Source organism: Staphylococcus sp. HMSC062H10 (genome assembly GCF_001836945.1).
Lineage (GTDB): Bacteria > Bacillota > Bacilli > Staphylococcales > Staphylococcaceae > Staphylococcus > Staphylococcus aureus.
The window spans coordinates 27134-69484 of sequence record NZ_KV830986.1 but is presented as its reverse complement, the minus strand read 5'-3'; the positions used below and the strand labels follow the sequence as shown (position 1 = coordinate 69484).

Below are 42351 nucleotides of genomic sequence, written 5' to 3'. Positions count from 1 at the left end.
ATGGGCCAAAACCTAATTTAATCCAATCTATATAGTCGAAAGATACGTATAATTTACCTTCGCTTGTAAAATCAAATTCACATGATGTCCATGGGTCAAGTCCTTCTTCTTTAAATGCATTTCTTAACTTCTTAAACAATCTATATAAATCCGTCCACAAATCATAAAATACTTTTTCAGAGATATTATACTCTCTAGGGATATATGTATAATAATTCAATTCATCGCTACCTGGTTTAGTATAATTAAAAATGACTTCCCCACCTTCATCATCTACGTAGGCAATTGCATATACTTTTTCCCACTCTACTGGTATCATGCTGCTAATCTTATTTGCAATCTCGTTATACATTTCACTTAATTTTTCTTCGAAAGCCATGTTATCACCCCTATATTTTCAAAATAGATATTGGTTTCATTTCCGTTAAATAAAAAGCACTAAACAACACCTCTACGTCGCTTAATGCTTCTTCAAATTAATATTACTCATTTCATACCTAAATTCACTAATGGAACTAAAATAACTGCAACTATTGTTACGATAACTGGAATTCCAAATAATTTCGAGTCTTTTTTAGTATTATATTATTTGTAAATAATAACCATAAAACTCCTACTCATTATTTTGTCTTTCAATTTATTTAACTATTTATAATTATAGTAAAAAAGATATTAATAGTATATACTTTTTTACCATTTCGTAAATAAAAATTTACCGACAACTATATGTAATACAATTATAATAATATTGATAAAATCATATTCAGAATAATAACCGACAACTGAAAACTATTAGACTTATTACAACAAAAGCAAGCGTTCCTTTTCTAATTCTAAAAATCAAATCCCATTAATATCAATCCACTCAAATTCTTTCACATCATTGAGTGTAAAATAATATGGTGATATACGTTGAAGTTGATTTTTTATATAAGTATACTCCAATAGTAATTTATAAAATTATTTAGTCATCATCTTCAGTGTTTAATTCAAAAATATAGAATCTACTGTATTGCATAATAAATTGAAAGGCTACAAATTGTGTACAAACAATAATAATGATACTTACCATTATGACAAACTTGGATTCTACAACATTGGGCACCAACATATATTCGATAATTCTTTCAATATATATAAATGCGCTCAACGCGGTTAATAATAAACCAAAATGGGTTTTAGTTTTACCACCCCAACGTTTTGTTACTTTAGGTAATTTTAATAACGTGAACATTCCGCCAATTACTAATAACAAATAGCTAATTATGATTGAAATCGTGCCCATCAACCAATAATTGAATAGGTCATAATGATTTTGTAAAGCAACAAAATAGTAAAGATTACATGTTGCAAATACTGCAGTGATAGTAGTTAGCACATTTATAACGACTAAAAATCGGGCATATATTTTTTTATATTTCTGTGCGCTTTCCTTTTCGAAATCTATAAATCTAATCCATTGAAGTAAACTAATTATGATAATTATTAATTCTATAATTGTCGTTATCTTTAAATAATTAGGAAACCTTTCATAATCTAAACCAAAAAAGAAAGTTAGACATGAAAAAAGTATCATAAATAAAGATGCTAAACTTAAGGCTTGTGCACCTGGCTTTCGAAGAATGTCTATATTTTCCTTAGTAGTCATATTTACCTATCTCCTATACATTGATTTTGTAATAGCATATTACGTATTTAAAGCTATATATACTTAGATTTTCATCTACAAAAAGCATAAAATTATCTTTATATTATTATTTGATGAGTATCAACTTTACGGTCTATATTGTTTTTTACTTAACCGCCAAAAAGACTAAACAAAGCTTTATTGTTTAGTCTCACATTAAGATTGTCTATTCTTCTTCTTGCTCTTTAACATATTTCTCTACTTCTCGAATTTCTTCCATTTCATAATCCATTTCTGGCATAATTCCAAATTTTTTATATTTATAGTAATTTTCTCTAGCTAATGGACCTAAGCCTAATTTAATCCAATCAATATAATCAAAAGATACGTTTAATTTACCGTCTCTTGTAAAGTCAAACTCACATGATGTCCATGGTTCTAGTCCTTCTTCTTTAAATAAATTCCTTAAATTCTTAAACAAGTAATACAAATTCATCCATAAATCATCAAATATTTCCTCTGAAACATTATAATCTCTAGATATATTCGTGTAATAATTCAATTCATCGCTACCTGGTTTAGTATAATTAAAAACGACCTCCCCTCCTCTATCATTTACATAGGCTATCGTATATACCTTTTCCCACTCTACTGGTATCATGCCATCAATCTCATTCGCAATCTTGTTGTATATTTCACTTAACTTACCTTCAAATCCCATACTAACACCTCTATATGTTTTCTATTGTTTTAACTTTTCGTTCATTATTAATCTCATATCCAACCTTAAATATAGTTGGCCGTTGACTATTACCATTATATTTCACTTCAATTTTAATATTTTTTACTTCCTTTCCAAAATTAATAGCATTTTTCCATTCTTTTTCAATATCATACCATTCACCATTTTCCTTAAATGGACGGTTGATAAATTTACTTTGTGCTACAAGGTTATCTATGTCTTTTGAACCACCAAACATTCTAGCAATTAAATGACCTCCATCATCGTCTGGTAATCTATCCTCTCCACCTACAGTTTTTTGCGCATAGTTATTACGATCTCCATCTTTTAGAGAGAGATTGTCTACATAAACTTCTTTTATGCGCCCTTTATGATCAGTCCGATATATGTGACCATTAGGCGTTGTATATTCAATATTCGCCTTTAGTTTCTTAGGTCTAAGTCTTGCATAGTGTTTTCCGAATTCAACCTTCGTGTAGTTTGGTGATTCAACATATTTTGATGAATTAATTTCATGGCTACTTACACTATGTTTACCTTCACTTCTCACCATACTATCTTTTGGACCATGTGTCACGTGATTTTGTGGTGTAACAGCACGCTTTATGTTTTGACCCATGTTTCTCAAAGTAGTTGTTTCAGCAAATTTTATACCACCCATTCCCGCTGGTGCAAGTTGTTGTTTAAATGGATGTGCTATTTCTTTATCAAGTCCATTATTCACTATTCGTTTGACATTTTGTGCTTGTTGTCCAATCCAATTTCTACTTTGTTGAACAGTATGAGTTGCTTGACCACGCATGTTACTCAGCATTTGTCCAACATGAGTATTTTGAGCAAAGTTACGAGATTGATTCAACACACTGTTTTTCATCATTCCCATTTTAGGTGAAATACGACTAACTGCTTGTTGCATTGTCTTTTGCAATCCTGTTTTAACTGCAAATTTTTCTCCGCCTTTGAAGCCTAATTTCATTAAACTTTTCCCAGCACCTTTGAGGAAGCCCATACCTGGCAACGGAATAAGCGAAAGTCCTTCCATGATGCGTTCTTCTTTAGATAGCTTTCTTCCAGTTATAATATTTTTTCCTGTGGCTGCATTGGCTGCTGAATAAGCGGTATATGCACCTGCTGCTACTGCACCTGCGACAGGGTTGACTATAGTTAAAGCTATAATTCCGACACCCGCTAAAATATCAACTGCCAATTCTTTTTTCTTTTGCTCCTCTAGCTCTTCCGCTTCAGCTACTGTCATGTAATCACAAGAAGCGCCCTGAGTCATCATTTTTTCAAAATCACTCTTAGATAATTTCTTATCTTCTTTTTTCATTTCTTTGTAATGCTGATCAATTACTTTTACAAATTCTTGATCCGATTTTAATATTTCATCGATGCTATAAACATCGCTGTCACTTTTCTTGGCATCTCCCTTTGCAATTTTCCCAGAAGCCCCATAGGTATCTCTACCATGACCACCGCCATTTTTTATTAATATATTTTCCAATTTGACATTCGTTATACCTTTGAATGCTTTATCTATATCTTCTATAAATGGCGTGTCAATAATTTCTTTCATTTTCGAATCTAATTGAGATGCATAATCATATAACTCATTTTGATAATACCCCATTAACTTAGATCCTTGTGGACCTACTACACAACTTGTTAATGATATTGCGCCATCTTCGTCTAAAGAACTGACATCGCTTACCGCATCATCCATTGTTGTATCTACATCTAAGAAGTCTTGACCCTCTATTGCATCTATTACACTTTGGATAGATGACTTTTCATTATCATAATCAGCTGTTAGATATTCAATATCTTTTGTCATGTCATGCACCTATCCTTCAATATTATAGTAAAGCTTGGCAAATTCCGTACCCCAATGTTCATCTGATTCAAAGAACTTTTGTGCTGAATTCATGACGCCACCACCGAGTGTACTCAATGGACCTTTGAGACCACTAATGACTGTTGCAGCACTACTATAGCCATTTTCCATAGAATGTGCAGCTTTTTCACTACTGTAGTAATTTAATTGCGCTATTTTCCCAAAGTTTTGAGCTATTTCATCATACTTTTGACTAATGCTTTCTAATTCTTTTACAACATGTGCAATCGTTTCAGCTTTAACACTAATTTTCCCACTCAACGTCATTACTCCTCTGCTTTATTAATATGATTTTCATCAGTATTGAATCCAAATAATTCTCGTATAAATGTATTAATGACGCCAATATGAACATTCAGTACTTTATCTTTTAATGGGTATCGAATGAGTAGCAAATCATTTTGTTCATAAATGTTATATAAACTTTGTTGAGGGTCACCTTGATGATTGTATATTTCAATTTCTAACACACGCCCAATCGTATCGATACTTTCATTATTTAAGTTCTCCAATGTTTCATCGTCAATTTGTTTAAAGTCCCAATCATTGGACTTTTCTTGTCTCATTAATAAAGGATATGATTGTACAATCGACCACCATGCAATGTCTTTATTTATAATTCGTATTTGAAATCCATTATTTTTAAACCGGCTTAACAAAATATATTCATCTTTTTCATAGCTAAATGGTGCAAAATACATATCATTAATTCGAATATTTACAATTGCGCTAATATACTCTCTGACTAATGTAGCCACTTTAAAACCTGCATCAGTTAACTTGTCATTCTCTGTTACTAATTCCTTTTCAATTAAAGCAGCTTTAGCTTCTTCAAAATTTGATGGATCAAACAATTCAAAATTTACGAGAGGTAATTTACTACCACCTAAAATTGTTAATTCTTCGTAAGAAAAATAATCTATTCGCTTAACATCTTTCATCATGGGTTCACCCTATCAAGCCCTTGCTTAATTGATAATGTATCGTATTTCGCTAGATTTTGACTTAAGTTATCAATTGCTTTTTGATGGTCAGCCATCGGTTGTACTAATTCTTCTTGAAACTTTGCCATAATAAGTAACACATCTTTCACCTTATTGGCGAACTGTCCTTCCCAATCACTACCTTCGATATACTCAGCGAGCTGTTGCGTTTGCTTTTGACATGCTTCAATATCTTTAGCTGTTTTTGCCGCTAATTGTTTTGCTTGATCAACCTTGCCACCATCTGCTTTAATACCTTTATATCCACCCATATCTTCACCTCAATATTAATTCATTGCTTTATTAAAATATTCACTTGCCTTTTCGCCAGCAATTTCCTTAGCTTTTTGGAGGGATTCTTTATTTTTATCGATATCTTCACCCAACATTTCAAGCTTTTGTTTCATCAAATTTCTTTTTTCAATATATAACGTATTGGGCGCCTTTCCCTTAACAGTTACACTGTCCTTATTAGCACTAGATTTTGCAGTTTGTACGTCCTTTGCTGTGCTTTCAATATCATCTAGTGCAAAACTCAAATTAAATTCTAATCGCTTATATTGTTCAGCTTTTCTTAAATATCCAGAACGAACTTCAATTTCATGCGCAATCTCTTCTGCATGCTTTTTAATATCTTTAAATTTCGACTTAACCATTGTTTCAATATCATTAAAATTCATAACATACCTCCCTCCTATTTAATTCATTGCTATTTAAACCATCTAATCTTTTGATAAGCTTGGTTTGCGACCATATATGCTTCATTTTCTTTAATAACTGGTTCTCGTTGAATAAATCTAAATTTAAAGAATTGTTGGTCTGAAATACGAATACCTATACTAAATTGGTTAATCATTTTACGTGCAACATCAATCTGTTTATCATAAGCATCTATTAATTCTTTATGAATGCCGACAAATAAAATGTTCAAGCCAAGTTCTGGTCCTTTTGTAATAAGTTTTTTAACATCATCTTCCGGAATATACGTGCAATCAATAAATGTTTTAAAATCATTGATAATGTAAAGTGAATCTTTTTCAAACGGACCGTCCATTTCTCTTTGTTTTAAGTCTTCAATCATTAGTTGATGAATCGCTTTAATGTCTTCTCTTTCTTCGGCAAAGTTAGCCACTTGATGCCTATAAGCTTTAAACTCTCCACTTGAGTCTGCGATACAAATCGCATATTTTTCATTTAATATGTCAATCTCTTTCATCATAATTTCGGCAATATGCGCAATTTCTCTCGGATTTTCTGATGAAATCATTGCTGGTTCAGTTAATTTAATTTTTTGTAGTGTAACACCTTCATAATCTAATCCAATTGGTAAAGCACCATTAGCAACTATATCCGGTAAGCTTAATGATTCTCTGTAATCTTCATATTTAATTTCATCTGGCATCATAGGAATATCACTTGGTGTTTCACCTTTATAAAATTCTGTCATCGCTGATACTTCATCATTAATTTGATCATTATATGATTTGGTCTCATCATGTTTAAATGGTTGGCCGATATGGAATGATACGTTGTCATCGCTACTTAACAATGCTCGACCCACTACATCTTTAACCGCAAATTTTTGCTGTCCTACTACGTTCGACACCTCTGATTTATCATATAAAAACATGGCGATACGTGTTTTCATATTAATGTACATTGGTGTTTTCATAGCATTAGCTCTTGAGGCAGTTAAGGTTACTTGCATGTCTAATGCTAGCCCTTCACGCGTCATTTTAATCATCATATTTTCAAAAACTTCTTGGAAAGGTGAATCTTTTACTGCGTCAAAGTTATCAATAAGAATAAAGACATGCGGAATTGTTTCACCAGATAATTTTCGATATTCAGAAATACTAGTAACACGATACTGACTTAAAATCTTCTTACGGCGATCGATTTCATCATTAAATATCCGTATCGCCTTCGCAATCTTGTCTTCTTGATCTACTGTAAAGTAATCAGCGACATGTGGTATGTCTGTGACTGGCATCAAACCATTGGTACCGAAATCGAACAAGTACATGTGTGCTTGATCAGGACGATGGTGTCTTGCAACATCGAAAATAATGTTGTGTAAGAACGTTGTTCTACCATATCCTGGACTTCCGATTAACGCGATGTGACCAGCTTTTTTCAATTGTAATACCATCGGCCCTTGATATTGTTCTTCTGGTACGTCTTTAAGTCCTAATGTTAATTCCACTTCTTTTGCATCATCTGACCATAATTTTCTAAAATCTGTTTCTACTAAATCTTCTTGATATACATTTTCTGGCAATGGTGGTAGCCATGGACGCTTAACTTCTTCAATTTCTAATCGTGTTGTAATAGATTCGATATGATCTATAACCGCTTCTAACTCAGTTTGATTTTCTTTTGTTTCTTCATCTTCAAGTCCACTCAAGTCTTTGTTGATTGCTTGAAGTTGACCATAATCATTAATCATGTAAATCGTCTTATCTTCAACTTCTAATTTATCGCCTTCGATGTCATATGTTGCTCCACTCCATGCAGATTGGAACAATTCATAAATTTCATTATTACCAACTTGTAAATACGCACGACCTGGTAATGTAATGTCTGCTGCATCTGGTGTTTTTAAAATTTCATTACTGTCTTGTCTATCTTGTACTTTTAATGCCAATTTAAATTTAGAGTTAGACCAAATTTGGTCATCAACAACACCCGATGGTTTTTGTGTCGCAAGTATTAAATGAATACCTAACGAACGTCCAATACGTGCCGTTGATACAAGCTCTTTCATAAAATCAGGTTGTTCTGATTTTAATTCGGCAAACTCATCGGAAATAATGAATAAATGTGGCATTGGTTCTGTCGCAACACCTTCTTTAAATAACTTATGGTATTGATTAATATGGTTAACATCATGCTCTCCGAATAAACGTTGACGTTTTCTCAATTCGGCTTTGATTGATGTTAAGGCACGCATCGCTTCATCGCCATCTAAGTTTGTAATCGTACCAACTAAATGGACTAAATCTTTAAATAAGTTCGCCATACCCCCACCTTTATAGTCAATCAATAGGAATGCAACTTCATGAGGGTGAAAATTAATAGCTAACGATAAAATGTATGATTGGATAATCTCAGATTTCCCCGAACCAGTGGTACCAGCAACTAAACCATGTGGTCCGTGTGCTTTTTCATGTAAGTTCAATGATAAAATATCATCTTTACCTCTTACACCTAAAGGTACTGCCATCGTTTTGTATGTTTCGTTTTGTCTCCATCGATTAACCACATCAAGCTGATCTACTTCTTTCACGTTATACATCTCTAAAAATGTAATACTATCAGGAATTGCATTTTTCAAATGTTCGACGTGTATCAAATTCGCCAAACGTCGCGCGATATATTCTTTATCGACGTTATCAATATTTTCAGGTGTAAATTTCAATTGAACCAATTCTTTTTCTTTCGTAATCAGTTCGCCTTCAGTACGAGACTTGATATCAATAATGGTATCTACATGCTCTGGCAAACTTTCAATCACATCTTCAACAAAGATTAATGAAATACCATATTCTGATAAATCTTGGTTTACATATTCTAAAATGACATGATCAATAATTAATGACATATCTGTAATGACAAACACTAATTGCGGTGTGAAAATAATTTGCTCATTACTTCTGCTGCGTTCACGCACAGCTTGGATTCGTTCTTTGATCATGCTATAAATTGACGTTAAAATTTGGTCACGCGTTCGTTGATTGTAAACAAACCCTCTAATGTTTTGACCTCTCAATGTCATATGTGGCAGCCAACGTGCCCATTTCAATGTTTCAACTTCATCTTCACGTGTCACAAATAGAAACTCTAAATCATGATAACTATGGAACGTTGACAATTGGATTAGCATTTTCTCCAATTCTTCTAAAATGAGATGTCGTGCACCAATATATGCAATTGGTCCATGATTTAAATCATTGATTAATGGTGCTTGTTCTACATCTGTGTAAAATTCATACAATTCTTTAGCATCGTCGAATAGTTCATCACGACGTTGGTTAAATTCTTCTTCTTGGTAATCTAATTTGAATGACTTTTCTACATTCGCAATACCTAACTTATAATGTAAGAAATCGTGATGATGCGATGTTTTTTCATATATTCTTGGTGCTTTCGTTTCAACGATATCTTTAATTTCAGCAACCGTTGGATAATGATAATTCAAACTAAAACGTTGTGCTTTAATCGCTTTATTAATCTCTTTAGATTTATTATCCAAATAAGCTTTGTAATCTTTCTCTCGTTTTTCAACATCTTTGTTATACTTTTTCTTTTCAGAGAAATACGTTGTAATACCAAATACTATCGTTACTGTACTCATACCAATCATCATTAAAATATAAATACCAATTGGTCTCACTAAAAAGATGACAACAGTTAAAGCAATCATTACTAATGGCGGTATAATGGAACGCCATATCACTGTATTGTTCTTCTGTATTGGTTGTGGTGGTCTTTCAATCTTAATATCATCGGTCGGTTCACGGTGAATAATCCTTGGCGAACGATGGTACGTATTGTAATCATCTGCCTGTGCATGTGGCATCTCTTGTGTTAAGCGAATTAATGACGATGCCACTGTATTCTGACTCAATACATTTAAACCATCAGCTTGTACTTCGAGCCATATCCCTTCAACATAAATATGATCACCAATGTAAGCTTTGTTCGTTAATTGCTCTTGTAGTTCATAGTTAATATATACATCTGTATTTTTATCGTGCACAATGCGTACGTATTGTGATTCTTGTATTGATTGAAAATCTTTAATAATGATGGCATTCATCAAGCTTTGAATAACCATATCATCATATGCATTTGGTCCAATTGTCATCGTATCTTGAATTGAAGGATACGCAAATGATGCATAATCAGCTTCTGTATAAAGCTGTAATGTAATGTCATCAAGGTCACCTTTTCTAACATGCACCTTATTAATAGAAGTATGATTCGCTTGCCAAGTACCTTGATTATTTTGTTCTAAATGAATGACTTCGCCTAACGATTTCAACGTAATATCTGCACGCTCGTCTTCGCTAATAGTATATGTCTTACCATCTCGCAAATTGAGCATCTTCAATTGTTTGTTATATTTTATAATCAATTTATGCATTGTCTTTGCCTCAGTCCTATACTATTTTTTTCTTTCAGCTTCTTGGCGTTTTTCTTTATCTTTTTGTGCTTGTTCTTTTTGTTTCTTTTCGTTCTCTTCTTGTTGCTTTAATTTCTCATCTTTCGCTTTTGCTTTCTCTTCTTCAGATTTCGCTTTTTCATCTTTAACTTGTTTTTCTTTGTCTAAAATATCTTGCAATTTATCGTTATACTTTTTCGTTTCTTCAGAACGTTTATCATTCGATAAATCTCCGTTATTTTTAATCTCATTTAATTTATTAATCAACGCTAACTTTGTAATATCGTTATCATCTAAATAAGTGGCAATATTAATCGCTTCATCAAGATGTCCTTGTCCTAATTCCATCCAATATAACAAGTAGTCTTTGTTTGAATTTGGTGTCACGTTATTAAGTAAATTTTCTTTCTTATCTTTTTCTAAACCTTGTTTATTTGTTTGGATATAACTTTTGGCATAAATGTAAAGTGCCTCTTTATCTAATTTTTTTCCATCTAAATCATCATACGTATTTAGTACTTGCGTATAATCATCCTTTACAAATGCTTGGTATCCTTTTTCAATGCGCTCATTATGCTTCATTACTGAAAAATATAAAAAGGCTAAGAATGCAATTAATAAAACACTTAACGTTGTCATACCGATAGCAACCCATTTAAAAACGGTATGTCCTACTTTACGTACATATGCATAATTTTGACTATAATCTTGTTCTTGTTTCTGATACTGTTCATCTAAAAATGCCGTTAGTAAATCTAAAGTTGCCGCTTCAATAACTTTAGTTTCAAATGGCGTTCCTTTATGTAGTTCTAAGTTTCCTTCAACTAAAGCATCAAATGATTGTTTCTCATTGAATGCACAGATAACCAGTGCTTTATATCTTGTTAAAAATTCAGCTTCTGACACAGGTAATGGATCAACAACATTTTGTAACCCTCTTGTTTTAGCAATTGGTAATCCATCTCTTGTGAAAAATAATTCATCTGGTGCCAACACAAATGTGTAGCGTGTACGATTTACTTCTTCTAAATTTTTGATATTGAGTAAGTAACGTAATTTTTCATTTTTAGTAAATGATTTAATATTATCAAAAGGTGTATGATTGTCATTAATGTCATAATGTATTTGGAAACTGTCACGTAGTTCAGTTAATTCAGCATCTATAAAATATGGAGAATGTTGTTCTAATAAGTACATTAAATGAAAATGTTCTGGTTTAATTGAAGACTTAGGAATCTCTCTCATATCTAAGCGTAATTTTGTTTTAGCTGCTTCTTCAGCATCTAAAGGCGTTAACATATCTTGCATTTCATTTTTAGGGTTATGATTTTTAACCATCTATTTTTCCTCCTATAGTAACTTCAAAATATCTCCATCAGCGATTTGATAATCAATGAGTCGATCATTTTCAACAAGTAATTGACCTTTCGTCATCACTTTAATTTGTGTATTGACATCAAATATTGAAATGTCCAAACTATCCAATACTAAAGCTATTAAGTTTTTTATCGGTAAATATGCTGGTACTGCTAAGTCATATGTGCCGTAATTATAATTAGTAAAATCAAATGTTACTTTTACGTGCTGATTCATTTTTCGTTCGTCTCCCTTTATGAATTGAAAAAATGACAAATCCTAAAGTCAAAAAAGCCCCTACAGACATCAAAATGTACGGGAATATTTTTTTCTCCTGCTTGTTTTGAATATAGGGGCTTTTATCACTCTCCGAAGTCTTTTCTAAGTTAGATTTGGAAAATAACACTTTTTTAGTTTCATTCAAGCGAGTCGAGTGACTCGCTTGATTTTGAAACATATCATTTTTTATTTGTTGTTGTCGTTCTTTTTTCTGCTTAGCAATCGCATCATTAACCGCTTTGCTGTCTTTATTAAATAGCGTTGTATCATATTGATTTAAATCATTATTGATTCGCTTTTCCTCTTCTTGTTGCACGTCAATATTAAGTCCGCCATTATTGCTAGATGCTGTTAAAAAAGTTAAAGCAATCACGCTATTCATCAACATTAGATTAATCTCTCTTTCTTAAAGTGTTTTATAAACATGTTCAGTACAAAACCAATAATCACAAGTACTGTTAATATTACTAGCGCCAAGCCTATAGGATGCTCTGCATTTAAATAATTGAAGAACATGTTATCGATATAAGACAATGGTGAAATTTTATTAGTCACACCTTGTCCAGCCGCTTTCAAATTATTCATAGCTACAAAGTATAGACCCAATGCAGCAATCATTAAGAACATACCGATAGATTTTACCTGTCTTAGTAAATACGTATTAATAAGTACGAAGACCATCATAGTTAAAATCACCATTAAGATGAATTTCGCTCTATAGCCAGCTAATACATGGAACTTATTCATTGCAATTAAACCGACAATTAATCCTTCTACCAAACCAGTTGTACCAATAACACCTGACGTAATGACATTATTCCAAAGATGGTTTTTACTACTATAATCATCTTTAATGAAATTCATTTGTCCTTTGGCACGTTCATAACTATAGAAAATATATGCTGTAATCATTGATAGTAAATACATCAATAATACGAATAATGTCGGTGAAATCACGTCTGTATTACCATTATTAGCTAAAACATTTTCTAAGTTTTTCTTTTGAACCGGATTACTCATAAATGCTTTTAATGCTTGGTTTTGTCTGTCGCCATCTTTAGAATTTTGTAATACTTTTTTAAACTCTTTAGCGAACAACTCATTATCTTTATCGTTTTTAGCCATTTGACGGTTCAAGTCATTCGCTCTTACACCTAATGCACGACCTGTCGCATGTAGCTTATTCACGTTATTATCTAATTGATTTAATTGGCCACTAACTGAATCTGCAATTGTTTTTGATTCTTGTGTATCTGATAGCAATTGCGTACTTTTCTCAGAAATTCTACTAATTTCTTTATCTAAGTTAGAAGACATTGTGTTGAATTCATCATTTTTGCCTTTGTCAATTTTTGGTTCTTGTGGTTCTTCAGCAAAAGTCTTTTTAACGTTTTCTAACTGATCAATCAGCTTAGAAATATCTTCTTTATTTTTTGTTGTATTCTTTTTGTTATTTAAAATGTCATCAATCAGTTTGTCTGAGTTTTCTTCCATTGAATCAATTTGATGTAACACAGCTACTTTATCGTCTTTGAAACTTTCCATGTCATTGATAACTTGGTCAACCATCATATCAATTAAACGTTTGTTGTCGAATGGTTTATCTTCTCTACCTTTTGTATCTGTGTACATTTTATAATGCGCATCAAACCTAGATAATGCACTCAATTGCTGGCTTAATGCATCTTTCGATAAGCGACCATCAAGGTTATGATTCAATGTTACGTCCACAACACTCGTTGCTTTCTTATCATTTGGTTCATCTTGACGATTTGCTTGTCCAAATAACAATTGTAAATGCATTGTTTTATCTTTTAAGAAATCTTTCTCAGCATCCTTTTTCAATTTAGCAACGCCATTGACTTCAACTTTATATTCCTTGTTAGATGTATCTAGTTGAACACTTTGATCCTTAATATCATATTTTTTACCATTAATTTTAATGTCGCCTTCAAAATTAAAATGAGGATCTGTTGCAACAGTTAATTGATTAATATCATTACTTTTAATCGTTTCAGTACGTTGCACTTTGACACCATCATTAATCAAACTACTTGTGTCTTGCGCAACTTGGTTATCATAATCTGTTAAATTAATGTGTTCTGCTAACGGTTTTTTCAAATTATATTCATTTTTATAACGTTTTGCCTCTTTGACAATTGCTTCGTATTTATTAGATTCATCCTCATTTAAACCTGCAGCTATAAAGTCTTGTTTAGACATGTTATAGATAAATGTTGTATCTGTATCAGGTTCTTTGACAATATCATCATGAAGTTGTTTCTCTAAGTTTTCAGCGAATTGAGCATTGTTCATTTTAATGCTATTTAGCGCATCTTGTAAGTCTTTGTTATTTGCAAGTTCATCTTGTAGTGATTCTGTTAATTGCTTACGGTAGTCTTCAATCATACCTTTTGAAAATGGTGACTCTTGTGATTGAATGATTTCTCTTAATTTATCTAAGTTTTCTTTAACAGTTTGTTTATATTCTTCTTTACCTGTATCTTGCATACTTGATTGTTGATCAATTTGGCTGTCCATCTGTTTTAATGCATTGATATAGTTATCAAGTTCCACGCTATCTTTTTGCGATTTATAATCTTGTAACATTTTATCCATCGCTGTATTGTGCTCGTCAAATAATGAATTTTGTTTTTCAATTAAAGTCGAAACATTATAATCTGTGTTCACTCTGAACGTATCTGAATTCGCACTCAATAATGATTTATTGTATGTTTGGAACCATTTTGTAATATCTTTGTTTGCAGAAATTGAATTTACAAGCGTATCTGTAAATAATTCCGGGAAGTCGTTAATTGGATTTAATAAGTAATTCGAGAATTTACTATTCACACCATGTTCACGCGTCATAATAGCGCCAACATTTTTTTGTGCATTATGTAAATTATCAATGATGCTTGTTAAATAAATTTCGACCAAGTTTTTGTTAAAGTCGTTAAGTACATTACTTACAACTTTTTCTGTGTTTTTAGCTACTTCTTCTTTTTGTCCTACAGCTGTTTTATACTGTAGTGATATTTTCGATGGTGTTTTAGCGTCTAATTGCATTGCCAATTTTGAAAAGTTTTCTGGGATAACAATCATGACTTGGTATCCGCCATTTTTCAAACCAGACTCAGCAACGTTTCTTGTTACTGTTTCAAATTTATAGTTTTTCTCATTTGCTAACCTTTTAATAAATGCTTGACCCAGCTCAACCTTTTTACCGTTATATATCGTTGGTTGATCCTCGTTAACAATTGCGATATGTATTTTATTATTTTTATTACTTACACTTTGGGATCCTTTTTCTGATTGATCTCCATATTTTGTTTGAACAAAAAATATCATACTAACTATGGCAATTATAATAATTAAAGTGACAATTAATGCATAAATCCAATTTTTCTTTTTCATGCTTATTTCCTTTCAGTTGTTTTCTTAAAAAATGATAAGCAAAGCCACATTAGAAAATGTGACTTTGCCAATTTCAGAATGCTTATTGCAAACCGAAATTATTAGAAAGTTGTTGGTCTTGCTCTTGAACGGCATCAGCAGTGCTATTCAATTGTTGTTTAATTTCTTCTAATAATTGTGCAAATTTTTCTACTTTAGGACTAAGTTGTTGGAATTGCTCTTCGAAACGGCTGAAAGCTTGACCTTCCCAGTTCGCTGCAATTTCACCTTGTGCACGTGTTAAATCAGATAAAATTTGACGGATTTGGTCTGAACCTTGCCCGTAAGATTGCGATTTTGCTCTGATTTCCTCTGGACTCATCTTAATCATTGCCATAACTAGAAACCTCCTGAATATTTTAAGTTTATCAAAACTTTTTAGGGACACTATTTTTTGAAAAAGTGCTCCTTACTCAAATAATATATAAATTATTAGTATATGTATATAGTTTTTTAAGTATTTTTAGCTTTTTTTAAATAAATATATTGAATATACCCATATATTTTTAATTAACCATATATTTTTAATTAACCATTCATTTTTGTAATATAAATGTGTATACTAAAATTAAATTAAATACATAAAGGATTAAATGGTTATTATGAAGAAAACAATTTTACTGACGATGACAACTCTTACTTTATTTAGTATGTCGCCTAACTCGGCTCAAGCATACACGAATGATAGCAAAACATTAGAAGAAGCAAAGAAAGCACACCCAAACGCACAATTCAAAGTGAATAAAGACACCGGCGCGTATACTTATACATACGACAAAAACAACGCGCCAAACAACAATCATCAAAATCAGTCACGTACAAACGACAATCATCAACACGCAAATCAACGTGATCTTAACAACAATCAGTACCATTCTTCATTAAGTGGTCAGTATACGCACATTAATGACGCAATTGATTCACACACACCGCCTCAAACGTCACCAAGCAATCCTTTGACACCAGCAATACCGAATGTCGAAGACAATGACGATGAATTAAATAACGCTTTTTCAAAAGATAACAAAGGGCTTATTACAGGCATCGATTTAGACGAATTGTATGATGAATTACAAATCGCCGAATTTAATGACAAAGCAAAGACTGCTGACGGTAAACCTTTAGCTTTAGGTAACGGTAAAATCATTGATCAACCTCTTATCACAAGTAAGAACAACTTATATACTGCTGGACAATGTACATGGTATGTCTTTGATAAACGCGCCAAAGATGGACACACGATTAGTACATTTTGGGGAGATGCTAAAAACTGGGCAGGCCAAGCTTCAAGCAATGGCTTCAAAGTAGATAGACACCCAACACGAGGATCAATTTTACAAACAGTAAATGGTCCATTTGGTCATGTAGCCTACGTTGAGAAAGTTAATATTGATGGAAGTATTCTAATTTCAGAAATGAACTGGATTGGTGAATATATCGTTTCATCAAGAACCATCTCTGCTTCAGAAGTTTCATCATATAATTACATCCATTAAATTAATCATGACATCAATAAAAAGCGACCAGTTCGCAGTTTACAATTCGTAACACTGCAAAATTGGTCGCTTTATTTTGTATGTTATTCGATTATAAAATTACAAAGAAATGTTCTCTAAATTCCCCATTAATCAAAATCGTTTACGAAAGTATAATTGTAACTATAATAATCCAAGTCGTAACAACTAGTGGCACTATCGTCTTGAATAAGAATATACCGTATTTTTTCTTGCGATATATATCCAGTACTAGCCAAATTAAAATGATTATAACACCAACAAAAATAAATACAGGATTCATCGATATAGCATCTGCCTGTAACTCAGGTTGCATTCTTAATTTAGTGATAATTAACATCACTACTGAAATAATGAAAAAGTAGATACCTCTTATCTTTGATGTTTGTAAATCTAATTCCTGCTCTTCAATGACCTCTTTAGATTCACCCAATTCTTTTGCAATCAAATAATTTACTACCTTAGGTTTCACCCATAAACACTTAATTGCAAAGTACATAAAAATATATGATCCAGTATCCATAAACATTAAAAAGTTGCTTAAATCATTATCAACAAAGCGAGCGCCTATAAAATAGTAAAAAATCAATGTCCCCATTATAACAACATCTAATATTAAACCTATTATTGAAAAACCTTCACTTTTAAACAAACTAGCAATCATAGCTATATAATAAATAGCAAATATTGTTATTAAAATAAAAATTATCATGGTTAGACTCCTATTAATTTTTATGTCTTTCCTTTACATTGTCTTACCTTCATTTTCGATATCTTTCTTAATACTCTTGTATAACGCGTAATTAAAATATGACCTAACAAGAAGAGCATCAGAAGCTAAATTTATTAGAATACTTGTATATATAAATTTTTCTTCATCTGCAGTGTTAGGTACAATTGTACTAATATAGAATAACCCACCAAATGCAAATAATTTTATAATAATTGCTATGACATTAACTGCTTTATTCGGATTTTCACTATCAAATTCATTTTTATAAAATAAAAATAAGCCTAACCAAGAAATAAATAGCATCATCACTATACCTAGCCAATAATTAAAAACGTCAAATCCAAAACCAGCTACCCCAAAAACATAAATAGATGCCAAAAGCAATGGCAAAGTATATCCCACAATAACGTTAAGTGTGAGATATCTAACCACATATCTTTTTTCAACTTTGTAATTCTCATTTTTCTCTTGTATGTACATCATAATCAAAATTACAGCTGTAAAGGCCATAAACACCAGCAAATATACAGGCAATTTATCATATAGTTTGCCATAGAAAAACATCAATGAATCAAAAAATAATGAATAGGCAACTACAAATACTCCCAATACAGTTAAGTACGGTCTTTTTATATTCTTTACAAAATCATCGACTTTCAATTCCATAAATTCATAATCTCCCCAATCTTACTTCAATATTTTTATAAGTTAAATAAATCTTCTTCGCCAAAAAAATGCATATTATTAAGTTAACCAACATTTTTCAAGAATCATTATGTAATCAAACTATTTTTTGTAGTTTATTAGATTTCCAATAACTTATTAAACATTATTATAACTAAAATTCTATTAATTTAAACAAAATTTAAAATAAACCATTTAATAAAATGTATTGTTCTGATATGATTAACTCATAAATAATTGGGAGGAAGCAAAATGTCTAAAAAGTTAAAAATTATAATTCCTATTATTATTGTCTTATTATTAATAGGTGGAATCGCATGGGGAGTTTATGCATTTTTTGCAAACACACCGAAAAATACATACTTAAAAAGTGAACAACAAACTGCAAAAATGTATAAAGATTATTTTAATGACCGTTTTGAAAACGAAGTGAAGTTCCAAGAAAAGATGAAAGATAATTCATTTTTATCTTCATTAGAATTAAGCGCAGATGCATCAGACGAAATTGTTAAGGGGCTTGGTATTCCTAAATCTGTTGTTAATGCTTCGAAAATTAAAATGTCATATGGACATGATCCTAAAAAAGAGAAATCAATGATTAATCTTGAACCAACAATAGCAGACTCTGCATTAGGGAAATTCCAGTTAGCTGCAGATAAAGATAAGCATTATTTCGAATCACCATTATTTAAAGGGAAATATAGTGTTAATAATTCTGATTTATTATCAACGTATTCAAAACTTACAGGTGAAGATGAAGAAATAGCAAAAGAAAATGGTATTACAAACCAACAACTAAATTTAAACACTCTTTTTAGTAATGCTCAAGCACAACAAAGTGACTACAGCAAAATTGCCGAAAAATATTCCGAACTTATTGTCGACAAATTAGATGACGATAATTTTGATAAAGGTAAAAAAGAAGAAATTAAGGTTAATGGTGAAAAGTACAAAGTTAGACCTGTCACGTTAACACTTAGCAGAGCTGACACTAAAAAAATTACATTAGCTGTATTAGAAGAAGCTAAAAAGGATAAAGACCTTAAAAAATTAATGGAAGAACAAGGTGCTACAAAAGACTTTGATAAGGACATCAAAAAAGCAATTGACGATGTCAAAGAAACTAAAAAGGATGAATTTGCTAAAATTCAATCTAAAATTTATACCGAAAAACATACGATTGTAAAACGAGAAATTACTATTACAGACAAAGAAAATAACAAAACTAAAATCAAAGGTACTAATACTTTAGAAGACGATAAGTTAAAACTAGATTACGCACTTGATTTCGATCAAGATAAATACACGTATGCTGAAGCGAAATATACAATTAAAGGCGTATCTTCTAAGGAAAAAGACAATAAATACAGTGATAAATACGAATTTGGTAAAAAGACAGAATATGATGAATCAAAAATCAAATTAGATAACCAAGAAAAAGTAGATGGCACAAAACGTCAAGATAAAGGTAAAATCACTGTCGCATTAGATAAATATAGCGACGAAAATGAATTCACTTTTAAAAATAATATAGATTCTGACGTAAAAAATAACACTCAGAAATCTACGTTAAATATCGGCATCAAATATGCTGAAGAACCAATTAATTTCATTTTAAAATCTAGCACAAAATTGAAAGCAGATATTGATTTTGATGATAGTGGTGCGAAAGATTTCAATAGTCTATCTTCAAAAGACCGTGAAAAACTTGAAAAAGAAATCGAAAAAAATGGCGGCAAAATGTTTGAATCAATTTTAAAAAAGGCATCTAAATAACTAAAATATAAAAATAAGATTGGAAGGTCATCTTGCCTTTCAATCTTATCATTGGAGGAGTGGTTAAATGAAAACAATACATTTGTTTCGCATCTACCACTCTTTTTTATTGAAAAAGTGGTATTTGATTATCTATTTACTATTTATATTAGCGGCACTCCTTATTACATTAACGACAATCCAACATGTAACAGAAGATGACAATCATTTTAATATAGGTGTCGTAGATAAAGATCAATCAAGTGAAACGAAATTAATCTTAAACTCTATTGGTAAAGGGAGTAACCTAGGTAAAAATGTGAGCATTAAAGCATATGATGATAAGCAAGCACATACTTTGTTAAAAAAACATAAACTTCAAGGCTATTTTGTTTTTGATAAAGGTATGACCAAGGCATTTTATAAACAAGGTGAACTACCAATTTCAGTATATACATATGATCAACAATCCATGAAAAGTGTCGTGCTATCTCAGCTAACAGATTCTGTTTACCAACGTCTTATGCGATCAATGGGTGGCATCTTAGCTTTTCAAGACTTAGCACCGAAAACATCACATTCTGACAGTATCAATGTTATGACTGATTTGCTGATTACAGGATTAAACCGTTCAGGTGCATTTAACTTAGAACCGATTCATTTATACGATACGGGCAGTTATTATGCAATTACAGGATTTTTAGCAACGGTATTCATCTTTGCACTATCTTTATTTACAGTTTTGAAAATGAATCAAGATACTGTATTGAAAGCGCGATTGAAAATGTTTCATTTTTCTAAAGAGCGTTTATTAATCATTCGTGCGTTGATTACATGGTTTTATACTATGTTATGGAGTATCGTTGGTGTAGTTTGGATTGTGTTCAGTATTCCGAATACCTTTGAATTATATAATTGGCCAACGTTAGCCATTCATTTAAGCTATTATGTTACCTTTTTAATACTGTGGTTATTACTCATCGAACTTTTAACAACAGGCTTGTTGAATAGTATTAGTAAAGTCATATTAGCTATTGTCATCCTGGTGTTATCTGGTTTAACAATACCTACGATTTTTTTACAACATATAGCAAATGGCGTTTTCAATATTCAACCGTTCGCAGTTGTAACAAATCAATTGTTAGAAATTATTTTAAACAACTTCATTTTAGAACTGCACCCTAGTTTCTATCTTAGCTTCATCGCACTTTTGATAATTAATTTAGCTGTATTGGTTTGGAGGTATCGTCAATGAAGCCTTATATACAACTTGTTGTGTTCAAGCAATGGTTACAATACATCTTGCTCGTAACAACCATTGTCATCGCACTCGTACTTATTGGTATAGGTTACCGTGTAGCACATGACAACTTCAAAATACCGATTACCATTCAAGATTTAGACCAAACCACTGCATCAAAATCATTCGTCAATAAAATTAAACAATCTGACTATGTAACTATTAAAAAAGTCGATGAAGATGAAAGCTATATTGAAGATGATGTTACTAAAAAGGAAGCTATTTTAAGTATGCAAATTCCTAAAGGTTTCTCTCAAAAATTAAAAGAGAACCGTTTAAAAGAAACGATACAGTTATATGGTAGAGATGACTTTATAGGTGGTATTGCTGTAGAAATTGTTAGTAGCTCATTATATGAACAGCAAATTCCTAACATTATTTATGAACACCTTGAGGATATGAAACAGCATCAATCCATCGATGCTATCAACAAGTCCTATCATAAACATACACCTGAATCTAAAATCAAATTTGTGTCGCTTACTAAACAAGCACAACACTCCATTTCAATCAGCTTAATATTTGCTGTAATTTTATGTGTAAGTGCTGTTCAAGTTGTACTTCACTATCGATTAAACCAACAAGCAGCTTTGCAACGTTTATCTCAATATCACTTAAGTCGCTTGAAACTATATAGCACCTATGTACTAACACATAGTACCTTGTTATTGGTTGTATTATGGGCAGTTAGTTTATACATGTCACAACCACTCAGCTTAGTATTTTACTTAAAATCACTGTTACTTATATTAGTTTATGAAATTGGCATTGTGTTCATCTTATTCCATATTCAAACATTAAGTCATCGTCTATTTATGACATTTATATATGCATTTGCTATGAGTATCGTATATTTGACCATTTTCATGTAAAGGAGCGTATCTAATGATAGAAATTAATAATCTTACAAAGCGATACCGCAATAAACAGATTTTCCATCACTTATCCATGTCATTTGATAGCAACCGCTTAACGATTTTACTCGGTGATAATGGCGCAGGAAAATCAACATTACTTCGTATGATTGCTGGTATTGAAAAAGCTAACAATGGAAGCATCACCTATTTTGGTGAAAAATGGAATCAAAGACAAATTCAAAATCATATCGGTTATGTACCTCAAGATATTGCATTATTTGAGCATATGACAGTTGCTGAGAATATTAAGTTCTTTAAATCACTCTGCAAAACACCTATATCTAACACAACTATCAACGAATATTTACAGCAATTAAACTTTGATGATACGTCTGCCAAAGTATCTACATTGTCTGGTGGGAATAAACGTAAAATTAATATATTAGTAGGTTTACTAGGTCAACCTCAAATTCTAATTTTAGATGAACCGACAGTTGGTATTGATTTGAAATCTAGACATGACATCCACCAACTACTTAACATCATGAAATCTAAATGTTTAATTATATTAACTACCCATCATTTAGATGAAGTTGAAGCACTTGCAGATGATATCAAGTTAATTGGCCAAGATCCTTTTTATCAACATGTTTTAGAGGACAAGCAATGGGCTTATACCTATTATTAAAACGAAAAAATCCCAAGTTGCGTATGATATCGTAACTTGGGATTTACTGTATTATCTACTTTGTAAGTATGACGTTGGGTCTACTGCATATTGATTACCAATGCCACCAGCCATACGTTGGAAGTGTACGTGAGGTGCTGTTGAATTACCCGTACTACCTGAATATGCAATTTGGTCACCAGCTTTGACTTTATCACCAGCTGAAACAGTTAAACGATTATTATGCATATACCATTGGTAGTTATTACTGTTCGCTTCTTTAATCGTTACTTGATTACCACCACCATAGTTACTCCAACCTGCTTGTACTACTGTACCATCAGTTAATGAGTAAACTGGTGAATTTTCAGGCATTGCATAGTCGACACCGTAATGCGCACCACCACCGTGATATTGTCCATATGGTTGTAGTTGTTTACGACTCGTTAACCAGCTTGCGTCTTTCGCATGACCACTAGCTGTCGCTTTACTTGCTGGTCCGCCATTTTGATTAGATGTGCCATTAGGGTAATTGACCTTTCCATTACCATCATGGCTGTTATACGCTTGGTTGTTGTTACTATGTGAATAATAGCTCGCGTCTGGACCTACATTTGATTGATAGCCATATTGATTAATGTGTTGTTGGCTTTGACTCGCTGTGTAGTCATTGTTATCTCCTGCTGTTGCTGGATTCACATATGTTTGACCGCTTCCATTGGCATTTGCATTTTTTGGATAACAGTTATAAAAATAATGCGTATGTCCTTGTGCATCTACGAATGTATAGCTATATTCTTTATTATCAAACATTGCTTGATTCCAGTTACCATCAGGTGTGTGATGATAATCCCCATTAGAATCAATTGTATAATAAGTACCATAAGATACGTCTTGTGATTGTGTTGACATTTGTGTATGTGCTTGTTGGGTGTTTGTCGTTTCTGCTGCATCCGCTTGATGCGCCATTGTAAATGTAGCGAAGCCCATCGTTGCAATCGCTGCTGCTGTTAATTTTTTCATGTATAAAACATCCTCCATTAAAGTTAAAGTTAGTTTTCAATTAAACTGTACTGCACATACTAAAAGAATTAGACAACTGAGTAAAGGATTTAATTCTCATTTTCCAACTATTTAATATTCCCGAAATGTTTTACTAAACTCATTACATTGTCATTACAAAATAGCCATACATTGATATTAAAATGACATCTCTCACTGCGTTCGTTTAACCTTTTATAAATTTTCAAAATTAACAACTAATCATTCATCCATGTTCACGGTTCAACGCTAATGTATGATAGTAATCATCCATCAAATCATATCAACCATATTCCATTCTCAATCGCTATTGATTGTCATTCAACTTTCTAATAGTGATATGCTTCTCAGGCTTAAAAATCGTCATATCTTTTCTATTAATTAAATCATCTGTGAGCTTTAATGCTACTATTTCATTGCTGCCATAATACTTAGTATATAACGTTCTTGTAGTTAAATTTATTACGGTCTGATACATCGTATAGTGATTGTCAGCATCATGCGGACGTACAATTCCAATTGGTATATTTACCGCATCTAATAAATAAAATGCATTCATTAAATCCATTTCTTTATCATTGTTTTGAGCAATGTTTGCTTTCATAAATGCCATTCTCACAAAGCGCTCAGTTGAAGTAAATCCACCTGGCAATCCAAATGTACCTGCTTCATTGCCTAAAGGTTCAATCGTTACACCTTCCAATAAATTTGCTGTTGCTGGATAAGGAGAAATATTGATATATTGTCTTAAATTACTATAATGCCAATTTAAGTCTGGATGATTTGTTAAGACACCAATAGGGTTATCTTTTATAACCACTTCACCCTCTTTAAATGAAACTTCGACTGAATGTCCAGTTGCATCGGAAACATGATAATGCAATGGCGGAACTTCACCGATATCATTTAAATATACAGCTACAACATGTATTTGGGATGCTTGTTGTTTCATATCTTCAATGCTTGTTGTATATCCCAAAATCCATGTCACAATTTCATTTTGCGTAATATTCATCGCGTCCGCTTTGTGTGTTGAGCCATATGAACTATAACCTCGGAAATATTGTGTTGAAATGGCAACGCCATGTTCATTAACACCATCACCATAAATAAAACCTTCCATATCTGTTCCTGTACCAATAAAGCCATATTGCGTTTGGCCTGTCGTGCCAGTGCGAGATGTCCAACGATAATTTCTAGGCGTCACTGCTGGCGAACCATCTAATGGATAATCATAATCCATTGTGCGCCCAAGAAGTACTTGATTATTTAAAGTTTGTATTGTAAATCCTGTGCACATTGTTCTCACTCCTCTGTACCTTCATTTACTTTAATCACTTTCAAATAAAGCTGTTTCACTTAAACATACTATAAAAAATCAATCATACAAGCAATTAATTGATATTCATTCTCAATAACTGTGGTATGATATGTAAGGAAATCATGACTTATGTGTGAGTGAACGATCATCTATACATCCGTTCACTTCATCTCATGACTTTCTATATTTAATTTTTACAAGGAGTGACATCTGTGAATAACACACAATCTTCACCACGCAGTAATATTATTATTGCGATTATGTTGTCTGCATTAACATATTGGTTGTTTGCACAATCATTTATTAATATAGGACCTCTCGTTGGTCAAACGTATCAAACCTCTCCTGCCGTGTTAAATTTATCTATTAGTTTAACTTCCTTCGCCACAGGTATCTTCATGGTGGCTGCAGGTGATATTGCTGATAAAATAGGACAACTGAGAATGACATACATGGGTCTCATAATCAGTATGTTTGCATCTCTTCTATTAATTATATCGGACATCACTGCACTGCTCATCATCGGTAGAATTTTACAAGGTCTATCAGCAGCTATCTTGTTACCTTCAACAGTTGGCGTTTTAAATAATCAATTTAAAGGAGATCATTTAAGACGAGCGATTAGTTATCTAATGATTAGTACTGTTGGTGGCATCGGCCTAGCTGGTGTTATCGGCGGTTTAATTGCCACAAATTTCGGATGGCAAACGAATTTCATCATTAGTATCGTCATTGCTTTCATTGCCATATTGCTTCTAAAAGGCACACCTGAAAAAGTAAGTCAACATAGCCACCGTCATCCATTCGATTACAAAGGTATGTCTATTTTTGCTGTTATGATTGGAAGCTTTACATTATTGTTAACACAAGGATTCGAACAAGGTTGGTTTAGTACATTTTCATTCATTTGTCTGAGCATTTTTATCATCACTACGTTGATATTCATCATCATCGAACGTCGACATGAAGTACCTTTTATTGATTTCTCAGTATTACGCAACCGTCCGTTCATTGGTGCATTTTTAAATAACTTTGTTTTAAATAGTGGTCTAGGCGTAACAGTGGTCTTTTTCATATATGCTCAAACACACCTTGGTTTATCAGCTGCGCAATCTGGACTTGTTACATTGCCATATGCCATTGTGGCAGTTGCGATGATTCGTTTAGGTGAAAAAGCAACATTACGTTTCGGTGGCAAATTGATGCTCATCATTGGTCCGTTGTTCCCTGTCATCGGCATCACTATTATTAGCATGACATCACTTCAACCATCACAATATATCATTGCTGTTGTTATTGGGTTTGTCATTTGCGCAATCGGAAATGGTTTAGTCGCAACACCCGGCCTTACAATTGCAATTTTCAGTATGCCTAATGAAAAAGTTGGTTTAGCTACAGGATTATATAAAATGAGTGGTACACTAGGTGGCGCCTTTGGTATAGCATTAAGTACTACAGTTTTCAGTATATTACAACTAAACTATGCACCAAGTGTAGCTGCAACTGTAACATTTATCGTTAGCATTGTATTAATGATACTCGGCTCATTATCTGCATACATGATCATTCCAAAAACAGTTAAATCTTAAATATAATAGAAGAATCATGTTTCGAAATATCTGTATCACTTTAAAATGATATACATCAATTTCTATAAAAATAAGCGAACTGAATAAATAAAGATTCAATTAACGCATCAGTATTAGGATTCACTCTAAAACGATTAATAGTTTTATAAGAAGGTGTTTGATCTTGAGCTAACCACATCATTTCGTTATATTTTTTAATACTTTTTTCAAATACAAAAGCCATTATTTAAAATAATGGCTTTTGTATTTTTCATCACAATAAAGATTTTAAAATTCTTGTTATCATAATCATTAAAAGTTATTGAACCTTAATAATATATTCTCTCGCCTCAACCTTAATCGCATACTATAGACGTCTGTTTGTAGACAATAAAAGTCATGCACCTCTGCTTATGTCATCAAATGCTTATCATGATATGATGAATATAATAATCGGGTATATAACTGTATGATTAATTACACAATAAAGAGAAGGAATATAATATGAAAAAAGTGTCAATTAAAGATGTTGCTAGAGAAGCTGGTGTATCAGTTACAACTGTGTCACATATTTTAAATCATAATGATAGTCGTTTTTCCGCAACAACGATAAAAAACGTACATGCCGTTTCAGAACGTTTAGGCTATGCCCCTAACAAACATGCAAAACAATTGCGCGGCAGTAAAATTCAAACTATTGGCGTCATTTTGCCTAGCTTAACAAATCCGTTTTTCTCAGCACTGATGCAAAGTATTCATGACCACAAACCATCTGATGTTGATTTATGCTTTTTAACATCTACAGCAACTGATTTGTATGACAATATTAAACATTTAATTGATCGAGGTATTGACGGATTAATTATCGCACAATACATTTCATCCCCGGATGCCCTAAATAACTATCTAAAGAAACATCATGTACCTTATGTCGTACTGGATCAAAATGACCATCAAGGCTATACAGATTTTGTTCGGACAAATGAATATCAAGGCGGACAACTTGCAGCACAACATTTAGTAGAACTCGGTCACAACAATATGATGATTGTTGCACCATATGACATGATGGCGAATATGTCGACTCGTGTCGCTGGATTTGTTGATACTTTGCGCGCGAATCAATTGCCCGAACCACAAATCGTCCATACTGAATTATCTAAGCACGGTGGGCTAACCATTGTTGATGACATCATGGTTCAATCTGCCACTGCAATCTTCGCCATTAACGATGAACTCGCTATTGGTATTTTACGAGGATTAATTGAACATGGCATCAGTATCCCGAAAGATATCTCATTAATAGGTTATGACGACATTGATTATGCAGCGTACGTCTCACCACCTTTAACTACTGTGGCACAACCTATAACTGATATTGGCAAAACATCTTTAACCTTATTACTTCAACGATTACAGCACTTAGATAAATCCATTGATATGATTGAATTATCAACGACTTTAAAAATTCGTGCAACAACTGGCTATCATCTTTCAAACTAACTACGTATCTTCCGAAATTTACTCATCATTGTTATGCCCTTAGCGTTGCTTTAATGCTGAGGGTTTTTAATCATAATTATTTCACTTAGAAATTAAAATAATAATGTATGAATTTTTAAATATGATTTAAACGTTTTCAGTTTTTATGAAAACGCATGCATTTTACAAATAAAAATGGTACGATGGCACTGGTAAAACGTTTTACTAAAAACAAATCGTGAGGTGTATAACATGAGCATTGTTGCATTACTTATCGGGTTAGGCCCCTTAATTGGCTGGGGATTCTTCCCAACAGTCGCTTCAAAGTTTGGTGGTAAACCCGTACATCAAATTATCGGTGCTACTGTAGGTACGTTAATCTTCGCTATTATATTAGCCGTAGTCACATCAAGTGGCTTCCCTACTGGAACAAATTTACTATTCGCCTTATTATCAGGTGCAGGATGGGGATTCGGACAAATCATTACATTTAAAGCGTTCGAATTAGTCGGTTCATCTCGTGCAATGCCTGTCACAACAGCATTCCAATTATTAGGCGCATCTTTATGGGGTGTCTTTGCATTAGGAAATTGGCCGGGCATTGGTCACAAAATCATTGGCTTTACAGCTTTAGTCGTTATTTTAATTGGTGCGCGTATGACAGTTTGGAGTGAACGCAAAGAAGCAAGTAACGCCAAAAATTTACGTCGTGCAGTGATTCTTCTGTTAATTGGTGAATTTGGATACTGGTTATATTCAGCCGCACCGCAAGCAACTTCTATCGATGCCCTAACTGCCTTTTTACCTCAAGCAATGGGTATGGTAATTGTTGCAGTCATTTATGGCTTTATGAATATGAAAGCAGAGAATCCATTTCGTAATAAAATTACATGGTTACAAATTATTTCAGGTTTCTTCTTTGCATTTGGTGCCTTAACATATCTTATTTCAGCACAACCTAATATGAATGGTTTAGCAACTGGATTTATTCTTTCTCAAACATCCGTTGTGCTTGCTACATTAACTGGTATTTATTTCTTAAAACAACATAAAACATCAAAAGAAATGGTTATTACAATTATCGGCTTAGTACTCATTTTAGTAGCCGCTTCTGTTACAGTATTTATAAAATAAGGAGTGTAGATGTCATGAAAAAATCAGCTGTTTTAAATGAACATATTTCAAAAGCAATCGCGACAATTGGTCATTTTGACCTATTAACAATTAATGACGCTGGCATGCCAATTCCAAATGATCATCGCCGTATCGACCTAGCTGTCACTAAAAACTTACCACGCTTTATTGATGTCTTAGCCACAGTGTTAGAAGAAATGGAAATCCAAAAAATATACTTAGCAGAAGAAATAAAAGAACATAATCCTACACAATTGCAACAAATTAAACAATTGATTTCATCGGAAATCGAAATCATTTTCATTCCTCACGAAGAAATGAAAAGTAACTTAGCTCACCCATTAAATAAAGGTAATATTCGTACTGGTGAAACAACGCCCTACTCTAATATTGCATTAGAATCGAATGTTACTTTTTAAAAGTTATAACTTGAAAGGAGCATACACATGACCAACAAAGTTGTTATTTTAGGTTCAACGAATGTCGATCAATTTTTAACAGTTGAAAGATATGCACAACCAGGCGAAACATTACATGTTGAAGAAGCACAAAAAGCATTCGGCGGAGGTAAAGGTGCCAACCAGGCTATTGCCACTGCACGCATGCAAGCAGACACAACATTTATTACTAAAATTGGCACTGATGGCGTTGCTGATTTCATCTTAGAAGATTTTAAAGCGGCTCATATTGATACATCATTTATTATCAAAACAACTGAAGCAAAAACAGGCCAAGCCTTTATCACTGTGAATGCAGAAGGACAAAACACCATCTATGTTTATGGTGGTGCGAATATGACGATGACACCTGAAGATGTTATTAACGCAAAAGACGCTATAATCAATGCAGACTTTGTCGTTGCACAATTAGAAGTGCCCATCCCGGCTATTATATCTGCATTTGAAATTGCCAAGGCACATGATGTGACGACAGTATTAAATCCTGCACCAGCGAAAGCATTACCTAATGAATTATTATCACTAATCGATATTATTGTGCCAAACGAAACAGAAGCCGAATTGTTATCTGGGATTAAAGTAACTAATGAACAATCTATGAAAGACAATGCTAATTACTTTTTATCTTTAGGCATTAAGACTGTTTTGATTACGCTAGGTAAGCAAGGTACATATTTTGCTACTAAAAATCAAAGCCAACACATCGAAGCTTATAAAGTAAATGCGATTGATACAACTGCTGCAGGCGACACATTTATTGGTGCATTTGTCAGTCGCTTAAACAAGTCGCAAGATAACTTAGCAGATGCTATTGATTTTGGTAATAAAGCGAGCTCACTCACTGTACAAAAACACGGCGCGCAAGCATCTATTCCTCTACTAGAAGAAGTAAATCAGGTTTAAATGAATCAAACACAGCTATGATATGAAGGTTTAGCATATAACTTGCAACATTCGTATATCATGGCTGTGCTTTTTTATCTTTATAAAACATCATCTATTAGAAATAATTTTCCACTAAACCTATGCTTGATAACTCATGTTTAGTTATAAATGAAGTGACAATTTTTTGTAATCTTTTTAACTTCCAAATTATCGCATATAAATATGCTATATTAATGATAATAATTATCAATTAAAAGGAGGTTATGCTATGTCTAAAGAAGCTGGTCATACATTTTTAGCTAAATTAGGAAAAACTCGTCTACGCCCCGGTGGTAAAGAAGCAACAGATTGGTTAATACAACAAGGGGCATTTTCACAAGATAAACAAGTGTTAGAAGTGGCATGTAATATGTGCACAACATCTATTTATCTAGCTCATACATATGGCTGTCACATTCAAGGCGTTGATATAAATAAGAAAGCATTAGAAAAAGCACAGGAAAATATTTCAGCAGCAGGTCTTGAATCATATATTCAAGTTCAACAAGCGAATGCTGTTAAATTGCCCTTTGACGACAATCAATTCGATATCGTTTTAAATGAAGCAATGTTAACGATGTTACCCATCGCCATAAAGGAAAAAGCATTACGCGAGTACTACCGAGTCTTAAAGCCTGGGGGGATCTTGTTAACACATGATATTGTCATCGTTAATGAATCACATGCCACACATGTAGTTAAATCATTATCTGCAGCAATTAATGTCAATGTCTCACCGCAGACGAAACTTGGCTGGTTAGATTTATATAATCAAGCTGGTTTTAATCATGTGCATTATCATACTGGTCCAATGAGTTTAATGACACCAAAAGGTTTAATTTATGACGAAGGTATTGTTGGAACTATAAAGATTATCAACAATGCTTTAAAAAAAGAAAATCGACCAATGTTTTGTAAAATGTTTAAAACGATGACTAAATTGCGTAAAGATATGAATTATATTACTTTTGTCGCTAAAAAAGAGCACTAAATATAATGCCACTAACTGTACTTTGTATCTATGTTTGACTGTCACTTTAATTTCTTTGTGACACTAATCATCTACTTAACAATATCGTTATCGTTGATTAGTAGGTCATCAATTTTGGTTAAAGACTTTTATAAACACTCAAACATTAACACTATACATACTTGGTTAGTGGCATTATTTTTTTCTTAAAATTTTAACATCACGGGATTGGAACAGAAATGATAAAGGGAGTAAGACAAAAATGATATTTTCGCAAAATTTATTTCTGTCTCTCCCCAACTTGCATTGCCTGTAGAAATTGGTGTTCCAATTTCTCTGTGTTGGGGCCCCGCCAACTTGCATTGCCTGTTGAAATTGGTGTTCCAATTTCTCAGTGTTGGGGCCCCGCCAACTTGCATTGCCTGTTGAAATTGGTGTTCCAATTTCTCTGTGTTGGGGGCCTGCCAACTCGCACATTATTGTAAGCTGTATTTTCGCCAGCTTCTGTGTTGGGAGCCCGCCAATATAACACTGTAGGGCCTGAGACATTAATTTATGTCTCGGGCTCTAACCCTAAAATATTTATAATATACCTTTATAATTTATCTCCATTTGATGCTATCACTTGTTGATACCAATAGAACGAATCTTTTTTCAAGCGTTCCATCGTGCCATGACCATCATTATCTCGATCAACATATATTAAACCATAGCGTTTCTTCATTTCACCGGTTGTAAATGAAACAATATCAATAATTCCCCATGGCGTATAACCGATTAAATCTACACCATCTTGATCAACTGCTTCCATCGCTGCTGTAATATGTGCTTTTAAATATTCAATGCGATAATCATCATGAATATGTCCATCTACCACTTCATCAACTGCACCAAAACCATTTTCCACAATAAAAAGTGGCAACTGATAACGATCATATAACACATTCAATGTATATCTTAAGCCATCTGGATCAATCGCCCAACCCCAATCACTCGTTGCGATATGCGGATTCTCCACAGAATGATTCAAACCACCGTTGACGATGTTGTTTTCAACTGTAGTATCAACATCATGTTTTACAGCCGTAGACATGTAATAACTAAAGCCAATATAATCAACCGTGCCCTGCTGTAAAATACTGTCGTCCCCTTCTTGCCATCCAAAATCATATCCTTTTCGTGCCAACATTTTTTTAGCATAGCTTGGATAATAACCTCTTACTTGAACATCCGGGAAAAAGAAACGTAAGCGATTCGCAATTTGTGCTTCCATCATATCTTTCGGATGACACGAATATGGATAAATGGGTACATGTGAAATCATTGTTCCAATCTTAAACTTCGGATTAATCTCTTTACCAAGACGAACTGCTAAAGCACTGGCTAAAAGTTCATGATGTGCTACTTGATACAAGACTTCTTCAGGATTATCATTTTCTGTCAATGCTACCCCAGAATTCGTCCATAAAAAGATAGGATTTGATGTGTCCATCTGATTATTAATTTCATTAAACGTCATCCAATATGTCACTTTATCTTTATATCTTTCAAATACAACACGCGCAAAATGCACAAAATAATCGACAACTTCTCTATTTCTAAATCCACCATAATATTTCGCTAAATGAAGTGGCATCTCAAAATGTGATAAAGTCACAACAGGTTCAATACCTTGTGCAATTAATTCATCAAAGATACGATCATAAAAGGCGAGTCCTTCTTCATTTGGCACATCTTCATCCCCATTCGGAAAGATACGTGTCCACGCAATCGACGTGCGTAAACATTTCAATCCCATTTCTTTAAACAAGGCAATATCTTCCTTATAACGATGATAAAAATCAATACCTTCATGATTTGGATAATAGTGATTGGGGTCTATAGATTCTGTAATCTGACGTGCTTTGCCATGTGCACCACTCGTCATAACATCAATTACACTTAACCCTTTGCCACCTTTATCATATCCACCTTCAAATTGATTTGCGGCAAGAGCGCCACCCCACATAAAATTTTGCGGTAATTTTGTCATTATTACAACACACTCCTAGCTTTTAAATATTTTAAAAATAACATCTTCAGTCGTAATGATTTCATTCATTGTCAGTTCTACTTTTCCTAAATCGGCAGAATTGCTAATAACGACAATAACGTCTGAGTTATAACCTTGCTCCTGAATATATTGTTGATCGAATTGTAGCAGTGTTTGCCCTGCTTCAACACGATCATTTTGCTTTACAAAGCACTTGAATCCTTTACCTTCCAAGTCAACTGTATTCACGCCAATATGAATGACTATGTCCACACCTTCTTCTGATCGAATACCGATAGCATGTTTAGTAGGTACAATCATTGAGACTTTACCACTAAATGGTGCAATCACTTTAAATTCTTCATGAGCTTTAATTGCCAAACCTTCGCCTACCATTTTCTCTCTAAAAATTGAATCTCTAACTTCTTTAAGCAAGATACGACGACCAGCGATTGGTGCTTTCACTAAAATTGGTGTTGTCACTTTTGCTTGCGCTTTCTGTTCTGTTTCTTGAGTATCCACAGCATCATGATTCGTATCTTCTTGATGCTTGGCGTCGTCCATTAACAATTGTAATTGTTGATATACATATTTTACTTCTTCATTAAATACGATAACTAACTGTGTTTCATTTTCATCAACTGACGCCACGCCATCTATTTGTGTTACTTCATTAGCAGTAGAAGGAATTGCATGATGCATATGAATGGTCATGCGTACCGTATCATACGAAACATTAACAATATTTTCGACACCCCCTACAGCTGTAAGGATGTCTTGAGCATAATCTTTATATTTATTGCCCATAAGTATTACCCCCTCAACTTGATAATAGAATGGAAATATATGACTTATCATAATTATAATTGTACCGGTTCATTTTGTAAATGCCGATACAATTATAATATTTTGTGCTATAATACTTACAGATAAAGTGAAATGAGGATAAAATATTGTTAAAGTACGAACATATTGCTAAGCAACTTAATGCGTTTATACATCATTCTAATTTCAAACCTGGTGATAAGTTGCCAAGTGTAACGCAATTAAAAGAACGTTATCAAGTAAGTAAGAGTACTATCATTAAAGCATTAGGCTTATTGGAACAAGATGGTTTGATCTATCAGGCACAAGGTAGCGGTATATATGTGAGAAATATTGCAGATGCAAATCGTATCAATGTTTTTAAGACCAATGGTTTTTCTAAAAGTTTAGGCGAGCATCGTATGACGAGTAAGGTACTTGCTTTCGAAGAAATTGCAACGCCACCTAAATCTGTGCAAGATGAACTTCAGTTAAATCCCAATGATACTGTGTACTATTTAGAACGATTACGCTTTGTTGATGAAGATATTTTATGTATCGAATATTCTTATTATCATAAAGAGGTTGTAAAATATTTAACTGCAGAGATCGCTAAAGGTTCCATCTTCGACTATTTAGAGTCAAACATGAAACTACGTGTTGGATTTTCAGATATTTTCTTTAATGTAGACCAGCTTACTTCAAGTGAAGCGGCATTACTACAATTATCTGCAGGCGAACCATGTTTACGTTATCACCAAACGTTTTATACAATGACTGGCAAACCTTTTGATTCATCTGACATCGTATTTCATTATCGTCATGCACAGTTTTATATCCCAAGTAAAAAGTAGTACATACATCAAAACGTCTATATTCCAGTTATCAACCGGAGTATAGACGTTTTTTTTCGATAATAACAATGGCTCAAACTGCTATTATCTTGCTTAGATTTTTCGTTTTAGAAGAATATTGCTACAAAGACAGGCACAACTGCTACAACAACTACACCAACTAACACTAAAGCTATACTTGCCATTGATTCTTCTACAGGTCCTAATTCTTTGGCTGGTGCTACACCTAATGTGTGACCACTTGTTCCAAGTGCTAATCCTCGGGCAATAGGGTTAGTAATTCGGAAAAGCTTCAAGAATTTATTACCTAGGGCATAAATAATGACACCATTTAAAATAACTGCTAATGATGTTAATTCTTTTATACCACCGATACCAGCTGATACTGGTAACGCAATCGCTGTAGTTGCTGCTTGAGGTAACATTGATAAAATAACATCATTGGCAAATTGTGCTAACTTCGCAAAAGTTAAAATAATTAATAACGCTACAACTGTACCGATACCAATACCTCCGATGATACGATGCCAATGTTTAACAAGCACTTCACGCTTTTTATATAACGGAATCGCAAAACAGATTGTTGCTGGTTCTAAGAAGAAGTAAATAATGTCTCCACCTATTTTGTAAGTCTTATACGGAATGCCTGTTAAATAGAGGAAGGCTACACCAAATACCATACTGACAAATAGCGGTGCGAATAAGAAGAAACGATTTGTTTTTTCAAATAATATGGTCGCTAAGAAAAATGGTATAACGGATAACAGTATTCCGAAGTAAGGTGTGTTTAGTGCTAAGTGGTTAATCATGAGCTTGTGCCTCCTCTATTTTGATCTTTTTTGTGACTTTGTCACCTTTAGATCTCGAAGTAACTTTCATAATAATTTGTGTGACATAGCCAGTACAAATAAGTAATAGTATTGTTGAGACGATTATTAGTCCAATGATTAAAAATGGTGCTTGGCTAATGACACCTAAAGAGTTAACAACTGAGATACCGGCTGGTACGAAGAGTAAGCCAATGTTATTTGTTAGTGTCGTTCCTACTTTTTCGACTTCGCCTAACTTAACAGCACCAGTACATAATAATACAAATAATAATACTAAACCGATTACTGATGCAGGCATAGGAATTGGCATAAATGATTCAATTATTTTCGATACAAAGAGTACTAAAGCAATTACAATGACTTGGTGAAAAAAGTGTGCTGGTTTTGATGCGTCTTTTTGTTGTTTCACGACCATTGCCTCCTACGTTTGATTTAACTAAAGTATAGATGGCTCACTTCGATTTGCGTGAATTTTAGTCCGAAATACAAAATATCATAGGTAAAATGCATAAAAAAAAGGATTACTGTTAAAGTAATCCTATCGACGCTTTAAAATCTTTCATAAATGAACGTCCAACTTGCATCTTGACACCATTTGTCAATATTACCATATAAGTGTAGTTAAACCATTGTTGCACTTCTTTAATGTGTTTCGTATTAATAATATATGAACGATGAATACGTATGAAATAAGCGGGATTCAATCGTTTTTCATAACGATTCAATGGCTCTGTTGTTTCGTATTTATGATTCGTTGTATGTATGGTTGTAATACCATTATGTGTGCCAATCCCAATAATATTTTGTTGCTTTAACATGTGAATTTTATCGTCAATTTCAACAGGTAAACTTTGATCAAAATTCGCCGACATATCATTCGCAATTGCATTTGCGCTATTATCATCTTTGGCTTTAGTCGCACGAACTTTATTGACTGCTTGTTCAATACGTTTTTGACCAAACGGTTTCAAAATATAGTCTGTCGCATTTAATTCAAATGCCTGTACTGCGTATTGGTCATGTGCAGTTGCAAAAATAATCGCAGGTGGCTCTTTCATCTTTTGAATTTTAGCTCCTAATTCGATACCATTTTCATCCATTAAATTGACATCTAAAAATATAATGTCATATTGATTTATCAGTAGTGCTTCCAATGTTTCTTTTACATTTTCTGCCTCATTAATTTCTTCAAAACCACCAATTTCATTTAATAAATATGTTAATTCATTACGTGCTAATGGCTCATCATCTATGATTAATGCTTTCATATTTATTCCTCCTCTTGTCTTTCATAAGGAAGTACACACCAAAAAGTGGTACCGCTCGATGTCGATTCAAATTGTAATGCTGCGGATTTTCCAAATAATCCTTTTAGGCGTAAGTTTAAATTTTCTAAAGCACTACCAGTTCCAGATTCTGATTCTACAGATGTTTCTCCCAACAAATGCATTTTATCTTTAGAAATACCCTGACCATTATCTTGTACAATAATACGTACATGTGTTGCAGTTTCTTTAATCACTGACACGTCAATATCGTTACCTTGCTTTCGATTCGTAAACGCATGTTTGATGGCATTTTCAACTAAAATTTGAATTAAAAATGGTGGTACAAGCACATCGCGATATTTGTCTTCAACATTAATATTGATATTAAATCTTCCTGGATAACGTGCTTGTTCAAGTGATAAGTATGCACGCACTTGACTTAACTCTTTATCTAAAGTAATCGTATGTTGCTTAGAGCCTTGTAAATTCGCTCTGAAAAAATAACTCAATTCTAATAGTAACTCTCGTGCCTTTTCGCTATTTATTCTAACTAAAGCTGAAATCGTGTTAATTGAATTGAAGAAAAAATGTGGACTCACTTGTGCCTGTAATGACTTAATTTCAGCATCTTTCAATAACTTACTTTGCGTTTCGGCTTCACCAAGTTCAATTTGGCTACTAAAAATATTTGCCAATCCTTCTGCAAGTTGACGTTCCACAAAAGTTAAATCATTAGGGTTTGTAAAATACATCTTCAATGTACCGACGATAGAACCATGCATCTCAAGTGGTATCACGATAGCTGCTCTAAGCGGGCAATTCGGATGACTACAACCAATTTCTTCTTTAGTATGAACTTCTTTCAACTTTCCTGATTTCAATACATCTTTAGACAGACTTGTTAATATTTCATTTGTTGGTATGTGATGATCACTACCTGCACCTACATGCGATAAGATTTCATTTTTGCTTGTAATTGCTACGGCAGATACTTTCATTAAATTTTTAATAATCATCGCAATTTGCTGTGCCGATTCTCTATTCAATCCTTCTTTAAAATACGGCAATGTCTGGTTCATCAATTGCAGTACATCATGTGTTTGAACAGCCTTCATTTGCTCCTCTTGCTTTAATGTTGAAATGATAATAGACATAAAAATCGCCGTACCAACGCTATTAACAATAATCATTGGTAGTGCAATTAATGATATGAGGTCAACCGCATATGCTTTGTCGTGGGAAAATGTTAAAATGCTCAACATTTGAATCATTTCCATAACAATTCCAATCATGGCACTTTTCGCAATACTCGGGTAACGCTTGCGTCTTTGAGCTTGTAAACCAAAATAACCAGCAATTATACCGATAAATATAGATGAGATAAGATAAACTTGTGCATCCGCCCCACCCATATACACTCTGAAAACACCTGAAATAACGCCAACAAATAGACCTACAAAATGGCCACCAACTAATCCTGCGACACCTATCGTTAATACACGTGTGTTAGCTAAAGATACATCATCATCTAAACGGAAGTACACACTTCCTGACAAACTATGTTGATGATCGATGACGATACCAGTTAAATTAGACATTAAGGCAAACAAACTGAAAATAATACATAATTGCCAACGTGCTTTCCATGTACGTCGACGATTCATTAAGTTTTTAAAATATGGAATATTCATCAACACATAGGCCAAAATAATAATTAAACCTACACGCTCAAGTAATAACATTGTTAGCGATAGCACGATAGCACCTCAGTGAATTATAATTATGTTTATTTTATCATAATAGTGCATGTAAAATTCATGAATAAATTATTAAAAAAACACACTACTATTTAATTACCTATACCATTAAAATTTTATATCAATTTTTATGCTAAGTTGACAATTTTCCTTTTCAAAATAATGACTATCAGGTCACTAAATTTCTGTTAAGTATAGCGAAAAACTGCTGACATTACTTTGCCAACAGTTTCTAATCGCGTTATTTATGATACTTTTTTAAATAAAACATGATTCTCTAAATGAACATGCTCATGTGTTAACACTTCAAGTGCTTTTAATCTCTGATAAACGAGTCGCCAAGTACCACATGCCTCTATCGGTGGTTCATAGCTTGATGTTAAATCGCTCATTTTCACTAACAATTGTCCCGTTGCAATGTGATCAGATACTAAATCATCAATCACTGTATTAATATCGTCTACTACTTCACCTTGTTCATATTTAATTAGTTTTGGAAAATCAACATCATCTTCTTTTTGCATATGCTCTAACATGCCATTTTTAAATGTATCATATGTTTCTTTTAACTCGACTAAATATGGATGATTAGGTCCATGTACTTTTGATAATTTCGTCACATAAGGTGTTAAATTTTTAAATTCTTCTCTAAGAGGTTCATGATATGCTGCTTGAATATATTGAATAAGTGACGAAACATTTAAAAATTTAGGGTTAAGCGAACCTGGTGTATTCGTTTGTTCAACGTCGTTGAGACGCTGTAATAATTCGTTCAAATCTACATTTTTCTTTTCTAAGGATGCTGCTTCTATACTTACTTGTCCACCGCAACAAAAGTCTATACCTACGCTTCTAAAAATATCTGCTGCTTTCGGATAATCTGTTACTATATCTGCTACTATGTCATTTTTATTTATCATTATAGACGACCTCCTCATTTTCAGTGTATACAATTTAATGTATATGAAAATGAAAATCAGGGAAATGTCATAATCATTTCATAAATAGCAAAATAAAACCCTCAAATCATGTTAGTTCACATAGATTTGAGGGCATTTATTATTTATTTTAGCGAGTAAGTCATATGTGCAGTGTTTAACTTAACAATATTTTTGAAATCTCGCTTCTTAATATCTTTACTAAGTATGATTTCCACTTCGTTTTCTGACGTTTGGCTTAACATTCCCATAATCATGTCGTCTTTTAGCACGACACTAGCCATACCTTCTTCAAATACATAACCACGATCCAGACCAGTTAAAATGATTTTGTTCTTACCTTTTAACTTCATTGAGATTGAATCCGTTAATGTAATAGCTGTAAAGTATAACGAAATGTTATTAAAGTCTTTTGTGAAATACGGTGTTAATCTATAAAAATCATTATTCAAATGAATTAATGCACTTGTTTCTGCAGTATATGCATATTTATTACGTTGATTACCAACACGCACTTCAAATACTTCCGTACCTATTTGGACTTCTAAGAAAACATCCCAAATTTTTTCTTTAGGTAAATACGATTTAATATCTTCTAACATAATGTTAAAACGATATTGTTTATTCGCATTTACACTTAAAGGTACATACATTGTATGCTTCTTGTTTCGTGAATGTAATTTAAGTCTGACATCATAATGTCCTTCGCCAATCATAAATTCATTTAACGTTAGCTCTGTAACAATTTTATGATTATCAAATTTAAATGCTGTCATTTTCACTTTCGGTTTAGCAATATCAATACCTTCAAAGTATGGTTCGCCTTCATTGAACTGAATGTTCAATTTTCCATCAACAATATCAAAGTGGTAGTACTGACCTTGGCGATAGCTTTCTTCCACAGTTCTATAGTTATCTATATCTTTCGCTCTCGCATAATGTAACAATGGTCGTAATTTACTCATTACCAATGCATCTACGCGTTCAGGAACTGCTTGTATAAAATCGCCTAAAGCATTCAGCCATTGCGGTTGATCTTCTAGTTTAACTTTTAGTGAAAAGCCATTCGTACGAGAAAAACTAAAATGACGATTTAAAAATTCTGCTAAGATTTGATCTTTATGGGCTTCTTCTAAATCTGCATTTAATATTTCTACAGCAATCAATCTCATGACTTCGTAAAAGTCTTCAGGTGAAACATACGCACTACTCATATGTTCCCCTTCACGCTTTGTAGCATAATAATACGCTTTATCACTTAACACACTGATTCGATTTGCATTCAAATATGCTTTCATCGTAAATAATTGATCTTCTGCGCTCTTTAATTCTTCTGGGAAATAAATGTCATTATCTTTTAGTAATGCTGTTCTATAGATTTTAGTCGGGCTTAGAGTATAAATAATTCCTGAATTTAACAAAGTCACTTCAGGCGCTGTTTCTTTAAACATAGATTGTGGTACCCCACGACCATTGACACCTTTCATTTTAATCAACAAAACATCTGAATGATGTTCATCAATAAATGCTGCTGCATCCTTTAATGTTTCTTTGTTAATATAGTCATCAGAATCCACGAATAATACAAATTCACCTTCTGCTTGTCTTAATGCAACGTTTCTCGGTTTACCTGGGCCTCCTGAATTTGTTTCAAGTTGATCCACTTTTAAGTTCAACTTATTACGATACTTTTCAACGATTTGTAATGTTTGATCTGTTGAACAGTCATCAACAACAATTACTTCAAATTCAGTTTTCGGAAAATCTTGTTTCGCAAGGCTATTAAGTAATTCTGTTATATACTTTTCTGAATTGTATGTTGGAACTATTACTGAAAATTTCATCATTATACCTCTCCCACTTTGACTACTATATAAACTTAGCTACCAAATAAATTTCTGACTAAACGCTCACTTGATCGGCCATCTTGATATTTAAAATGTTTATCTAAGAATG

39 protein-coding genes and 2 pseudogenes are annotated in these 42351 nt (G+C 33.0%); 12 read left to right on the top strand and 29 right to left on the bottom strand.

What is annotated here, in order from left to right; translation table 11 throughout:
- The 15 genes and pseudogenes from HMPREF2658_RS09360 to esxA all read right to left on the bottom strand — a co-directional run.
- Window positions 1-379 (bottom strand): TIGR01741 family protein (locus tag HMPREF2658_RS09360; RefSeq protein WP_070854365.1); only part of this gene is annotated, 379 nt, incomplete at its 3' end.
- Window positions 380-737: 358 nt separating this feature from the next.
- Window positions 738-850, bottom strand: a pseudogene (locus HMPREF2658_RS14930) (DUF5080 family protein); the annotation flags it as partial.
- 114 nt (window positions 851-964) lie between these two features.
- Window positions 965-1648, bottom strand: coding sequence for a DUF5079 family protein (locus HMPREF2658_RS09355; RefSeq protein ID WP_000208391.1), 684 nt, complete (start codon window positions 1646-1648; stop codon window positions 965-967).
- Between the two features lie 205 nt (window positions 1649-1853).
- Window positions 1854-2348, bottom strand: coding sequence for a TIGR01741 family protein (locus HMPREF2658_RS09350; RefSeq protein ID WP_000505237.1), 495 nt, complete (start codon window positions 2346-2348; stop codon window positions 1854-1856).
- Window positions 2349-2358: 10 nt separating this feature from the next.
- Window positions 2359-4203 (bottom strand): DNA/RNA non-specific endonuclease, encoded by a 1845-nt coding sequence (locus tag HMPREF2658_RS09345; protein WP_000159010.1) that lies wholly within the window; start codon window positions 4201-4203, stop codon window positions 2359-2361.
- A 9-nt stretch (window positions 4204-4212) separates the two neighbouring features.
- Complete coding sequence (gene esxD, locus HMPREF2658_RS09340) at window positions 4213-4530, bottom strand: type VII secretion system extracellular protein EsxD (RefSeq protein WP_078162178.1); 318 nt, start codon at window positions 4528-4530, stop codon at window positions 4213-4215.
- Window positions 4530-5204: a DUF5081 family protein gene (locus tag HMPREF2658_RS09335; protein WP_000655877.1), complete on the bottom strand. Its 675-nt coding sequence runs from the start codon at window positions 5202-5204 to the stop codon at window positions 4530-4532. The genes esxD and HMPREF2658_RS09335 overlap by 1 nt, the downstream gene beginning before the upstream one ends.
- A complete protein-coding gene (esxB, locus tag HMPREF2658_RS09330; RefSeq protein WP_000509668.1) occupies window positions 5204-5518 on the bottom strand; it encodes a WXG100 family type VII secretion effector EsxB in 315 nt (104 codons plus the stop codon). The genes HMPREF2658_RS09335 and esxB overlap by 1 nt, the downstream gene beginning before the upstream one ends.
- A 15-nt stretch (window positions 5519-5533) precedes the next feature.
- Entirely contained in the window at window positions 5534-5926 is a 393-nt protein-coding gene (esaC, locus tag HMPREF2658_RS09325; protein ID WP_001010289.1) for a type VII secretion substrate EsaC, read from the bottom strand.
- Window positions 5927-5955: 29 nt separating this feature from the next.
- Window positions 5956-10395, bottom strand: coding sequence for a type VII secretion protein EssC (gene essC / locus HMPREF2658_RS09320; RefSeq protein WP_000549267.1), 4440 nt, complete (start codon window positions 10393-10395; stop codon window positions 5956-5958).
- 21 nt (window positions 10396-10416) lie between these two features.
- Window positions 10417-11751, bottom strand: a complete 1335-nt coding sequence (gene essB / locus HMPREF2658_RS09315) for a type VII secretion protein EssB (protein WP_000240338.1) — start codon at window positions 11749-11751, stop codon at window positions 10417-10419.
- 12 nt (window positions 11752-11763) lie between these two features.
- Window positions 11764-12006, bottom strand: coding sequence for a type VII secretion protein EsaB (esaB, locus tag HMPREF2658_RS09310; RefSeq protein ID WP_001071606.1), 243 nt, complete (start codon window positions 12004-12006; stop codon window positions 11764-11766).
- Window positions 11978-12436 carry a type VII secretion protein EssA gene (essA, locus tag HMPREF2658_RS09305; RefSeq protein ID WP_000928935.1) on the bottom strand — a complete coding sequence of 153 codons (459 nt, stop codon included), beginning with the start codon at window positions 12434-12436 and terminating at the stop codon, window positions 11978-11980. The genes esaB and essA overlap by 29 nt, the downstream gene beginning before the upstream one ends.
- Window positions 12436-15465: a type VII secretion protein EsaA gene (gene esaA / locus HMPREF2658_RS09300; protein WP_000728928.1), complete on the bottom strand. Its 3030-nt coding sequence runs from the start codon at window positions 15463-15465 to the stop codon at window positions 12436-12438. Before esaA ends, essA begins: the two co-directional genes overlap by 1 nt.
- A gap of 82 nt (window positions 15466-15547) precedes the next feature.
- On the bottom strand, window positions 15548-15841 hold the full coding sequence (esxA, locus tag HMPREF2658_RS09295) for a WXG100 family type VII secretion effector EsxA (protein ID WP_001240826.1): 294 nt from the start codon (window positions 15839-15841) through the stop codon (window positions 15548-15550).
- A gap of 265 nt (window positions 15842-16106) precedes the next feature.
- Between esxA and HMPREF2658_RS09290 the strand changes: the two genes are divergently transcribed.
- Window positions 16107-17000: a CHAP domain-containing protein gene (locus HMPREF2658_RS09290; protein ID WP_000751203.1), complete on the top strand. Its 894-nt coding sequence runs from the start codon at window positions 16107-16109 to the stop codon at window positions 16998-17000.
- A 142-nt stretch (window positions 17001-17142) separates the two neighbouring features.
- Here HMPREF2658_RS09290 and HMPREF2658_RS09285 read toward each other — a convergent pair whose 3' ends face one another.
- Together HMPREF2658_RS09285 and HMPREF2658_RS09280 are read right to left on the bottom strand one after the other, a co-directional pair.
- On the bottom strand, window positions 17143-17730 hold the full coding sequence (locus HMPREF2658_RS09285; protein WP_000583203.1) for a DUF5080 family protein: 588 nt from the start codon (window positions 17728-17730) through the stop codon (window positions 17143-17145).
- Window positions 17731-17763: 33 nt separating this feature from the next.
- Window positions 17764-18417 (bottom strand): DUF5079 family protein, encoded by a 654-nt coding sequence (locus HMPREF2658_RS09280; RefSeq protein WP_000421229.1) that lies wholly within the window; start codon window positions 18415-18417, stop codon window positions 17764-17766.
- 270 nt (window positions 18418-18687) lie between these two features.
- Between HMPREF2658_RS09280 and HMPREF2658_RS09275 the strand changes: the two genes are divergently transcribed.
- The 4 genes from HMPREF2658_RS09275 to HMPREF2658_RS09260 all read left to right on the top strand — a co-directional run bounded on the left by HMPREF2658_RS09275 (window position 18688) and on the right by HMPREF2658_RS09260 (window position 23035).
- Window positions 18688-20211 carry a DUF6583 family protein gene (locus tag HMPREF2658_RS09275; RefSeq protein ID WP_070854363.1) on the top strand — a complete coding sequence of 508 codons (1524 nt, stop codon included), beginning with the start codon at window positions 18688-18690 and terminating at the stop codon, window positions 20209-20211.
- A 67-nt stretch (window positions 20212-20278) separates the two neighbouring features.
- Window positions 20279-21445 carry an ABC transporter permease gene (locus tag HMPREF2658_RS09270; RefSeq protein WP_000848765.1) on the top strand — a complete coding sequence of 389 codons (1167 nt, stop codon included), beginning with the start codon at window positions 20279-20281 and terminating at the stop codon, window positions 21443-21445.
- A complete protein-coding gene (locus HMPREF2658_RS09265; RefSeq protein WP_000806110.1) occupies window positions 21442-22362 on the top strand; it encodes an ABC transporter permease in 921 nt (306 codons plus the stop codon). Before HMPREF2658_RS09270 ends, HMPREF2658_RS09265 begins: the two co-directional genes overlap by 4 nt.
- 13 nt (window positions 22363-22375) lie before the next feature.
- Complete coding sequence (locus tag HMPREF2658_RS09260) at window positions 22376-23035, top strand: ABC transporter ATP-binding protein (protein WP_000570084.1); 660 nt, start codon at window positions 22376-22378, stop codon at window positions 23033-23035.
- A 51-nt stretch (window positions 23036-23086) separates the two neighbouring features.
- Here HMPREF2658_RS09260 and lytM read toward each other — a convergent pair whose 3' ends face one another.
- Together lytM and HMPREF2658_RS09250 are read right to left on the bottom strand one after the other, a co-directional pair.
- Window positions 23087-24037, bottom strand: a complete 951-nt coding sequence (gene lytM / locus HMPREF2658_RS09255; protein WP_000736796.1) for a glycine-glycine endopeptidase LytM — start codon at window positions 24035-24037, stop codon at window positions 23087-23089.
- A 325-nt stretch (window positions 24038-24362) separates the two neighbouring features.
- Window positions 24363-25355: a choloylglycine hydrolase family protein gene (locus HMPREF2658_RS09250; protein WP_000337374.1), complete on the bottom strand. Its 993-nt coding sequence runs from the start codon at window positions 25353-25355 to the stop codon at window positions 24363-24365.
- Between the two features lie 233 nt (window positions 25356-25588).
- Here HMPREF2658_RS09250 and HMPREF2658_RS09245 point away from each other — a divergent pair, with 233 nt between their 5' ends.
- Window positions 25589-26965 (top strand): MFS transporter, encoded by a 1377-nt coding sequence (locus HMPREF2658_RS09245; protein WP_001066539.1) that lies wholly within the window; start codon window positions 25589-25591, stop codon window positions 26963-26965.
- A 169-nt stretch (window positions 26966-27134) separates the two neighbouring features.
- Here the strand turns inward: HMPREF2658_RS09245 and HMPREF2658_RS14625 are convergent.
- Window positions 27135-27298, bottom strand: a pseudogene (locus tag HMPREF2658_RS14625) (NADH-quinone oxidoreductase subunit L); the annotation flags it as partial.
- A 150-nt stretch (window positions 27299-27448) separates the two neighbouring features.
- Between HMPREF2658_RS14625 and rbsR the strand changes: the two are divergent.
- From rbsR to rbsK, 4 genes are all read left to right on the top strand, one after another.
- Window positions 27449-28447: a ribose utilization transcriptional repressor RbsR gene (gene rbsR / locus HMPREF2658_RS09240; protein WP_000757885.1), complete on the top strand. Its 999-nt coding sequence runs from the start codon at window positions 27449-27451 to the stop codon at window positions 28445-28447.
- Window positions 28448-28678: 231 nt separating this feature from the next.
- Window positions 28679-29560, top strand: coding sequence for a ribose/proton symporter RbsU (gene rbsU, locus HMPREF2658_RS09235; protein WP_000029198.1), 882 nt, complete (start codon window positions 28679-28681; stop codon window positions 29558-29560).
- Window positions 29561-29574: 14 nt separating this feature from the next.
- A complete protein-coding gene (gene rbsD / locus HMPREF2658_RS09230; protein ID WP_000747873.1) occupies window positions 29575-29979 on the top strand; it encodes a D-ribose pyranase in 405 nt (134 codons plus the stop codon).
- A 27-nt stretch (window positions 29980-30006) separates the two neighbouring features.
- Window positions 30007-30921: a ribokinase gene (gene rbsK, locus HMPREF2658_RS09225; RefSeq protein ID WP_000182734.1), complete on the top strand. Its 915-nt coding sequence runs from the start codon at window positions 30007-30009 to the stop codon at window positions 30919-30921.
- 97 nt (window positions 30922-31018) lie between these two features.
- On the opposite strand, the gene HMPREF2658_RS09220 is transcribed toward rbsK, so the two are convergent.
- The gene (locus tag HMPREF2658_RS09220) at window positions 31019-31153 is read right to left on the bottom strand and encodes a hypothetical protein (protein WP_031785495.1); all 135 of its coding nucleotides are present in this window, start codon (window positions 31151-31153) and stop codon (window positions 31019-31021) included.
- An 18-nt stretch (window positions 31154-31171) separates the two neighbouring features.
- On the opposite strand from HMPREF2658_RS09220, the gene HMPREF2658_RS09215 reads away from it, so the two are divergent.
- The gene (locus HMPREF2658_RS09215; RefSeq protein WP_000031268.1) at window positions 31172-31933 is read left to right on the top strand and encodes a class I SAM-dependent methyltransferase; all 762 of its coding nucleotides are present in this window, start codon (window positions 31172-31174) and stop codon (window positions 31931-31933) included.
- 574 nt (window positions 31934-32507) lie between these two features.
- On the opposite strand, the gene HMPREF2658_RS09205 is transcribed toward HMPREF2658_RS09215, so the two are convergent.
- Window positions 32508-33944 (bottom strand): 6-phospho-beta-glucosidase, encoded by a 1437-nt coding sequence (locus HMPREF2658_RS09205; RefSeq protein WP_000164000.1) that lies wholly within the window; start codon window positions 33942-33944, stop codon window positions 32508-32510.
- Window positions 33945-33959: 15 nt separating this feature from the next.
- Window positions 33960-34751: a PTS sugar transporter subunit IIAB gene (locus HMPREF2658_RS09200; RefSeq protein ID WP_000527261.1), complete on the bottom strand. Its 792-nt coding sequence runs from the start codon at window positions 34749-34751 to the stop codon at window positions 33960-33962.
- Window positions 34752-34897: 146 nt separating this feature from the next.
- Here HMPREF2658_RS09200 and HMPREF2658_RS09195 point away from each other — a divergent pair, with 146 nt between their 5' ends.
- On the top strand, window positions 34898-35602 hold the full coding sequence (locus tag HMPREF2658_RS09195; RefSeq protein ID WP_000922315.1) for a GntR family transcriptional regulator: 705 nt from the start codon (window positions 34898-34900) through the stop codon (window positions 35600-35602).
- 107 nt (window positions 35603-35709) lie between these two features.
- Here HMPREF2658_RS09195 and lrgB read toward each other — a convergent pair whose 3' ends face one another.
- From lrgB to tarS, 6 genes are all read right to left on the bottom strand, one after another.
- On the bottom strand, window positions 35710-36411 hold the full coding sequence (lrgB, locus tag HMPREF2658_RS09190; RefSeq protein WP_000607067.1) for an antiholin-like protein LrgB: 702 nt from the start codon (window positions 36409-36411) through the stop codon (window positions 35710-35712).
- Window positions 36404-36847 (bottom strand): antiholin-like murein hydrolase modulator LrgA, encoded by a 444-nt coding sequence (gene lrgA / locus HMPREF2658_RS09185; RefSeq protein ID WP_001792906.1) that lies wholly within the window; start codon window positions 36845-36847, stop codon window positions 36404-36406. The genes lrgB and lrgA overlap by 8 nt, the downstream gene beginning before the upstream one ends.
- Window positions 36848-36959: 112 nt before the next feature.
- Complete coding sequence (locus tag HMPREF2658_RS09180; RefSeq protein ID WP_000645453.1) at window positions 36960-37700, bottom strand: response regulator transcription factor LytR; 741 nt, start codon at window positions 37698-37700, stop codon at window positions 36960-36962.
- A 2-nt stretch (window positions 37701-37702) separates the two neighbouring features.
- A complete protein-coding gene (locus HMPREF2658_RS09175; protein WP_000950280.1) occupies window positions 37703-39457 on the bottom strand; it encodes a sensor histidine kinase in 1755 nt (584 codons plus the stop codon).
- 245 nt (window positions 39458-39702) lie between these two features.
- A complete protein-coding gene (gene scdA, locus HMPREF2658_RS09170; protein WP_000608820.1) occupies window positions 39703-40377 on the bottom strand; it encodes an iron-sulfur cluster repair di-iron protein ScdA in 675 nt (224 codons plus the stop codon).
- A 143-nt stretch (window positions 40378-40520) separates the two neighbouring features.
- Window positions 40521-42242 (bottom strand): poly(ribitol-phosphate) beta-N-acetylglucosaminyltransferase, encoded by a 1722-nt coding sequence (gene tarS / locus HMPREF2658_RS09165; protein ID WP_054194484.1) that lies wholly within the window; start codon window positions 42240-42242, stop codon window positions 40521-40523.
- Window positions 42243-42351: the final 109 nt, after the last annotated feature.

Coding starts and splice junctions, on each gene's coding strand:
- lytM (WP_000736796.1), bottom strand. CDS start 24,037: ATGAAAAAATTAACAGCAGCAGCGATTGCAACGATGGGCTTCGCTACA.
- rbsK (WP_000182734.1), top strand. CDS start 30,007: ATGACCAACAAAGTTGTTATTTTAGGTTCAACGAATGTCGATCAATTT.
- HMPREF2658_RS09280 (WP_000421229.1), bottom strand. CDS start 18,417: ATGGAATTGAAAGTCGATGATTTTGTAAAGAATATAAAAAGACCGTAC.
- essB (WP_000240338.1), bottom strand. CDS start 11,751: ATGGTTAAAAATCATAACCCTAAAAATGAAATGCAAGATATGTTAACG.
- lrgB (WP_000607067.1), bottom strand. CDS start 36,411: ATGATTAACCACTTAGCACTAAACACACCTTACTTCGGAATACTGTTA.
- HMPREF2658_RS09180 (WP_000645453.1), bottom strand. CDS start 37,700: ATGAAAGCATTAATCATAGATGATGAGCCATTAGCACGTAATGAATTA.
- esaC (WP_001010289.1), bottom strand. CDS start 5,926: ATGAATTTTAATGATATTGAAACAATGGTTAAGTCGAAATTTAAAGAT.
- HMPREF2658_RS09215 (WP_000031268.1), top strand. CDS start 31,172: ATGTCTAAAGAAGCTGGTCATACATTTTTAGCTAAATTAGGAAAAACT.
- HMPREF2658_RS09270 (WP_000848765.1), top strand. CDS start 20,279: ATGAAAACAATACATTTGTTTCGCATCTACCACTCTTTTTTATTGAAA.
- essA (WP_000928935.1), bottom strand. CDS start 12,436: ATGTTGATGAATAGCGTGATTGCTTTAACTTTTTTAACAGCATCTAGC.
- HMPREF2658_RS09250 (WP_000337374.1), bottom strand. CDS start 25,355: ATGTGCACAGGATTTACAATACAAACTTTAAATAATCAAGTACTTCTT.
- HMPREF2658_RS09285 (WP_000583203.1), bottom strand. CDS start 17,730: ATGATAATTTTTATTTTAATAACAATATTTGCTATTTATTATATAGCT.
- HMPREF2658_RS09335 (WP_000655877.1), bottom strand. CDS start 5,204: ATGAAAGATGTTAAGCGAATAGATTATTTTTCTTACGAAGAATTAACA.
- HMPREF2658_RS09345 (WP_000159010.1), bottom strand. CDS start 4,203: ATGACAAAAGATATTGAATATCTAACAGCTGATTATGATAATGAAAAG.
- HMPREF2658_RS09265 (WP_000806110.1), top strand. CDS start 21,442: ATGAAGCCTTATATACAACTTGTTGTGTTCAAGCAATGGTTACAATAC.
- HMPREF2658_RS09355 (WP_000208391.1), bottom strand. CDS start 1,648: ATGACTACTAAGGAAAATATAGACATTCTTCGAAAGCCAGGTGCACAA.
- rbsR (WP_000757885.1), top strand. CDS start 27,449: ATGAAAAAAGTGTCAATTAAAGATGTTGCTAGAGAAGCTGGTGTATCA.
- esxD (WP_078162178.1), bottom strand. CDS start 4,530: ATGACGTTGAGTGGGAAAATTAGTGTTAAAGCTGAAACGATTGCACAT.
- esaA (WP_000728928.1), bottom strand. CDS start 15,465: ATGAAAAAGAAAAATTGGATTTATGCATTAATTGTCACTTTAATTATT.
- esxA (WP_001240826.1), bottom strand. CDS start 15,841: ATGGCAATGATTAAGATGAGTCCAGAGGAAATCAGAGCAAAATCGCAA.
- essC (WP_000549267.1), bottom strand. CDS start 10,395: ATGCATAAATTGATTATAAAATATAACAAACAATTGAAGATGCTCAAT.
- lrgA (WP_001792906.1), bottom strand. CDS start 36,847: ATGGTCGTGAAACAACAAAAAGACGCATCAAAACCAGCACACTTTTTT.
- HMPREF2658_RS09350 (WP_000505237.1), bottom strand. CDS start 2,348: ATGGGATTTGAAGGTAAGTTAAGTGAAATATACAACAAGATTGCGAAT.
- HMPREF2658_RS09260 (WP_000570084.1), top strand. CDS start 22,376: ATGATAGAAATTAATAATCTTACAAAGCGATACCGCAATAAACAGATT.
- HMPREF2658_RS09275 (WP_070854363.1), top strand. CDS start 18,688: ATGTCTAAAAAGTTAAAAATTATAATTCCTATTATTATTGTCTTATTA.
- scdA (WP_000608820.1), bottom strand. CDS start 40,377: ATGATAAATAAAAATGACATAGTAGCAGATATAGTAACAGATTATCCG.
- HMPREF2658_RS09205 (WP_000164000.1), bottom strand. CDS start 33,944: ATGACAAAATTACCGCAAAATTTTATGTGGGGTGGCGCTCTTGCCGCA.
- rbsU (WP_000029198.1), top strand. CDS start 28,679: ATGAGCATTGTTGCATTACTTATCGGGTTAGGCCCCTTAATTGGCTGG.
- HMPREF2658_RS09290 (WP_000751203.1), top strand. CDS start 16,107: ATGAAGAAAACAATTTTACTGACGATGACAACTCTTACTTTATTTAGT.
- esaB (WP_001071606.1), bottom strand. CDS start 12,006: ATGAATCAGCACGTAAAAGTAACATTTGATTTTACTAATTATAATTAC.
- tarS (WP_054194484.1), bottom strand. CDS start 42,242: ATGATGAAATTTTCAGTAATAGTTCCAACATACAATTCAGAAAAGTAT.
- rbsD (WP_000747873.1), top strand. CDS start 29,575: ATGAAAAAATCAGCTGTTTTAAATGAACATATTTCAAAAGCAATCGCG.
- HMPREF2658_RS09200 (WP_000527261.1), bottom strand. CDS start 34,751: ATGGGCAATAAATATAAAGATTATGCTCAAGACATCCTTACAGCTGTA.
- esxB (WP_000509668.1), bottom strand. CDS start 5,518: ATGGGTGGATATAAAGGTATTAAAGCAGATGGTGGCAAGGTTGATCAA.